This window comes from Vibrio sp. MA40-2 (assembly GCF_047302445.1).
Lineage (GTDB): Bacteria > Pseudomonadota > Gammaproteobacteria > Enterobacterales > Vibrionaceae > Vibrio.
In genome coordinates, this window is record NZ_CP178628.1 from 865,070 (window position 1) to 922,740 (window position 57,671).

Genomic DNA, 57,671 nt, shown 5'->3' on the forward strand with positions numbered 1-57,671 from the left:
CGATAAAGATAGGAAGACCCATCTATTAGGATTAACGGGTTTTCAGGGATGCTAGGCATAAGTATTGTTATCCAAACAAAGAAAATTATCCGCTTAGAATGCCACGAACTCCCTTTATTATCCATTCAGATAAGAGATGGAATTAAACCTATATTAATCAAAAACCTTACTTCACTCTGTGGATAAGTCTGTTTGTAATTTATGATCGAATAAATAACAAACAGTGTAAAAACAAAAAATCAAAATACTAAAACTATAAAAATCAATAAGATAATGAAATTAACTTAATAACAACCAAGATCACAAAATGATCTTCAATTGTGGAAAAGATATTAATATGTAAACAGTTAGTTACTTTCTATTGATTGTAATATAGAAGGGAATGGTTATATGGATTTAAAAAAAAGAAAGCGACATCAAAAGATGTCGCCTAGCATAATTGGTATAAATAAAATCGCATTCTATTTAACCTAGAAGCTTAATTCACTGGAAGCATTGTGAGCAATGTCGTGTCATTTAGAGACAAAATTCAAAAAAGTTATCGAATTTGAATTTCCCCCTGAAGACACCGTAATAATAACCATTCTCATTTATAATGCAACTATTATTTGATAATAATTCTCAATTAACTTTTAAATTAGGCGATCAGAGTCGCAGATTCAGCTATTCATTGGTGTTTATTACTACTTTGTTGCCCTCTTCAGCTAACCAGAGAGCAACGTCTTTAGCAAAATAGGTCAAGATACCGTCTGCACCGGCACGTTTAAAGCACAATAAAGATTCCATTACTGTCTCACGCTCTTTTAACCAACCATTTTGAATCGCCGCTTTATGCATGGCGTACTCGCCAGACACTTGATAAGCAAAAGTAGGAACTTGAAGCTCTGATTTTACTCGACGAACAACATCTAAATACGGCATACCTGGTTTCACCATCACCATATCGGCACCTTCATTGATATCCATGGCAACTTCGTGAAGTGCTTCATCACTATTAGCAGGATCCATTTGGTAATTTTTTTTATCGCCACCTTTGAGGTTAGATGCCGAACCAACCGCATCTCTAAATGGGCCATAATAATTTGAAGCGTATTTTGCTGAATAAGCCATTATTTGAGTATGAATATAACCTGCTTCTTCTAACGCTTCTCGAATACAACCAATACGTCCATCCATCATATCGGATGGCGCGACAACATCAGCACCAGCTTCAGCATGCGACAAGGCTTGCTTGATAAGAACCTCTGTCGTTGCTTCATTCATTACATAACCGGTCTCGTCAATAATGCCGTCTTGGCCATGAGTCGTGAATGGGTCAAGCGCAACGTCAGTAATAACACCAATTTCAGGCACATGTTCTTTTAATGCTCTAACGGCTCGTTGAGCCAAACCTTCTGGGTTGTAAGCTTCTTGAGCACATAAACTTTTTACATCTTGATTTACGACAGGAAATAGAGCAATTGCAGGCACGCCTAATTTAGCCAACAGTTGAGCTTCTTCCAGCATTAAATCAATTGATAACCGTTCCACTCCTGGCATAGAGTCGACAGCTTCTCGTCGGTTTTTACCCATAAGAATAAACATTGGATAAATAAGGTCACTGGCACTGATTTGATTTTCCGCCATTAAGCGACGGCTAAAATCATGCTTACGCATACGACGCATGCGGCGTAATGGGAATTCACCTTTTATAGAAATGGACACCTGATTCTCCTTGCCTTCTATTCTGTCGTTATAATTTGGTTCACGAACACATCATATCACTGTCGATATTTGATTGAAGTGATAATAAGGTAGAAATTATCTCTAAAGCACAAATTCCATATATACTTCACCAGTATTAGTTGAATAGTCACCAATCAAAGAGAAAACAATGATAGATACTCATGCTCATATTTACGCAACTGAATTTGATAACGACAGGGACGAAGTTGTTCAACGGGCGATAAGTTGCGGTATAAATACGATTTTGTTACCAAATATCGACCTTAACTCTATTGCTCCGATGCTAAAAACTGAAGCCCAATATCCAACTATTTGTCGCTCAATGATGGGACTGCATCCTTGTTATGTAGACAATGATGTTAAGCAAACACTGGAAACAATTTATTCATGGTTTGCCAAACATAACTTTATTGCGGTGGGTGAAATTGGCATTGACCTTTATTGGGATAAAACGTATCGCACACAACAAGAATATGCTTTTGTTACTCAGTTAGCTTGGGCAAAAGAAATGAAGTTACCTGTGGTGATTCATACTAGAGATTCAATAGAAGAAACACTAAAGCTATTAAAGCAACAGCAAGACGGTTCTTTATCTGGTGTATTTCACTGTTTTGGTGGTAGTGTTGAGCAAGCAAAAGCTATTAATGACTTAGGGTTCCACTTAGGTTTAGGCGGTGTTTCAACGTTTAAAAACGGTGGAATGGATAAAGTTATTCCCTCTCTAGATCTAGATTATGTGCTCCTAGAGACTGATTGCCCATACCTTGCACCTGTTCCGCATCGCGGTAAACGCAATGAACCGTCTTATACGGAACTGGTTGCTAAGAGAATCGCTGAATTAAGAAATATCAGTCTTTCGGAAGTCGACAACCTCACCACTTACAATGCGCAAAAGCTATTTAAATTAACTTCTGATGCTTAGCCGAGTTCGGTGATTAACTTTTTTCTTCTGTAGCCTGATTTTCTGAGCTCTCGTCTGTCTCTTTTCTGATATAGAAGCGAGCAAAGAACAGTCCGATTTCAAATAAGATACACATAGGTATCGCCAACAGAGTTTGAGAAATCATATCTGGTGGTGTTAGCATCATGCCAACAATAAAGGCGGCAACAACGATATAAGGACGTTTTTCTGCAAGGCTCTTTGGATCCGTTGCACCAGTCCAGCATAACAAAATAATAGCCACGGGAACTTCAAATGCGATGCCAAAAGCAAGGAAGAGTGCTAAAACAAAATCTAGGTAACTAGAGATATCCGTTGCGAACTCGACCCCACCTAATGATATAGCGGTAAAAAAACTAAACACCAGTGGAAAGACAACATAGTAAGCAAATGCAACACCACAATAAAAAAGCAAAGAGCTTGAAAACAGCAGCGGCATAATCAGTTTGCGTTCGTGTTTATACAAACCCGGCGCGACAAAGGCCCATACTTGGTAAAGAATAAAAGGCACAGCAATAAAAATAGAGGCTATTAACGTCAATTTTAATGGTGTAAAGAACGGAGATGCTACGTCAGTTGCGATCATCGTTGCCCCTTCAGGCAAACGATCGACTAACGGTGATGAGACAAACTCATAAATATCGTTAGCAAAATAGATCAAGCCAACGAACACAATAATAACCGCTAACATCGCTCTTAATAGGCGGTTTCTCAGCTCGAGTAAATGGCTAATCAAAGGTTGGGTTTGTTCAGCTGACGCCATAATGAACCTCTAAATTTAAAAAACAGAAAGAGCTGCTTGTAATAGCAGCTCAATCAAAATAATACCGAATAAATCATAAACTGATTAATCCAGTTTTTTTGCTTCTGAGCCAGCATCACTTTTTGCAGGTTCAACCTGTTCAGGTTGCTCAACTGCATCCGTTGATTTTGACTCTTTCGCATAAGGTCTTTGAACATCTGCTGCCGCTTTCTTTAATTCTTCAACGGAAGCTTTAAGATCTGGGGCCAATTCTTCCATCCCCATTTTCTCAGCTTTTTTTAGGTTATCTTGTAGTTCTTGAATTTTTAGCTCATGGGTAAGTTCGTCTTTTACTCCATTCGCCATGGCCTTTGCGCTATTCATAAATTTAGAAATACTACGTATAGCAACAGGTAACCTTTCTGGGCCAAGCACTACTAAGCCTACAACAGATATTAATACCAGTTCCCAAAAACCGATATCAAACACAGATTAAGCCTTCTCTTTGTCTTTTTTAACTTCTTCAGTAGAAGCTTGAGCTGACTTTTGCTCTAAATTTTGTGGTTCAAAGTCGGCATCTTTTGCTTCTTTTTTTACCGAGTCTTCATCACTCATGGCTTTTTTAAAACCTTTTACTGCAGAACCTAAGTCACCACCCATGTTGCGTAGTTTTTTTGTTCCAAATAGTAAAACAACAATAACTGCTATGATAAGCAGTTGCCAAATACTAATACCGCCCATTGTTAACACCTCGGGTTATATAAAATATAAACTATAAATAAGTTTGCCAGTGTACTTGTTATTTACCGCGTACACGCCAATTAAGCAAGCAAAATGTGACATCTACTACGCGACTACCTATTCCTAAGTAGGATTTCAAATAACGCTAAAATTATTTACTATAAACATACCAACTCAGTCCCCAACAAATAAGACCGGACGAACCAGCAACCATTGCCAGAGTGCAGTGAGGACCTAATAATAAAATAGTCGAGCAAACCACCATGGTCGCCCCCGCACCAAATAATAGTTTACCTTTTGCATGTTGCTGTTTTGTTAACTTGTAACCAGAATAGAGTTGCTCCATTTTCTGGTTCATTTCTCGACTCTGTTTCAAACCATCGTAAAGTAGTTCGGGTAACTCAGGTAATCGCTCAGCCCAAAAAGGGGCTTTGTCTTTAATCGCATTAATTACGGCTTGAGGGCCGACCTGATTCGCCATCCATTTCTCTAAAAATGGTTTCGCTGTTTTCCATAAATCAAGCTGTGGATAAAGCTGTCGCCCTAACCCTTCCACGTAAAGTAATGTTTTTTGCAACAAAACTAATTGCGGTTGCACTTCCATATTAAAACGACGCGCTGTATTGAATAAATTAAGTAATACATGACCAAAAGAAATCTCACATAAAGGTTTGGCAAAAATGGGTTCACATACAATTCGAATAGCAAATTCAAATTCTTTTATATTGGTATCTGCTGGAACCCAACCCGAATCAACATGAAGTTGTGCGACTTTTTGATAATCTCGATTAAAAAAGGCTAAAAAGTTTTCAGCAAGGTAGCGCTTATCTTCGCTGTTAAGCGTACCGACAATACCGCAGTCGAGCCCTATCCACTGAGGATTATCTGGGTGATCGGGATTAACAAAAACATTACCGGGATGCATATCTGCATGAAAGAAACTATCCCGAAAAACTTGGGTAAAGAAGACACTAACACCACGCTCAGCTAATAACTGCATATTAGTATTATTGGCAACCAACCCATCAATATCAGATACTTGGATTCCATAAATACGTTCCGACACCATCAACGCTTCACTGCTAAAATCGGTCACTACCTCAGGAACATACAGCTCTTCACTGCCTTCAAAATTACGTCGTAATTGAATGGCATTAGCGGCTTCTCGACGAAGGTCAAGCTCATCAATTAACGTTTTTTCATATTCACGAACCACTTCAACCGGTTTCAGCCGTTTTGCTTCTGGAGCAGTATTGGCAACGATTTTAGCCATTCGAAACATTAACTTAATGTCGGATTCAATAACGGGACGAATATCAGGACGAATGATTTTAAGAACGATTTCTCGAGCGTTACTTTTTAACTTTGCAGTATGAACTTGGGCGATAGATGCGGAAGCTAATGGCTCAATATCAAAATCGGTAAACCAATTTTCTAAAGGTCCGCCCAGTGCTTTTTCTATTTCATTTTTGGCTTGCTGGCCATCGAAAGGAGCCACTCTATCTTGCAGTAACGCTAATTGGTCGGCTAAGTACGGCGGAAAAAGATCACGTCGAGTAGACATCATCTGTCCAAACTTGATCCATACAGGACCCAATTCTTGCAGAGCTAAACGTAACCTAACACCTAGCTCTTTATCTTTATGTTTGTTTTTTATCCAAAATAAAGCTTTACGGGCAAGTAAGGGTTTTTTTGTTAAATCGTGTTCTGGTATTAATTCATCTAAACCATACTCTAGTTGAACTTTTAGAATATGGTATAGGCGGCGCAGTTCTGCTGGTTTCATGCTCTCTCCAACAAGTTAGCCAATCGCTTTTCTATCGCTTTGATATCCGCGTTAATATCTGAAACCTGATCGCAAAAATAGGCAACTTCAAGAGGCCCTGGTGCAACTTTCCATTCTTCGGTTAACACTTGAGCCAAACGATTTTGCTGCTTCATCATTCGATTTTTAATCCAACCATTGGTATCTTTAGCGCCTTGCACGATAGTATGAGCGACAACATCGCCAGTCCCTCTGGAAAGCCATTCTTCAATATCAGGCTTACAATCTTGCATTAATTGAGAAAACTGTTGAGCCAGTTTAAGGCTCCCTTCAAGCTGCAATTTCTCTTGCTTAATTAAGCGCGTAATATTGTTTTGGTCTTTCAGTTGAGGCAACACGGCTAAATGCAATGAAAGATAGCAGTCTGTGGTACCTTCATATTGAGCCAATACATCCACTTGTTGGCTGAATATAAACGTGAGCGTTCTATTTAATTCGATAAGGTTTATTTGTAACACTTGCCCTTTTAGACGATTTAAACGTCGTCCGTGCTCGGGGTTGTCTTTGATCAATGTGTTTATTGCCGTTTCAATTGCAGCAGTCGCAATTTGATCAGCCAAACCTAGCTCAAGCATTTATTATCCACCTTAGAATTTATAACCACGGTGTAACGCAACGATACCACCGGTTAAATTGTGGTAGCTGGTACTTTCAAACCCAGCGTCTTCCATCATGCCTTTAAGTGTATCTTGATCTGGATGCATACGAATAGATTCAGCCAAGTAACGATAACTTTCTGAATCATTTGCAATCAATTGACCCATTTTAGGTAATAAGTGAAATGAGTAGGCATCATAGATTTTAGACAAAGGATCGAGTATCGGTTTAGAAAATTCTAATACCAACAAACGTCCACCAGGCTTAAGAACTCGGAACATAGAACGCAATGCTTTATTTTTGTCGGTAACATTTCTTAAGCAAAAACTGATGGTTATACAATCAAAATAGTTGTCTGGAAAAGGTAGCTCTTCTGCATTAGCTTGTACATAATGAACGTTGCCTACAATGCCGATATCACGCAGTTTATCTCGACCAACATTCAACATAGAGTTGTTGATATCAGCAAGCACAACATGACCTTTGTCTCCAACTATTCTGGAAAACTTTGCCGTTAAGTCGCCCGTGCCACCACCAAGATCTAAAATTTTCTGCCCTGCTCTAGCGCCGCTACAATCAATAGTAAATCGCTTCCAGATACGATGAACACCTACCGACATAAGATCATTCATAATGTCGTATTTGGTGGCGACAGAATGAAATACTTCCGCTACTTTGGCGACTTTTTCTTCTTTTGCTACTGTTTGAAAACCAAAATGTGTTGTTTCATCCGACGGTACTGCCGAATCATCATTTACACTAAAATCTGTCATTTTTCCCTCTTTGGCAATACCTTAACAACCAGTTTGATGCTTTATATTGTTCAATTTTTTAACTAAGTACAGTACAACCACTCAGTTTACCGTATAACAAACCTGTAGGAATTGCGGATAATTAGTTTACTTTATCCTCTGCCTGATGTCTTTCTTTTGCCGTTTCTTCCGTTAAGCTATTTTGCGTGAGCTCAGTAATACTGGTTGGAATCGGTCGTTTCACTTCCACTCCCAAATCTTTAAAACTTTCTGCTTGTCTGATCACATTGCCCCGACCGGTCGCCAGTTTATTCATGGCTCCCTGATAGTTCTGGTTTGCTCTGTCTAATGATTGACCTAAAGAATCCATATCCGTAAGGAAAAGTCGTAACTTGTCGTACAGTTTACTTGCTCTTTCTGCGATTACTTTCGCATTTTGATTTTGCCTTTCATTGCGCCAAAGGTTATCAATTGTTCTCAATGCCACCATCAAGGTGGTCGGACTGACTACAATGATATTCTTTTCCATTGCATCTTTCACTAGGCTGGGATCGGCTTCTATTGCAAGTTGGAAAGCAGATTCAATCGGAATAAACATTAGGACATAATCGAGGCTTTGTATGCCTTTCAACTGTTGGTAATCTTTAAGGCTTAACCCTTTTATATGGGCTCGCATTGCCACTAAATGTTGGTTTAATGATTGCTCTTTTTCTTGTTCCGATTCCGCATTAAAGTAGCGTTCATAAGCAACGAGCGTCATTTTAGAATCCACCACCACCTGTTTGTCTTGAGGTAAATGAACAATGACATCGGGTTGATAGCGTTTACCCGCTTCATTTTGCAAGTTTACTTGAGTTTGATATTCGTGGCCTTCTCGCAAACCGGATTCCGCAAGCACTCGGGCTAACACAACTTCACCCCAGTTGCCCTGTTGCTTATTGTCGCCTTTTAATGCTTGAGTTAAATTAACCGTATCTTTACTCATTTGTTGATTAAGTTTTTGTAGGTTTTTGATTTCGTGTACTAAGGTATGACGTTCTTTGGCTTCCTCACCATAACTGTCGGAAACTTGCTTTTTAAACCCTTCTAATTGCTCTTTCAACGGGCTGAGCAACCCTTCTAAACTCTGTTTGTTTTGTTGATCAACTCGAGCAGTTTTAATATCGAAAAGGTTATTCGCTAACTGCTCAAATTCCTGCTTCAAACGCTGTTCGGCTTTTTCCAATAACTCGACTTTGTCATTATTTGCCTTGAGTTCAGCTTGATGTCTTGCTTGCTGTTCTCGTTGTTCTGCTTTTCTTTGCGATATTTCTTCTCTTGCTAATTCGAGTAACTGAGAATAACGCAAACTCTCTTTTTTAACGCTTTCAAAATGACTTAAATTTTCGGTTGCAGCCATTAACTGACCATGGGTTTGCTTTAACTCATAGGAAACTTTATCTCGTTCAATATCGAGTTTATCTAATTCTGATTGAGCTTGCTCTATGGTTAGTTGCAATTGTTCTATGGTTAATTGCAGTTGCTCATTTTTTATTTGCAGCACTTGTTGTTGTGCTTCCGCTTCTTGCTTTAAAAGCTGCATTTGAAATTGAGTTTTTTGTTTTATCCACCAACCGACTACAAAAGCCGATATAATACCGCTGGATAGGATGGCAATAACAAGTTGTTGGTTTTCTATAATCCACTGCATGAGGGCTATCTTAGTTCTTTGAATACTGCGCAAATGGTAAGTGTGCACTGGATAAATGTCCAGTCCATTACAGCAATAACCTGTCCGTTATTAAAATAGTCAGTCCATCAGGAAATAGTTCGTATATCTTCTATCATTCAAGTCTTTCATGCTCGTTCCTAGGAGTGATAGTATCTAGCATCTAATAAGACTAAATAAAAACACTATGATTAATGAACGTCGCGCTTTGGGCTTTGGAATGGCTGCAGTATTGCTTTGGTCTACGGTAGCCACAGCTTTCAAAATAACGCTACAAGAATTCAGCCCGATACAAATGTTGACTGTTGCAAGTATGGTTTCAGCAATTGCCCTATTTTTACTCTGTTGTTATCAGGGCAAAACCGCTCAAATTACCCGCACATTTTATGCAAACCCGGGCTATTTTTTAATACTTGGACTGATCAATCCGTTCGCTTATTATCTTATCCTCTTTAAAGCTTATGAATTACTGCCAGCTTCACAAGCTCAACCGTTAAACTACAGTTGGGCCATTACACTTACTTTAATGGCAGCCATATTTCTTGGTCAAAAAATCAAAAAACAAGACTGGATAGCCTGTACTTTAGGTTATGTAGGTGTGGTCGTTATTGCCACCAAAGGTGATGTACTAGCGTTAGATTTTGATAACCCTTTAGGGGTCGCTCTTGCCTTGTTTTCGACTTTACTTTGGGCTGGTTATTGGATCCTTAACACTAAAAACAAGGCAGATCCTATTATTGGTGTGTTTTTGGGGTTTGTGGTTGCTTTACCCTTTGCCATTGCGATGTGTTTTTTTGAGCAGTCATCATGGGATATCAGCATTAAAGGATGGTTAGCCGTCTCTTATGTTGGCTTATTTGAGATGGGGATAACGTTTGTATTGTGGGTATCAGCTCTTAAATCCACCCAAAATACCGCTAGAATCAGTAACCTGATTTTTATTTCACCTTTCATTTCCCTAGTTTTACTCGCCTATATAATTGGCGAACAAATACATGTATCAACGCTGATTGGCTTGGTCATGATTGTGATTGGTTTGCTGATACAACAGATAAAGCGCTAACTCAGCAACGCATTGACTGGTTTCCTATTCGTTAGGTCATCGAGCTCTTGTAGAATTTTGGCATTTTTTTGATTATCAGGTTAATTTGGTGCAATCAGATGAACTTAGGCTGTTCAAGTTAAGTAGTGAGTAAATATTTTTTGTCCAACTACATACAACAACGATTGCGCAGGCAAAACCTGCCACTCATTATTTTTCTCTAATGGTTCCGATGCAAAGACAATATTTTTTTCGGTTTTTCGCATATAAACCGTTGGTGGGTGTCCATCGCTACTGTATCTAGCAACCCAAAAATTATTGCCATCTGATAGACAAATCGATGCTTTAAAAGGATCGTCAATTGCTTTATTTTTCATCACCTGTTTTATTTCATCAAACGTAGCTTGAATAGCATTAGCGGGGTTTTCTTGTAATCCGTAATTAAACATCATCAAAAAAATCAATTCACTATCTGTCGCTCCTTTTCGCCTAACGTATAAATGTTCTGGCAAGCGACGTTCTAACTCAAACCGGACAGATTCAAACTCAGCAATTTGCCCATTATGTAAAAACATCCAATTACCAGCCACAAAAGGATGGCAATTAGAACGAGAAACCGATGAACCGGTAGAGGCACGAACATGCGCCATAAAACGATGTGTGCGAATATGATGAGTTAATGAAACTAGGTTTTCATCTCCCCATGCTGGCATAACTTCATGAAATACCCCTGGCGTTTCTCTTTCTGTATACCAACCGAGACCAAAGCCATCTGCGTTAACTCGAGTAACCGCCTTGCGTGCATCAAGACTTTGATTGATTAATGAATGTTCAGGTTCATAGACCAATTCATCCATATAAATAGGCTCACCTTGATAAGCTAACCAACGACACATAATCAATCCTTCTAAATAATTTAAAACCTATACCTACATTGTGATTTAGGCACGACATATCGATTTTCTCCCCTCTAATGTACACTCAGCTTAGGCTTTCTCCCAGTGCTTTAACATAACCGATAGCAACCTAGATACAGTATGACTTCAAATGATGGATTTCTGCTTGAAAACAGCAATACTTTCTTGAGCACGCTGAGAAAAGATTTTTGATAGATTAGTGCGAATTCGGTCAGAGGCGTAATACAGGCTATATTTATATTGTAGTGCTGGCTTAAACGGCCGGATGACCACATCGCTATTGGACCAAAGATCAGCACTAAAAGAGTCGAGTAAAGCAATACATAACCCATTCGCGACTAAACCATACCCTGTAAGTGAACGCTGCGTTGCAAACTGGAGACGGACATCAATATTGTTTTCTTGCAAAAGCTTTTTATGTTTATTCCATTCGATACCATCCTCATCCACTAATTTAAGTAAGCTTTCGCCATTTAAATCTTGAGGACCAATCACGTCTTGCTTTGTCAATCTATGGCTAGCAGGTAGAACGCATACCCAATCCATTGTAATCAAAGGCTCTTTCATAAAGCCAAAGTCATTATTAACATCGTTAGTCATAATCAAATCATACTTGGCATATCTTAAGCCTTGCATCAACTCATTAACGCTATCTGAAAGTACGGTAATCTGCACATCTGGATAGTACTGCATAAAATCTTTAATAATCATTGGCACTATTTTCGTCGCTAATGCGGGTGTCGCACCTATGGTTAAGCGTTCATCAGATGAATGCCTAATATTTTCAGCAACAGATTCTAGATGATTGATTCCATGAAATATGTTTTTAACCTCATCATAAAAAGCCAACCCTTCTGACGTGGGTATTATCTTGCCTTTTTTCTTAACAAACAGATTAAATTGCAGTGTATCTTGCAGATCTTTTATTAACCGGCTGACCGATGGCTGCGATATGCGTAATTCAGTTGCGGCTTTAGTAAATGACCCCGTCTGAACGACGGAAAGAAAAGCCTGAAGTTGTTTATATTGCATGAATTCACCTCATAGTATTTACAAATAATACCATGCAAAAATGGCCATTGTGTAAATAAATTCTATATGAGACATTCTGATGGAATCATCAATAAAACTCAGTTTAAGTAAATGGATTTTTACTTTAAAAAAAGTTATGGAGAACCATTATGAGCACAATAGAGCAACCAGAAACACGATCTAACAACGTCGATACCCCAAAATTTTGGTATCAAAAGTTTCCAGATCCCATGGTACTCATTTTTTATATTCTATTGATAGCGAGCGCGTTAACTTGGTTAGTACCACAAGGGGTTTATGATACTGAAACCGTTGATGGCCGTCAGAGAGTAGTTGCTGGAAGTTTTCATTTTTTAACTGACACCAGTGATCCTATTGGAGTATTCGGTGTTGTTAATAAAATTTTCGATATTTTTGTTGCCATCCCACAAGGGTTAATTCAATCGGCTCAATACTTATTCATCGTATTCATTGCTGGCGGACTGTTTAATATTTTATACCGCTCGAATGCGTTAGAAAATTTCGTAGGTAGCTCGGTTAAACGTATAGGTTTAGAGCGCGGTAATGTGCTGATTTGGCTTGCCACTTACCTTTACGGTGTATTTGGTATTGCAGTCGGTTTCGAGAATAATATTGCGTTAGTGCCAGTTGCACTGCTGGTTTCAAGTGCTTTAGGCTATAAGAACCTAGTGGGAGCTTGTATTTCTATCGGTGGTATTGGTATTGGTTTTGCCTTGTCTCCAATTAACCCTTATACCGTTGGTGTATCACAAAATATTGCCGGACTGCCTATATTTTCAGGTGCTGTTGTTCGATGCATTTTAACCTTTGTCTGTTTATCCCTTCTTGCTTGGTACATTACTTCATTTGTTGCCCCTAAATCTCGTGATGACGTTGTCGCTCAAAAGGATCTATCTTCTAAGCTCAACCGCTACACAATGAGTACCCAAGATAAAGCCGTCATGTTTATATTCCTAATGGGAATCATCATTATTGCGGGTTGCTCGTACTTAGCTGGAACAGGAGATCTCGGTCGTAGTTGGTACATCAAAGAAATTACCGCTGTCTTTCTTCTCATTTCAATTGTCATTGCTGCAACTTGCCGAATTGGTGCAAACCAATACGTAAAATACATGATAGAAGGGGCTTCGAGCGTTACCGGAGGTGCTTTAGTAATAGGATTAGCTGCATCCATAAAAGTGGTTTTAGAAGACGGGCAAATCATCTATACCATAGTGCATTCTTTTAATTTGTTACTCAACTATGTACCAGAATCGTTAATAGCGGTAACTATTAGTATTATTCAAGGCTTTATTAACTTATTTATACCAAGCGGTTCCGGACAAGCCCTGGTGACGATGCCTATATTGATTCCGTTAGCCGATTTGATTGGCATCAGTCATCAAGTCATGATTTTGGCATTCCAAGTAGGCGATGGTATTACCAATCTAATTATCCCAACCTCTGGTGGAACACTGGCTATGCTTGCTCTAGCAAAAGTAAGTTTCTCTCAATGGGTAAAAACCATATTCCCCGTCATAGTAATGGTTTACATGGTTAGCTGGGTATGTCTGATTATTGCGCAATACACAAACTGGTCTTAAATAATAAAATCGCTGCGCAATAAATATTGCGCAGCCATATAGAGAGGACAGAATGACTCAATTAAAAAATATAGCGTTAGTAGGCGGAACTCATGGCAATGAGTTATCAGGAATATATCTTGTTAAAAAATGGGTTAATCAACAGCTTCTTGAAAAATGGCATGATTTAAATATTACAACCAAAATAGCGAACCCTAGAGCTTGTGAAGAAAGTGTCCGCTATATTGAATCCGATCTCAATCGCGAATTTTATCCACTTGATTTGGCTGATAATCAAAAAACAGGCTATGAACAGCTACTGGCTAAAAAACTGAATCAGGAACTTGGCCCCAAAGGGCAATCTCCATTTGATTTCATTATCGATTTACATAATACCACTTCGAATATGGGCGCTTGTTTAATGCTCTTAAAAAAAGATGACTTTAATTTAAAAATGGCGGCTTATGTTAAACATAATATGCCGGAATCAAACATCTTTTTTCAAGATAATATTCCCGAAGAAGAACATAGTTTTTTGATCACGCTAGCCAAGCAAGGCATTACCATTGAAGTTGGTGCTCAACCTAATTCAGTCCTACAACATGAAACTTTAGAATTGATGGAAAGCATGACTCAACATGTTTTAGATTTTGTCGTTCTATACAATAAAAATGAACATTTAGACTTACCTAAATCTTATGAAGCTTTTCAATATAGCGGTGATCTGTTATTGCCTCTGACAGAAAAAGGGGAACGTAATGGTGTCGTATCGAAACATATAGACCAGCGCGATTTTTCTCCGGTAGAACCTGGTCAAGTTGTCATGGAAACCTTTGATGGCCAACCTATCTACTGGGAAGGTGATTATACGACTTATCCGTTATTCATTAACGAAGCAGCTTATCGTAAAAGTGCCAGCGCTATGACATTATCGAAAAAAATCATCATTAGTGATTACTAATCCTCATTGCAAATATTGTCCAACGCAAACACTTTGGCTAGACAACGTATTCGCTAGACTGAGTGTTTGCTAGAAAGGCGGTTTACTAAACCCACTGCCCTGCGACAAAACCACTACTCCATGCAAACTGGAAATTGTAACCTCCTAGCCATCCTGACACATCTAACACTTCACCGATAAAATACAGCCCAGCTACCTCTTTTACTTGCATCGTCTTGGATGAAATAAAATCGGTATCGACACCTCCAAGTGTTACCTCAGCAGTTCGATATCCTTCGGTTCCATTAGGTTTTATTGTCCAATTCTCTAACAACGAAACCGTAGTTAGTACATCTTTTTCATTCAATTGTTTGAGGGGTTTATCTTCTAACTCTTTTCTCTCTATCAGAGATTCAACCAATCTTTTCGGTAAAATTTTAGCTAATGTGATTTTTAAACTTTGATTAGGATGTTTATCTTTCGACACAGCTAAAAGTGCTTTTACATCAACATCAGGAACAAGATTAATCATTACTTCTTGTCCCGGCTTCCAATAAGAGGAAACCTGCAATACCGACGGCCCAGACAACCCACGGTGAGTAAACAATAATGCTTCTTTGAAAGTGGTTTCATCTTGAGTGGTAATCTCTACCGGAACTGCGATACCTGATAGGTTAGTAAGTGATTCTTTATCTTGGTTATGCAAGGTAAATGGTACTAATCCCGCGTTTGTTTGGATCACGGGTAAACCAAACTGTTCTGCAACTTTATAGCCAAATGGGGTTGCGCCGAGCTTTGGCATTGATAAACCACCCGTTGCTATAACTAAAGACTCACACTCCACAAGATCTGCATTCGCTTGTAATGAAAAGCCAGTAGCGTTTTTTTTGATAGAGTGAACCTCTACTTGATACTGAAACTGGACTCCTGCTTGTTGGCACTCATCCAATAACATTGTGACAACCTGTTTAGCCGAGTCGAGACAAAAAAGCTGTCCATGTTCTCGCTCTTCAAATTCAATGCCATGTTTATACACTAAAGAGATAAAGTCCCAGTTAGTGTATTGCGATAAAGCGGATTTTACAAAATGCGGGTTTTGACAAAGATAATGATTAGCAGAGACATTGTAGTTGGTAAAATTACATTTCCCACCACCTGAAATTAGAATTTTTCGGCCAGGTTTTTTGGCATGATCTAGTACCAAAACTTTTCTGCCTCGTTTTCCCGCTTCTATCGCACACATAAGTCCTGCTGCACCAGCACCAACAATGACTACATCGACCTTATTTACCAAATTATTTTACCTTCATTATCTTTACAAAAATAAAGAGGATGTACGAATTCGCACATCCTCCCTTTAGACCGTTTTTTAACGTGTTTTCAAACCAAAAAAACTACTGAGCGCAAAGGTTGATTTGCTACTGATAGTTTACAACAACAAATTCACAACAACAGACCAACTGCTACAGCACCTAGCGATAAATGTACAACTATAAGTTACATACAGCTTCACTCTTAGCCACACTCTAAGAGTGAAAACAAGTAGCAAGTTTATTGGCTATTTTACACCATAAAAGACGCAAATAACGTCACACAAATTAAGGCGACAAATAGAATAAACAACTCCCTGACTTTACGGCACTTATGCATAAAAACAGGATCATGATGATTTAGATATTCCTTGTCTTTAAGATAATGAAAGAGTCGGACTTGTTTGGTAACGTTGCCGTGTGTGGTAAAAAATCCGCCTCCATCAACTTGCTGATATAAAAGCGGATGAGCTTCTCGCATAACATAAATTAACGAGCGTAAAGCAGTTAAATAGCGCGCTAAATTTACACTTACAACAAGCATAAGAGTAAAGATTATAGTGTCTCCACTGATCATTTTTCCTCCCTACATCTTCTAAGAAGCTAGAGGAAAAAGTGATTAATCCACTCTTTTCGTGTACAGCTTATTATTCCGCTGCACCAGCCTCCATTACAGAAGATGATCCTTCTTTTGCCATCGTAGCTAGATCTTTATCAATAAAGAATAACGCTTTACCATCTTCACCAATCAGTTCTAACTTATCTAAGATTCCTTTAAACAGTTTCTCTTCTTCGTGTTGCTCCGCAACATACCACTGTAAAAAATTAAACGTCGAGTAATCTTGTGATGAAAATGCACCATGGGCTAATTTATTAATTCTTTCTGTAATCATTTGCTCATGTTCATAAGTTTCACGAAATACTTCACCAAGACTTGCAAAATCATACTTAGGAGCGTCAATAGTACCAATAATTGGCATGGCTCCTGTTTCACTCACATAAGTAAATAGACGTTGCATATGCTCCATTTCTTCTACTGCGTGAGCTCTTAAAAATGTAGCTGCACCTTCAAAACCTTTGTCTTCACACCAAGCACTCATTTGTAAGTATAGATTGGATGAGAAAAATTCGAGGTTAATTTGCTCATTTAATTGATCGATCATTGTTTGAGATAGCATGAAGACTCCCTTTTACGTCCATTTGTATTGAATTTAAAACTTTAGTCTTATAGCAAAATTTTTTAAGAATGAAGTTAGGTTCTGTTTAACTATACCATGATACAAAACGCCATTAGGTATATATACAAAAAAAAACAGGCGAGGATATGAGATCACTACGACAAATTTTTTTAAATTTAGGTGCTAGGCTTAAACAGTGATCCCTTTAATGGAGGCAGTATTATGAGCTACAAACATATTCTGGTCGCTGTTGACCTCAGCAAAGAAAGCAGCATATTAATCGATAAAGCGGTGATGCTAGCCAAGCCTTTAGGTGCTGACGTATCCTTTATCCATATTGATGTAAATTATGCTGAGATATACACTGGATTGATTGATGTGAACTTAGCAGAAACACAAAACCATGCTATGGAAGAATCGTTAAAACAACTAAAACAGCTTGCTGATAGTGCAGCAATGCCAATTAAGCATACTTTAGTCGGTAGTGGTGATTTGGGGTATGAATTAAAGGCAACCATCGAGAAGAAAGATATTGATTTAGTTATTTGTGGCCATCATCAAGATTTTTGGAGTGCGATTCTTTCTTCCACCAAACAGTTACTCAATAGCGTACCCATTGATATGCTCGTTGTCCCTCTGCATGATGACTAATTAAATACAGCAAAAATTTAAGGTACACTATGCGACCTTAACAGTTATTAGGTAATAATAAAGCATGTGGTACCTTTCTTCAGTCACCCTTTTATGGGCGTTTTCATTTAGCTTGATCGGCGTTTATTTAGCAGGTCAAGTTGACTCTTGGTTTTCGGTATTGATGCGAGTTGCACTAGCGATGCTCGTTTTTTTACCTTTTTTAAAATTTCGAGGCATCTCCAAAATACTCATTATTAAGCTTATGGTCGTTGGTGGCATACAACTTGGGCTCATGTATTGTTTTTATTATCACTCGTTTATGCTGCTCTCGGTTCCAGAAGTGCTGTTATTTACCATCTTCACACCTATTTATGTCACCCTGGTATATGACTTATTAAAGCGTCGTTTCTCTCCTTGGTATCTTGTTACTGCTTTTATTGCTGTAGCAGGTGCGGCTGTCATTAAGTTCGCTGGCGTCAATGATGATTTTCTATTGGGATTTTTAGTGGTGCAAGCCGCTAACTTATGCTTTGCCGTTGGTCAAGTTGGCTACAAAGTCATTATGGAAAAAGAATCTGTCGATTTGCCACAACACACTATATTTGGTTATTTTTATCTAGGTGCTTTGTGTATCGCAGTGATAGCTTTTGCTCTGTTTGGTAATGCCGATAAAATGCCAACAACCTTCACTCAATGGGGTATTTTGACTTACCTTGGACTCATAGCTTCAGGAATAGGCTATTTTTTATGGAACAAAGGTGCTTGCTTAGTAAATGCTGGGACCTTAGCGGCAATGAACAACGCACTGGTTCCGACTGGCCTTGTAGTTAACATACTGATTTGGAATAGAGATGCGGATCTTCCCCGTCTACTGTTAGGCGGGGCGGTGATATTACTCTCTCTTTGGGTCAATGAAATGTTTATCAAAAGAAAAGTCGCTTTATCTCGAGATTAATAAAACTCTTGTGATTAATAAAACATTTTTACGACGGCGTCTTGCTAGCCGTCCTTTGACACAAAGTACATAAGCGCTTGATAGATACCTACCAAGCGCTAAAAAACGATGATTAGTGTTAATGAAGTGCTGGTTGTTGGTGACTATCCTGCGTATTAAACTTTAAAAACTGTTGTTCTATTTTTTTCTGCTTTGCTATTAACTTACTCTGTTTTTTTACGACCTTAGCCATTTTTTTCATGACTTTGGCTTGTTTTTTAGCTTGTTTTTTAGCCTTTTTAAGATCTTTTTTACTTAACGATTGTATTTCTTCTATCGATATCATTTCTGGTAACGTTGCATTACTTTGTGTCGCTACAGCAACGGTACTTTGCACAGGACTCGCGTTAGCGGCAATCGCTCCGTATTTTTCTGGTATTGAAACCGGTTTACAGAGTTGAGAACGATCCTGACATGAGCGAGCGCATGAACGACAAACATATTTTGCATCGGCAACGAGCGAGTAAATGTCACCTAAACTTTCAGAGATTTCTCTATGATTTAATTTACACAAACTTTTGGTCATTTTATCACTCCAACAAATACCATTCCCCAAACAAGATTGAGAATGATTATTAGTTAGATATAGCGTTATTTATCTATCGTTGCAATAAAAAAATGAAGCGTATGTGTTAAACCATTGATTTTTTGACATAGACATCGAAACGATTTTTTTTAGTTTCAATCGCCATACTCGGCTTTTGTTGATTCAACCAATTCGCGTAATCAGGCCTTTTTACCACAACTCGCTTATTCGCTAAGCTCATTGCTGGTTCAAAAAGTTCATCTGCATCAAGATCGGCACCTACTAAAGATTGAAAAACTCGCATCTCCTTTTTCACTAACGCAGATTTTTTACCTTCTGGATGAGGGTACATTGGATCTAGATACACTACATCAGGGTGAATAAAATCATCGTCATCCATCAATTGCTGTAACGCATCATGGCTAGAGGCATGAATCAGCGACATTCTTTGTGATACCCAAGAGCCAATATTGGGATCATTCTTTGCCCTTGTTAGCCCATCGTCAAGCAGTGCAGCAACAACAGGATTACGCTCTACCATTTGTACACGACACCCAAGTGATGCTAAAACAAATGCATCTCGACCTAAACCTGCGGTTGCATCCAAAACCGTTGGTGTCACACCTTTATTTAAACCTGCCGCTTTTGCAATCGCTTGTCCTTTACCACCACCAAACTTTCTTCGGTGTCCAACCGCTCCTCCTATTAAATCAACATAAATGGCACCTAATTTGGGCTCATCTAGTTTCCTTAGCTCTAACCTTTTTGAGGTAAGCACTAAAGCAAAATGACTATTTTTTTCATGTTGTAGTGACCATGTTTGAGCAATATCTTCTAACCGGTTGATAAGGCTATTTTCTTCACAAATCAGTTGTAGCTGCAAAAAAGGCTCCAGAGGTCAATAAATTAAAGTTAGGCTATTTTACTGTGTGTGCTTTGCTTCTGCTACTAGTTCAGCAAGAGGTTTGGGTTTGCTAATGATATACCCTTGTCCATAATCAACACCTAGTTCGATGAGCCTATCAATGATGTCGGTATTTTCAACAAATTCAGCTACTGTTTTTTTGCCCATTTGCTTAGCTAAATCATGAATAGAACGGACCATAATATAATCGGTTTCATTACGATCCATATCACGAACAAATAGCCCATCAATTTTTACGATATCAACAGGTAATTTTTTGAGATATGCAAAAGAGGATAATCCAGAGCCAAAATCATCCAATGCAATCAAGCAACCTCGCTTTTTAATCTCGGTAAATAACGCTATCGCTCGCTCCATATTACCCATTGCGGCTGTTTCTGTTATTTCAATGCATATTTTATGACTCGGAACGTTACAGTTTTCTATTGATTGAAGTAAAAAACGAACAAAGTCTTTATTACCAATGGATTGACCTGACAAATTGATGGAACACAATCCCAATGAATCAAAATCGACAAGATTGCTCTCTAACCAGGAAAGTGTTTTAACCACGACCTGTTTATCAATCAAATGAGCCACATTGTACTTTTCTGAAGCGGGCATAAAAATACCGGGAGAAATATATTCTCCAGCCGCACTTTTTATACGAACTAAAATTTCGAAATGCATTTTTTCGGCATGATTAGTTTCTTCTAAAGCTAAAATTGTCTGTGCAAATAACTCTAACCTATTATTGGCCAAGGCTTCATGTACTAAATTGACACTCTCCATCTCTAGTTGACGGCGACGCAACTCCTCATCGTCTTGATGGTAAAGGTGATACCTATTTCTTCCTTCATCTTTGGCTGCATGACAGGCCGTATCCGCTTGAGCATGCACCATTTGAGGAGAGTCGGCGGTATAATCGATTAAACGAATACCAATAGAACAGGTAATATTCAGTGATATATCGCCCCATTGAAAAGTATTGCGACTTAATTCAGTAATTATCGCATCTGCTATATTGCAAGCATCAATCTCGGTACAATCTCTTGATAAAACCGCAAACTCATCACCTCCCATTCTTGAAAGGATGGCGTTGTAAGGCAAAATCGACTCTACAACCATTGCTGCAAATTTTATAGCAGCATCACCAGCGTCATGCCCTGCGGTATCATTAAGCACTTTGAGCTGATCTAAATCTAAATAGAGCATTGCGTGGGTGCGTAATTGCTCACTTACTTCTTTTAATGATTTTTCTAACTCTATTTCAAAATGATTCCTATTGAACGTTTCGGTCAATAAATCATACCTGGCTTGATACTCCAATTGTTCGGTTAGAATATGAATTTCAGTAATATCTTCTCCAACAACCAAGAGCTTTCCAAATCGATCTAATGGGCGAATATTTTCTCTGATCCATAATATTGCCCCCTCTCTATTCTTATAACGGATCTCTCGTCGCCAAACTCCATTCATACTACTTTCGTTGGTCAGTAATAACTGCTTGGCAGGAAGTGTCTCTTCATCAGCATAAAAGCCTCTTAAACGATGACCTAAAATTTCTATCTCTTTGTAGCCGAGTAGCTGCTCTGCAAATTGATTTAAGGCTTGAATTCGGTTATTACCATCTAAGGTCATCATCATTACGGGTTGCTGCTCGTAGTACGTTCTCATTGTCGATTCACGTTCTATAAGCTTTTGCTGTGCTAGTTTTCCTACGGTAATATCATTGGCTTCAAATAGATATTGCGAGCCAATACCTGACTCTTCTGGTAGCTTGTTCAACACCACTTCAAGTAAAATAGTGCCCGACTTTTTACTGGTCACTTCTATTTCAAACCGATTTGACGCCTTTTCTTCTGTCGATGCAAAAAATTGACTGAGGACTTTTGAACCACCCTCTTCCCAACCATTAAAATGCCAAATAGGTTTATCAATGTTTAATCCCTGCTCAAACAGGAGTTCATGAAATTTATTATTACTTGATATTACCCGCCCATAAGGGTCTAGAATGGCAATATATTGATAACTATGTTCAATGATAGATTCTAATAATGATTGGCTTTGTCTGGCTTTTGCTTCACTTGATCTTAAGCGGCGCAAGTAATACAAAAGTGCCATTATAATGGAGACCATTATGACTAATATACTGATATAAATTTGCACACGTCGAAGCTCATTTTCAACTTTATTTGTCGCATGAACAGAAGTACTTTTATCGTCGACATTCAAATTCGACGCTTGAATAGCATTGTTATCAAGCTGATTATCTGACGTCGTCAATTGAATAAGAGGCGTGCTTGTTATAAGTAACGATAATGCCGACACTAACTCTACTTGAACATTGTCTGACCACACATAGCTAACTTGCTGATAATAATGCCCAATAACCACATTGTGTTCTTGCGCATTGGCATTACCCGTCATGCAACAGAAAAAAATGAATAACATAACAATTCGCACAGATACTAAACCTTTTACTGAAATTCAAAACGTTACAAATAATCAAAGCAATAGTAACACTGAATTGAATAAAATATACTCTTGCTAAAATAATCTACTTTAGGCTATCTCTTGCTATGCACACGACAACACGCCTCGATGATCTAGACCGAGCTATTCTTAAAATCTTATTAGAAGATGCTCGACGCCCTTATGCTGAAATGGCCAAACAATTTGATGTTAGCCCAGCAACCATTCATGTCCGTATAGAAAAAATGAAAGCAGCGGACATAATTGAAGGTACAGAAGTGGTCATCAATCCTAAAAAGCTAGGGTACGATGTGTGCTGTTTTATCGGAATTAATTTAAATGCGGCCAGAGATTACCATTCTGCTCTTGAAAAACTGAATGCACTTGATGAGGTAGTCGAAGCCTACTATACCACTGGGGCTTACAACATTTTTGTGAAATTAATGTGCCGCTCAATTGAAGAACTGCAATACGTGTTAATAGATAAATTACAGGCTATTGATGAGGTACAATCGACAGAAACCCTTATTTCACTGCAAAATCCAATCAATCGGAATGTGATCCCTTAAGGGGGGTGTTTATAACTCTCTACTTTCCATCCTTCTATTTATGCCTAACATACACTGTTGCACACTCTGCAGCAGTGTATGTTAGAAGAAAAAGGTAATTAAACGTTAATTCCAGAGTGTCTTAATAGCGCATCAATACTTGGTTCACGCCCTCTAAAGCGTTTAAACAACTCCATTGGCTCTTCGCTTCCACCCATCTCTAAAATATTCTCCAAGAAGCTCTGCCCTGTTTCTGCATTGAATATACCTTCTTCTTCAAAGCGAGAAAACGCATCAGAGCTCAACACTTCAGCCCATAAATAGCTATAGTAACCGGCACTATAACCACCTGCAAAAATATGGCTAAAAGCGTGAGAGAATCGGTTCCACTCTAAACTAGGTAACACTGCCACTTTACTCTTAATGTCAGCCAACGTTTCTAACACTTTAGGCCCTACATCCGGATCGAAATCTGTGTGCAAAGTAAAGTCGAATAAACCAAACTCTAATTGACGAAGAATAAACATAGCAGATTGGAAATTCTTAGCCGCTAGCATTTTTTCTAGCATAGCAGAAGGAAGCGGTTCACCCGTTTCATAGTGTCCAGAAATAAAGGCTAAAGCTTGTTCTTCCCAACACCAGTTCTCTAAAAACTGACTTGGTAATTCAACGGCATCCCAAGGTACGCCATTGATACCAGACACGTCAGACACATCAACTTTCGTCAGCATGTGGTGTATTCCATGTCCAAACTCATGAAAGAGTGTCACAACTTCGTCATGAGTAAACAAAGCAGGTTTATCTCCTACTGGCTTATTAAAGTTACACGTTAAATAAGCCACGGGCGTTTGCAAGTCACCATTAAGATTGATACGTCGTACTCGACACTCATCCATCCATGCACCGCCTCGCTTGTTCTCGCGTGCGTATAAGTCTAAATAAAAACTCCCACGTAACTGGTTGTTTTGATCAAAAATGTCAAAATAACGTACAGAAGAGTGCCACGTATCTACCCCCTCTTTTTCAATAACCTTCATGTTAAATACACGTTTCAACACTTCAAATAAACCGCTTAGTGCTTTAGATTCAGGGAAATAAGGACGCAGCTCTTCATCAGATATTTGGAATAAATGTTGCTTTTGTTTTTCGCTATAATACGCGATATCCCATAAGTTCAATTCCGTTACACCAAACTTTTTCTCAGCAAATTCTGTAAGTTGGCGAACTTCTTTCTCCCCTTGAGGTTTTACTTTATTAGCTAGATCATTTAAGAACCCTTTGACCTGAGCGGGTGTTTCAGCCATTTTTGTTGCTAGCGATTTTTCACTGTAGGTGGCAAAACCCAATAAGCGAGAAATTTCATGGCGAAGCTTTAATTGCTCAGCCATCACTTCTGTATTATCCCATTTGCCCGCCATTGGTCCTCTATCTGAAGCACGAGTGACATAAGCTTCATACATCTCTTTGCGCAATTCTTGATTATCGCAATAAGTCAGTACTGGTAGATAAGAAGGGATATCAAGTGTTAATAACCATCCATCTAATTCTTTAGCTTCCGCAGCCGCTTTTGCTGCATCCATCGCGGATTCTGGCATACCTTTAAGATCAGACTCTTGAGTAATATGCTTAGTCCACCCCATAGTCGCATCAAGCACATTATTAGAAAACTGCGAACCAAGCTCAGACATACGCTTACTTATCTCGCCATATCGATGCTGTTGATCAGCTGGAAGGCCAATGCCTGACAACTCAAAATCACGTAGAGCATCCGTAATACTTTTCTTCTTAGCTTGAGTTAACGTAGCAAATTCACTGCTCGATTTGATAGATTTATATGCTTCGTACAATCCTTTGTGCTGCCCAACCCAAGTTCCATATTCTGACAATAAAGGCAGACAACTTTCATACGCTTCACGCAAGGGTTGGCTATTTAGCACTGAATTCATATGGCTAACTGGTGACCAAATACGTGATAATTTATCGTCAACTTCAGCTAAAGGAGCGCAAATGCTTTCCCAACTAGGATTGGTATTGCCTTCTAACACTTGTTCAACTTTAATTCTGCAATCAGCAATAGCTTGCTCTACGGCTGGTTTAACATGTTCAGGTTTGATTGCAGAGAATGGAGGCAAATCTGTAAAATCTAATAGTGGGTTGGACATATAGCGTTCCTTTATAAAAATCTTTATACCTAGATGTAGGCGGATTATGCAATTTTCAATAGTGGCGTATAATGAAAAGGTTTGAAAATAATTTGTTTATCACACTCAAGAGCATCAACGCTCTAAACCTGCGCACACAGAGAGCCTTAATTTGTTAAGTTACAGACACAGTTTCCATGCTGGAAACCACGCCGATGTACTAAAACACATAGTACAGAGTTTAATTCTTGATGCACTAAAACAAAAAGAAAAACCCTTTATGTATCACGATACACATTCAGGGGTTGGACGATACGATCTTACCCACGAATGGGCAGAAAAAACCGGTGAATATAAACAAGGTATCGCCCGACTATGGCAAAAAGAATCGATGCCCGACGGCCTACAAAGCTATTTAGATGCCATTGCCAATTTAAATAATAATGATGAGTTACGTTACTACCCCGGTTCACCTAGAGTCGCTCGTGCGCAACTAAGATCACAGGATAAAATGGTACTAACCGAACTTCACCCTAGCGACCATTCATTACTAGAACAAGAGTTTCATCGTGATCGTCAAGTTAGAATCTATAAAGAAGATGGCTTTCAGCGACTAAAAGCAAGCCTTCCGCCCAAAGAGCGACGTGGTTTAGTCTTGATTGATCCTCCTTACGAATTGGCAAAAGAATATCGAGATGTTGTTACTGCCATTGCTCAAAGTCACAAACGTTGGGCTACCGGCATTTATGCAATTTGGTACCCAGTGGTTAATCGTCTTGATATTGAAGACATGATTGAAGGGCTAGAATCTCTTGATATTAGAAATATTTTAAAAATTGAACTGGGCGTATCCAAAGATACCAATGAGAGAGGAATGACTGCCTCTGGGATGATCGTGATTAATCCACCATGGAAACTAAAGGCTCAGATGGAAGAAATTCTGCCATTTTTAAAACAAACTATTGCCCCAGCAACGGGTCATTATAGTGTCGAATGGATTGTACCTGAGTAAAATATCCCCATATATACACTATATCTAATAATGATGAGCTAAAGAGAGTCTCGCATACTCTTTAACTTAGGTTTAAGATTGAAAGATAAATAAAATTAGAAAAATTGGAGAAAGTAATGGCGAAACAATTTGATTATATCTGTATCGGTGGCGGCAGTGGTGGTATTGCCTCTGCTAATCGTGCGGCCATGTATGGCGCTAAAGTCGCCCTAATTGAAGCAAAAGACCTTGGCGGCACGTGTGTCAATGTTGGCTGTGTACCAAAAAAAGTAATGTGGCATGGGGCTCAAGTTGCCGAAGCGATCAACCTATACGCTGAAGATTATGGTTTCGATGTTGAAGCTAAACCTCTTAACTGGGGAAAACTCGTTGAAAACCGCCAAGCTTATATCGGTCGTATACACCAATCATACGATAATGTATTGGGCAAAAATAAAATTGAAGTGATCAAAGGTTTCGCTAAATTTATTGACGAAAAAACCGTTGAAGTGAATGGTGAACAGTACACAGCTGAACATATACTTATCGCCGTAGGTGGTCGCCCGAGTATACCAAGCATTCCAGGGGCGGGATACGGTATTGATTCAAATGGTTTTTTTGAATTACAACAACAGCCTGAACGTGTTGCAGTGATTGGTGCAGGATACATTGCGGTAGAAATAGCAGGTGTTTTACATGCTTTAGGCACAAAAACAGATTTATTTGTGCGTAAAGAGTCACCGCTTCGTAGTTTTGACCCAATGGTTATCGATACCTTAGTGGAAGTAATGAAGCAAGAAGGCCCGACTCTGCATACTCATTCTGTCCCTAAAGAAATAACCAAAGAAGAAGATGGAAGTCTTACTCTTCATCTAGAAAATGGTCAATCACACAATGTTGATACTTTAATTTGGGCAATTGGCCGCCATCCAGCTACCGATGCTATAAACTTAGATGTTACTGGGGTTGCAACCAACGACCGTGGATACATTAAAGTCAATGAGTATCAAGAAACCAACGTAAATGGTATTTATTGCGTAGGTGACATCATGGAGGGTGGCGTTGAGCTAACGCCGGTTGCAGTCAAAGCAGGCCGTCAATTATCTGAGCGTTTATTTAATAATAAACCAACAGCAAAAATGGATTATGAGCTTATACCTACCGTCGTATTTAGCCATCCACCTATCGGTACAATTGGTGTGACAGAAGCTGAAGCCATTGAGCAATATGGTGCAGATAACGTTAAAGTATACCAATCAGGCTTTACGGCTATGTACACCGCAGTTACCAAACATCGTCAGCCATGTAAAATGAAACTGGTTTGTGCCGGTGATGATGAAAAAGTAGTGGGTTTACACGGTATTGGATTTACCGTGGATGAAATGATTCAAGGTTTTGCAGTAGCAATGAAAATGGGAGCGACTAAAGCAGATTTTGACAGTGTCGTTGCTATACATCCTACTGGTTCCGAAGAATTTGTTACTATGAGATAAAAACAAATGCATAAAAAGGCTAACATTGTAAAAATGTTAGCCTTAATTTTAACTACTTAATACAAACTACATTAAGTAGTGATGTCCCAGAAAGTTGAGTGATCTTGCCACTAGTAAACAGCCCTTTCTTTTCATCGCCCCAATAAGGAAGATGTAACGGCCATTGCTTAGTCTTCATAACTTGTGAGTCTATCAGGAGTTGCCATTCTTCTTCAGATGGAAGTCGCATATTTTGTAGTGCACACACTTCAACAGAACGTTCATAATTTAATCGATTCCAAGCAATATTATATTCCATATAAAATTGATCATAGCCTTCCATCAAAAAAGGGATCATATAATATTTATCACCAATCTTAACGTCTCTACGTGCCACAACGGTTTCAGATGGACCTATTGCTTGAGATTGGTCCTGCTCACTTTTCTGTTCAACGACTTCGCTTTTTTCTATCGCGACTGTTGAAGGGACAGCAGGTGAGGTAACAGTTGGAGCGTTAGTGATTGGTTTGCTAGCTGTTTTTCCATTAGAAACCGGTTTATTAGGCATTGCTTTGGCTGAGGTAACGGCTGTCCTTGGAGAAACGGTTGCATTTCGAATAAATGCTTGCTTATAGGAATTAAGCTTTTTTAACTGGTCGAGATCTTTTGTCGCTACCGAATACTGTTCATAAGGCCCAACTAAGCAACGATAATCTTTTTTTTCTTTTTTCAACCACACATTGCTTGAGATAACATTAGTCACTTCTTCTACTTCATTTTGGCTCAATGCATAATTAAATAACCCACATTGAATCCAAAATAAGCCGGTATCGACATCTGGAGTTACTCCCCACATGCCATTACCAATGGGGCAATCTTGAGAGAGTACGGGAATTGAATCTGTCGTCATCTGCCTTGCTTCACAGATATACTCATCATCAGCGGCATTAGCAAAAGATGAAAAGGCAAAGCTAATACAAAAAGCAAAGGCTACGGATTGTCTAACTAAAATACGGCTCATATTATTATCTCAATATTTATCATGCTATTACCATAGTAACAATAGCCTCTAAAAAGAAGAGCCGCAATAATAGCGACTCTTAGTTTAGAAATATTTATAGTTAGATATCAATCGCTTTAGATTATTCTTTATAAATTTTAGGGTTAAAGACGTCTCTTAACCAGTCTCCGAGCAAATTAATGACCAAAACTAAGGTTACCAAGACAAAACCAGGGAAAGCAGTAATCCACCATGCACCTGAAAATATGTAATTAAAACCGATGCTAATCAAGGCACCTAAAGAAGGCTGATCAACCGGCAAACCTAAGCCTAAGAAAGAAAGCGCCGCTTCCGACATAATTGCATTCGCCACCTGTACTGTCGATATAACCAAGATCGGTGATAAACAGTTTGGCAAGATATGACGGAACATAATTCGAGGAGAGCGAAAGCCCATTACTCGAGCCGCTTCTACATACTCTTTTTTCTTTTCAGCAAGCACTGAGGCTCTAATGGTACGGGCATACTGTGGCCATTCCGCAATACCAATAATAACCACTAACATTAACACCGCGTATTGGCTGTAAAAATCACTGCCAAAACTTGCTTTAAATATCGCCGAAACAATGATCGCAACCATCATGGTTGAAAACGACAACTGTACGTCTGCAAATCTCATTAAAAAACTATCAATCCGGCCACCAAAGTAACCAGCTGATAAACCAATAACGATACCTAACAATAACTGTAACCCCACGGCAAAAAAACCGATGGTAAGAGAAAGTCTAGAACCGTAAAGCATCGTCGATAATATGTCTCGTCCTTGCTCATCAGTACCCAGCATAAACCTTGAATCGCCTTCTTCCATCCAAGAAGGAGGAAGTTCAGAATCCATGATATCAATAGACGTTAAGTCATACGGATCAGTTGGTGATATTAAAGGTGCGGCCAATGCCATAACTAGGAATATCATAAAGACGGCAAAACTAAACATCGCCACCTTATCGCGTAAGAAATAATATAAAATGTCAGATTGTTTAAAGCGTTCCCAACGGCTTGGGACAACGTTAGATTGTTCCACGATTAAGCTCCTTTACCAGTTAAATTAACCGTCGGGTTAATCAAGCCATACATCAAATCGACAATAGTGTTTGTCACAACGAACACCAAACCTACAAAAATCACGTAAGCAGTAATTAACGGTGTATCAACACGATTAATCGCCTCTAAAAAGAGAAAACCGGTACCTGGCCACTGAAAAACAGTTTCAGTAAGGATGGTATAAGCCACCATGGTACCAATTTGCACACCACCAACCGTTAACACCGGTAACATGGTATTTTTAAGCGCATGTTGATAATAGATTTTTTTAGAGGATAAGCCTTTGGCACGGCCAAATTTAATATATTCAGAACTCAATACTTCCAGCATTTCAGAACGAACTAAACGAATAAATAGTGGTAGCATAATAGAGGCCAAAGAAACACTTGGTAGCACCAAATGCGCTAAACCATCGAGCGTAAAGAACCCCGACTCCCAACCAAGCAAGTTTATCGTTTCTCCTCTCCCATAAGAAGGCAGCCAACCTAATTCAATGGAGAAGACATACATCAGCATAATGGCGGTTAAAAATACCGGTATCGAAATCCCAATACTACTAAAGGCCATGATTACTTTGGTGAGTATACTTTTAGGATTAATCGCGGAATAAACTCCCAGAGGAATAGACATTAATACAATGATTAATGCTGCACCGAACACCAATTCTAACGTGGCAATTAGTTTATCTAAAATCACATCAGCAGCGGGCTTTTTATAAAAATAAGAGGTACCAAAATCACCTTGTATTGCATTGCCGACAAAGCGAGAATATTTAGTAAAAAACGGATCATTCAATCCTAACTCATCACGCAGAGCTTGACGTTCAGATTCCGAAACAGACTGGCCCACCAGTTCACGTAACGGGTCCCCCAAGTTATCTTGGATGGCAAATGCCACTAAACTGATCACAAACATAACTATCAGTGCCTGATATAGGCGCTTGACCAGAAACGAAAACATTCCTTGCCCCTTAATTTTCCATTGTCTTCTTCGAAAAGAAGTATTTCAGTCAGTCGTAAGTCTAAAAATGGCACTCAATCCGACTGAAATAAGATTGAGCGCCATAGAACGGTATTGCGTAAAATAAGTATTTGAACGCAGTCGTATGCTTTATTTAACTAACCATACAACTTACTTCCATATTATTTAACGACTAGGTCACCAAAGTATGGGAAGTTCATTGCATTAACGATTGGAGCAATATCAACATTAGATTTAGCACCCCATGCTAGATTTTGCCAATGTAAAGGAACAAACGCTGCATCGTTATACAGTGTTGCTTCTACCTGCTGTAGCATTTCCGCACGTTTAGCTGGATCGGTTTCTACATTTGACTCTTCTACTAAACGGTCAACATCTGCGTTTGAGTAGTAACCACAGTTATACTGACCACGACCAGTATCTTCATTACGAGTCATTGTTAAGAACTCAGAGAAGTTAGCAGAATCTTCTGTATCTGAATGCCAACCAATCATCATCATATCTGCTGAACACTTATCAAACTCAGGCCAATATTGTGCTTTAGGCAAGGTTTTCAAATCAACTTTAATACCAATTTTAGAAAGCATTGCTGCAGCTGCTTGAGCCACTTTCGCATCGTTCACGTAACGGTTGTTTGGTGCCATCATGCTTAAAGTAAAGCCGTCTTCATAACCCGCTTCTTTCATAAGCTCTTTTGCTTTTTTAACATCGAAACGAGGGGTTAATTCTGGGCTATAACCAGCATAACCTTCAGGACCTTGCTGACCAGCAGTGGTTGCAAAACCTTTCATGATCTTCTTAGCGATACCTTCGTTATTAATAGCATGAACGATTGCTTGACGAACACGAACATCTTTCAGTGCTTCGTTACTATTTTGGTTCATTTGGAACGTAATAATACGAGTACCTGGTAAGGTCACTAGCTCAATACCGGATGCATCTTGCACACGTTTATGATCATTAGGTGCTACAGGAGCAATCATATCAACATCGCCAGATAAAAGAGCGGCTACACGAGTTGCATCTTCTTTGATAGGCACTAACGTTAGGTTGTCTACGTTACCTTTTGATTCTTTATCCCAGTAATCGTTAAATCGAGCAAATTCAACCTTAACTCCTTGTTCACGAGACGTAACGGTAAATGGACCAGTACCTGAAACGTTAGTCGAAGCGAAGGAATTACCATGCTTAACAACTTCGTCTTTCTCTTTACCATCGTCGGTAGAGCCAGAATAGAACTTGCTATCCATTGGGAAGATGTATGTCGCAGTTTGCAACACTAGCGGGTAGGGACCATTAGTAACGATATCAACTGTATAATCGTCTACTTTTACCATTTCTTTATAAGGCGTAAAGATACCTTTAAAATCTGGAGAGTTTTTTAGACGATCGAACGTCCAAACAACATCATCAGCTGTCATTTCATTTCCAGAATGGAATTTAACACCTTGACGTAAGTTAAAACGCACAGTTGTATCGTTTTGACGCTCCCAACTAGTCGCTAGACGTGGTTCAAAATCCAATTTCTGTGTATAACGAACTAGTGGATCAAATACCATGTGAGACATTTGCAGTGTACCACCTGATAATTGCTCATGCGGATCAAGTGATACTGGATCGGCATCATAAGCAACTGTGATATCTGCAGCAGCAGCGCTAAAAGATAGACCTGCTGCCATTAAAGCAACTGTCAATTTGGTCTTGATGGTTTTCATTGCATAACTCCTTATGCGGGAAATCATATCCCTGTTTATTGTATTTGCATCTTTTTTGTGTTCTCGAGCATTCATACTCGAAAATTTTCTATTGGCTAAAAGTAATAATTAACCAACAAAATTACGCTATGTTTTCTCTTAATCCTGTAAATTCAGGCATCAAAGAAATAAGATGTTGACTGTATTCATGCTTAGGGTTGTTAAATAATTGCTCAGTTGGCGCAACTTCCAACAATTGCCCCATTTGCATCACCCCAATACGGTCACACATTTGACGAATAACCGGTAAATCATGGCTAATGAACAGCATGGTTAAATTCAGTTCATCTTGAAGATCTTTTAATAAGTTCAGTATTTGTGCTTGAACCGATACATCTAACGCTGACGTTGGTTCATCACAAATAAGTAGACGAGGTCTTGTTGCCAATGCTCGGGCAATGGAAATACGTTGACGTTGGCCACCAGAGAATTCATGTGGATACTTAAGCCCCGCCATTCTTCCTAAACCAACATGATCAAGCAAATCATGTACTATTTCTCGGGTCTGGCTCTCATCGCGAGTCAGTTTATGGAATCGAATCGGTTCGGCAATGATGTCAAAAATTTTCATTCTTGGATTCATCGAGGTGTAGGGGTTTTGGAACACCATTTGCATTTGACGGCGCATCGGACGACGTTCTTTTTCTGATTTCAATCCTGTAAGGTCTATTCCCTCAAAGGTAACCTTACCGGCATTAGGTGCATATAACCCCGCAATAACACGAGCAATAGTCGATTTACCTGAACCTGACTCTCCCACGAGACCAAACGTTTCACCTTCAAAAACTTCAAAGCTCACATCATTAGAGGCCTGTACATATTCTCTACGGCTTTCAAATAAAGAATCTTTGGTTACGAAACGTAAGCTAACATTTTCTACATTCAATAATGGACCAGTATAAGCTCTTTCTACTTGATTTTGACCTAGCCAATGATTTTTTACATCTAAAGGCGCCATTTCAACCGCTTCTTCAATGTAACTGACCAGTGGGAATCGTTCTAGTTTCTTATCTGAACGAGGCACCGCTGAAATGAGACTGCGAGTATAAGAATGGTCAGGATCCCCAAGCACCTTAGCAGTAGGACCAAACTCAACCAAATCTCCGCGGTACATAACAGCAACTTTATCCGTCACATTAGAAACTACACCCATATCATGAGTAACGAGCATACAGCCGACATTGTTGCTGACGCACAGTTCACGAATAAGGCTAAGGATCTGATCTTGAATAGAAACATCTAGAGCGGTGGTTGGTTCATCAGCAATAATAAGATCTGGCTCACCAGCTAACGCAATGGCAATAACAACCCGCTGTCTCATGCCTCCAGAAAATTGATGAGGATACTGCTTGAGTCGATTTTCTGGTTGAGGAATTCCAACTTGATTCATCAAAGAGAGTGAACGTTTATAAGCTTCGGCATCAGAAACGTTCATATTGGCATGAATTGTTTCTTTTAATTGATGTTCCACGGTAAAAAGTGGATTAAGCGACGTCATAGGATCTTGAAATATAAATCCTATTTTTGACCCACGAACCTTGCGCATATCTCTTGAAGATAATCCAGAAATCTTATCGCCATCAAGAAATACATCGCCACCAGCAATGATACCTGGAGGACTCAGTAGATCGATAACACCATTTCCTACTGTAGATTTACCCGCACCAGATTCACCAACAACACCAACTATTTCCCCACGTTCAATGTTGAACGATAAATTTTTAACTGCGGCATGTACACCATGCCTTGACGGATATTCTATCCGAAGGTTCTTAACTTCTAAAAGCGACATTACCAGACCTCGAACACGGCGCTAACAGCCCTGTCTGCAAATTGATTCCATTCATTACCAGAACAAAGCCCTGATAATCTAATAACTGACAAATTTGGCAAATAATTCACTAAAAAGCAACTTATATAGTATAAAAACACGCAGATGGACACTTTTAGAGCATGTACATTCAATAATTATTCGTTTTTTGTGAGAATGTAACAATTTATTAATTAGTCAGTTATTCTTTTATTTCAAAAAAAAACACCAAATATCAGCATAATCAATTATTCATTTTAATTTTTAAAAAACATAAGCTCATTGAGAGTAGGGGAATACAACCATAATTTAACAGCATCTAAAACCAACACACAAAAATAAACACTGTTTTATCTATATTTTAAAGTTAATAAATACAAAAAAACATTAAAAAAGCAGTTTTTATCCCTAAAAAGTTCAGGTTTAATATGTTTTTCTTGAAATGACTGAATAGAGTATATAGTGAGAAAAACATGAATAATGCTCTTCTTTATTCCATTAACACTATCACCTTTGCTGCCAAATTCTGCTATCTAAATACGGTAATACCGACTATCCAGACATTTTTCTAATTAATAAGAATTTTAAAGCGATCGTTAAAGAGTGGGGTTTAACCATAAAAAAGCCCCGTCTATTTTAGATGAGGCTTGAAAAGTGGTCGTGAAGGGCTGTATTTGAGAGAACTGAACCCTCCTCGCCCCTTTGAGTGTAAATTCACTAAGCAGAGACTTAATTCACTTGGCGTAGTTAATTTATCATTACGTCGAACAATAAAAAAAGCCCCGTCTATCTAAGACGAGGCTTTAAAAGTGGTCGGTGAAGAGGGATTCGAACCCCCGACCCTCTGGTCCCAAACCAGATGCGCTACCAAGCTGCGCTATTCACCGAAATCTTTTTTTTGGAAGCAACCCTCTGGTCCACTATTCCAAAACCGGAGATGCGCTACCAAGCTGCGCTATTCACCGAAATCTTTTTTTTGGAAGCAAACCCTCTGGTCCACTATTCCAAAACCGGAGATGCACTACCAAGCTGCGCTATTCACCGAAATCTTTTTTTGGAAGCAAACCCTCTGGTCCACCATTCCAAAACCGGGGATGCGCTATCAAAATACGCTATCCACCGAGTTTTCTTTTTTGGGGAGCAAACTTTTAGTCTACTGCCTTAACAGCCCAGAGTAACACTCTACACTATTTAATAATGGGGTGGCTAACGAGACTCGAACTCGCGACAACCGGAATCACAATCCAGGGCTCTACCAACTGAGCTATAGCCACCACAAATAATTAAAACCCTGCAAGTAAAGTCAGAATTCTAAAAAGTGGTCGGTGAAGAGGGATTCGAACCCCCGACCCTCTGGTCCCAAACCAGATGCGCTACCAAGCTGCGCTATTCACCGAAATTTATTTGTTTGGAAGCAAACCCTCTGGTCCACTATTCCAAAACCGGAGATGCGCGATCAAAATACGCTATTCACCGAAATTTTTCTTTTAGGAGCAAACTTTTTGTCTGCTACCTTAAACCCAGAGTAACACTCTACGCTTTATAATAATGGGGTGGCTAACGAGACTCGAACTCGCGACAACCGGAATCACAATCCAGGGCTCTACCAACTGAGCTATAGCCACCACTATTTTTTGCCGATAATATTTAACGCTTCCGGAAATTGGCGCGCCCGAAAGGATTCGAACCTTCGACCTTTGGCTCCGGAGGCCAACGCTCTATCCAGCTGAGCTACGGGCGCATGCCCTATCGGCGGAGTGGAATAATACGTAGTTCGTCTTTCTCAGTCTAGTTTTTTTTATAGTTTTTTTATTAATTGTTGTCTTTTTCAGCAGTTAGGATGTGATAAAACGCTGATCATAATGATTTTGGTATTTATCGCAGTAAATTAACAGGATATAATCCCCTATAATTCACACTGATTTAACAATGTGTTTTCAAATTATCCATTTTTAATTGAACACTCTAATAGTATTTGTTAACACACGCCAAATAAAAACGATAACTGCAAAGTGAGCTTAAATATATGTCCCTAAGAATAATCGGCGTACTATTCGCTGCAATTACATTCTCAGCTGGAAGCCTAGCGGCCAGTGTGAGCGATAAAGAATATGATGCTATTGCTGAACGCATCCAACCTGTTGGTGACGTTTATCTCGCAGGAGCGGCTCCTGTAGTAGAAGAAAGAACTGAACCACGTGATGGTGCTACCGTTTATAATACTTATTGCACAGCATGTCATGCTACAGGTGTAGCTGGAGCCCCTATAAAAGGCAATGCAGAACAATGGGCTCCTCGTATTGCTCAAGGTATGGAAGTATTAACTAATCATGCACTACAAGGCTTTAATGCGATGCCAGCAAAAGGGTCATGTATGGATTGTAGTGATGATGAAGTTATTGCTGCGATCAAATTCATCACTGAAGGTATGTAGCTATTATTTTTTACTGTTGCTTCTAGTGATAATGGTCAAAATGCAAAAGGGTTGTACTAAGTACAACCCTTTTATTTTTTAATAACCGTTGATATTGGTATTACTATTAACGTTTATTTTTAAACATATCTCTAATATTAGCGATATGCGCTTGTCCTTTTATCATTCTCTCTTCTGCCGATTGCGGTTTTTTTACACTTTCCCATTCAACATCATCAAAGGGTAGCTCATCGAGAAAACGGCTTTGAGTCGGCTTAATTAACTCGCCAAATTGTCGACGTTCTTTGCATAGAGTAAAAGTAAGCTCTTTTTGTGCACGCGTAATACCCACGTAAGCTAATCGACGCTCTTCTTCAACATTATCTTCATCGATGCTGGTTTGATGCGGCAATATACCTTCTTCTGTCCCCATTAAATAAACAAATGGAAATTCTAACCCTTTAGAAGCATGCAGTGTCATCAGCTGCACCTGATCGGCATCGCTATTTTCTTCGCCTCGTTCCATCATATCTCTAAGAGTAAGACGTAAAACCACTTCCTTTAGCGTCTTTATTTCTTGATCGTAATTATCACCTTCAAGATCAGCAACAATCCAATTGTATAGCTCAGATACATTTTTCATACGCATCTCTGCCGCTTTAGCACTGGAGGAAGTCTCATATAACCAATCTTCGTAATGAATATCTCTCACTAATGCTCGCAAAGCATCAACCGTATTGCCACGTTCGGCGTTATCTGCAATGGCCACGATCCAACGAGTAAATTTTTGTAGCGACTCTAAACCTCGACCAGAGAGATGCTGCTCAAGTCCAAGTTCAAAGCTGGCTTCAAATAAACTCTTTCCTCGCATATTCGCGTAACTACCCAGTTTTTCTAGTGTCACAGGACCAATCTCTCGACGCGGAGTGTTTACAATTCGGAGAAAAGCATTATCGTCATCTGGATTCACTAATACCTTCAGATACGCCATAATGTCTTTTATTTCTGCACGAGCAAAAAATGACGTACCACCAGAAATTTTATAGGGAATTCGGTTTTGCATCAGTGATTTTTCGATCAAGCGAGATTGATGGTTGCCTCGATAAAGTATGGCGTAGTCTTTGTATCCAGTTCTATTTAAAAATTTATGGGCAATAATTTCACCAGTAACTCTTTCTGCTTCATGCTCTTCATTATTTGCAATCAGCACTTTCAATTTTTCGCCATCTGGAAGGGCAGAAAACAGCGTTTTCTTTATAACATGAGGATTATTATCAATTAATATATTCGCGGCACGTAAAATGCGACTAGTAGAGCGATAATTTTGTTCCAACTTCACTATCCGCAAGTTAGGGTAATCTTTATTTAATAACACTAAATTTTGTGGTTTAGCGCCACGCCATGAATATATAGATTGGTCATCGTCACCCACTACGGTTAGGCGACCTCGCTCTCCAACCAACAATTTAACCAATTCATATTGACTGGTATTGGTATCTTGATATTCATCAACCAATAAATACCGAATACGAGTTTGCCAACGATGACGAATCTGTTCATTGTTCTTCAGCAACGCAACAGGCATGGAAATCAGATCGTCAAAGTCTAACGCGTTATAAGCTTTCATTTGCTTGGTATAAGCATCAAAGCAATGGGCAAATAACTGTTCTTGTTCAGAACGAGCGTAGCTAATAGCCATCGCTGGAGTAAGCATGTCATTTTTCCAATTAGATATAGAGCTAAGCAATTGCTTTAATAAGTCTTTATCACCATCTAATTGTTCTTCTGTCAGTTCTTTAAGCAAAGCCAACTGGTCTTGATCATCAAACAAAGAAAAGCCTGCCTTGAGACCGAGAGTTTTATATTCTTTTCTAATAATATTTAAGCCAAGAGTATGGAAAGTAGAAACCATTAACCCCCTTGATTCTTGCTTTCCTAACGTTTGACTGACCCGCTCTTTCATTTCGCGAGCCGCTTTATTAGTAAAGGTTACCGCTGCTATATTTCTGGCTTTATAACCACATTGTTGAATTAAATATGCCACTTTATTAGTGATCACTCGAGTTTTACCCGAACCAGCCCCTGCAAGCACAAGACAGGGTCCTGAGACAAATTTTACTGCTTCATCTTGTGCTGGATTTAACTTCATATTTAATACTCAAACGTGCAAAAGGAAATTAGCGCCTATAATAGTATTCTGGCTTTAATAATGCTAACGAGATATCTCTATGATTAGATTAATCCTATTTTTAAAGACTTATTTATTGAATTGTTATCAAGAAACGTGATTTAATGAATGAACGTTCATTCATTATTGAGTCTTCCATGTCTTTCGATACTAGCGGTGATAAAAAACAATTAATTCTTGATGCAACCGAAACATTGGTCGCTAAAGAAGGATTTCATGGTTTGTCTATGCAAAAACTGGCTAAAGAAGCAGGTGTTGCTGCCGGAACCATTTATCGCTATTTCAACGACAAAGAACATTTAATAGAAGAGACTCGCCTCCATGTAACGCAAAGAACCGCTGATATTATTCAGGCTAATCTGACTGATAACATGGAACTTAAAGAACAATATCGAACAATTTGGCTCAACATATGGCATTTTTCCAAAACTAAAAATGCGGTAATAAGCCATATGCTATACGAACAACTCTCTTCTAAAGATGGTCAATGTATCTTTCATAAAGAAAAAGAGATGTTTAGTAAAATTGAAAAAATGTTCGATGAAGGAAAATCGCAAGGCCTTTTTAAGCAATTCGATAACAAAGTGTTATCAAGCCTTAGCTTAGAATCCAGCTCTGCACTGGCTAGAAAACAAAGAAATAACTGTTTCCAACTTGATGAAAAGGCGTTAGAACACGCCATTGATGCGAGTTGGGATGCTTTAATTAATCACTAATTTGGAGTTCAAACAAGAATGAAAAAGTGGACTTTTTTCATGCTACTTATCGCAATATTGCTTTTTGGTAGTGTGATTGGCTTTAATATGTTCAAGCAAAAGAAAATTGCAGAATATATGGCAAACATGCCTGAACCAGAATTTCCGGTCACGATTGTGGAAGTAAATTCTGTTGATTGGGTTCCTACCATTCAAGCGATTGGTTTTATAGAGCCCAATCAAGGCGTCACCCTTGCTACAGAATCAAATGGTGTTATTGACAAAATTCAATTTGATTCAGGCGATACGGTAAAAACTGGCCAAAAGTTAATTATTCTTGATACCGAAGTTGAGAACGCCAACTTAAACAGTGCAAAGGCTCGTTTGCCTGCAGCAAAAGCCAAATATAATCGTTATAAAGGCCTATATAAAAAGGGATCGGTATCGAAAGAGTCTTACGATACCGCAGAAGCCGAATATTTTTCTCTTAAATCTGACATACAGTCTTTAGAAGCCGCTATTGATAGAAGGGAAATTTCTGCTCCTTTTGATGGTGTTGTTGGTATTCGCAATGTATTTCTTGGCCAATATCTTCAAACTGGTGACGAGATCGTCCGTTTAGAAGACACTAGCGTGATGCGTCTACGTTTTACAGTTTCACAAACAGATATTTCTCGTATCTACATCGAACAAGAAGTAGATATCAAAGTAGACTCTTACCCTGAAGAGACTTTTAAAGGCACCATTTCTGCTATCGAACCTGCGGTTGATAGCCAAAGTGGTCTAATACAAGTTCAAGCAGATATCCCGAATAACGGTGGTAAACTTCGCAGTGGCATGTTTGCTCGTGCAAATATTATCCTCCCGACCATTAAAGATCAGATTGTGCTTCCTCAAGTTGCGATCACATTTACTTTATACGGTGACAATGTCTATGTTCTGTCAGAAGTGGACGGTGTTATGCGCGTAAAACAACATGTTGTGAATGTGGGTGAACGTAGAGGCGATATAGCTCATATCATGAGTGGCGTGAGTGCTGGCGATCAAGTCGTCACATCTGGCCAAGTACGCCTAAGTAACGATGCGAAAGTTAAAGTAGTCGAGAGTGATGCACTTACTCCTCCTACTGAAACACCGATGCTTTAATTGGGGGCAAAATGCGCTTTACTGACATTTTTATAAAACGTCCAGTTCTAGCGGTATCCATCAGCTTTTTGATTGCATTGCTTGGCTTACAGGCAATATTCAAGATGCAAGTACGTGAATACCCAGAAATGACGAATACCGTAGTTACCGTAACAACAAGTTATTACGGTGCGAGTGCTAACTTAATTCAAGGCTTTATTACTCAGCCATTGGAACAAGCTATTGCACAGGCAGATAACATCGACTACATGACATCACAGTCTGTGCTCGGTATGTCTACCATTACAGTAACAATGAAACTGAATACCGATCCTAATGCAGCGTTATCGGATATTCTTGCTAAAACAAACTCGGTGCGGTCTCAATTACCTAGTGAATCCGAAGATCCGACAGTAAAAATGTCGACAGGTTCGACGACAGCTGTTTTGTATATTGGTTTCACCAGTGACGAGTTAGTTTCCAGCCAAGTAACAGATTATCTAGAACGAGTTATCGATCCTCAATTATTCTCTGTGAGCGGGGTAGCGAGTGTTGATCACTATGGTGGTTCTAAATACGCAATGCGTATTTGGTTAGATCCAGCCAAAATGGCTGCTATCGGTTTAACCGCAACTGATGTTATGAGTGTCCTAAACTCCAATAACTATCAGTCAGCAACAGGGCAATCAATTGGTGAGTTCGTTATATATAACGGCAGCGCCGATACTCAAATCTCTAGTGTGGCCGAATTAGAACGCTTGGTCATAAAACAAGAAGATGGCGAATTAGTACGCTTACAAGATATTGCTAAAGTCTCGCGAGAGAAAAGTCACGATGTTGTACGTGCAAATGCTAATGGTCGCGAAGCAGTTGTTGCCGCAATTAACGCAACGCCAAGCGCCAACCCAATTAATATTGCCCACGATGTGTTGGAACTATTACCGACATTAGAAAAAAACATGCCAAGCAATATTGAAATGAATGTTCTGTATGATTCCACTGTTGCGATTAATGAATCAATTAGTGAAGTTATTAAGACCATTCTTGAAGCCGCCCTCATTGTATTGATTGTTATTACTCTATTTTTAGGGTCATTACGTGCGGTTATTATCCCTATTGTGACCATACCACTTTCACTTATTGGTGTTGCAATGGTCATGCAGTCAATTGGTTTCTCTTGGAACCTAATGACGCTATTGGCAATGGTACTGGCGATTGGACTGGTGGTTGATGATGCTATTGTTGTTCTAGAAAACGTCGATCGGCATATCAAACTTGGTGAATCGCCCTTTAGAGCTGCGATCATTGGTACTCGTGAAATTGCGGTACCCGTGATTGCAATGACGCTAACACTTGGTGCGGTATATGCTCCTATAGCCATGATGGGTGGGATCACCGGTTCTTTATTTAAAGAATTTGCCTTGACTCTAGCTGGTGCAGTATTTGTTTCCGGTATTATTGCCTTAACCTTATCTCCGGTTATGTGTTCTAAGATGCTCAAACCACATACTAAACCAAACCGATTCGAAACAACGGTGCACGGTATTCTTGATAGAATGAGTAACCGTTATGAAAAAATGCTAGGCGCGATAATGAAAAAACGCCCTGTCATTATCGGTTTTGCTATTATTGTATTTGCTAGTCTTCCGTTGCTATTCAAGTTCATTCCAAGTGAACTTGCCCCTTCAGAAGACAAAGGTATCGTTATGTTAATCGGTACTGGTCCATCAAATGCCAACCTCGATTACTTGCAAAATACTATGGCAGATGTGAACCAAATGCTTGCAGATCAACCAGAAGTGGCCTATTCGCAAGTATTCGTAGGGGTGCCAAATTCCAACCAAGCCTTTGGTATAGCATCAATGGTTCCATGGAGTGAACGCGAAGCGAGTCAATCAGAAGTGGCAAACCGAGTTGGTCAACTGGTGAAAACGGTACCAGGTATGGCAGTAACAGCCTTCCAAATGCCCGAACTACCAGGTGCAGGCTCAGGCTTACCTATCCAATTTGTTATTACTACACCAAATAGTTTTGAAAGCTTATTCCAAATAGCAACCGACATCTTAATTGATACTGTGTCGAGTCCATATTTTGTCTATTCTAATATTGATTTGAATTACGATTCCGCAACAATGAAAATTAATATTGATAAAGATAAAGCGGGGGCTTATGGCGTAACAATGCAAGACATTGGTATCACTTTAAGTGCAATGATGGCAGATGGATACGTCAATCGTATTGACTTAAACGGTCGTTCTTACGAAGTCATTCCTCAAGTTGAGCGAAAATATAGATTAAACCCTGAATCAATGAATAACTATTATGTCCGTTCTTCAAGTGGTGCTGCGGTTCCTTTAGGTAGCTTGATCAATATTGATGTTGTCGCTGAGCCTCGTTCTTTGCCTCACTTTAATCAATTAAACTCAGCAACTATCGGTGCTGTACCTTCTCCTACTATTGCAATGGGAGATGCAATTAATTGGTTTGAAAATATAGCAGCAGAGAAACTACCAAATGGTTATTCATATGACTATATGGGCGAATCAAGACAATATGTTACCGAAGGTAGTTCTTTATTCGCTACTTTTGGTTTGGCACTAGCAATCATCTATCTTGTATTAGCGATTCAATTTGAATCAGTAAAAGATCCATTAGTTATTATGGTCTCGGTACCTTTGGCTATTTGTGGGGCCTTAATCGCACTAGCATGGGGAGCTGCAACAATGAACATATACTCTCAAGTTGGATTGATTACACTGGTTGGCTTGATAACTAAACACGGTATTTTGATTTGTGAAGTAGCAAAAGAAGAACAGCTACTACATAACAAATCACGTACCGAGGCGGTAATGGAAGCAGCTAAAGTACGTCTTCGCCCAATATTAATGACAACTGCTGCCATGATAGCAGGTTTGATTCCTTTGATGTATGCAACAGGAGCAGGAGCTGCTCAGCGCTTCAGTATTGGTATTGTTATTGTTTCTGGATTAGCGATTGGTACCTTATTTACTCTATTCGTACTTCCGGTTATCTACTCTTATCTCGCAGAAAAACACAAACCTCTGCCGGTATTCGTAGAAGATAAAGATTTAGAAAAACTTGCACGATTTGATGAGGCAAAAGCCGCTCAACGCCAGTTCTCTAATCACAATTAAATAAGCATGTATGTTTAAAAGGTCACTTCGGTGGCCTTTTTTATTGCTATTGTTAACGACATTGTTTGATAATTTGCTTAGAATAAAAACAAATTGATAGGAGTTTATAACGTATGTTTGACCCAAAAAAATTAGAACAGATTGCAAAACAAATCCATGAATCAATGCCAACGCCAGTAAAAGAGCTTGGCGCAGATGTCGATCAGAAAGTAAAACAAGTTATTCAAGGTCAACTGAATAAGTTAGACGTGGTGAGTCGCGAAGAGTTTGATGTTCAAACTCAAGTATTATTAAGAACACGTCAAAAACTGACTGAAATGGAAGCTAAATTAACCGAACTTGAAACTAAGTTAACGGAAAAATAATCATAGGCATGACTGTTTAGATCAAGATTATTTCAGAAAAGAATGAATACAGAAGCAAGATGAAACATGTGTCTAATAAAATAAAACAACGATCAGATAAATATTAATATTCTTCCAAAAATAAAGGCTTGGAATTAAACCAAGCCTTTACTATATCTTTATCGTTTACAAGCTACTTGCTTATAACATTAACCGCCAACGGCGATACGCTTCATATCTGTCATATAACCACGTAGCTCTTCACCAATATACTCTACAGGGTGATTACGAATAGCTTCATTTACTTCAATCAACGTTGCGTTATCTACTTGATTAGACTCAATACCTAAACCTTTACCGATAACATCTGTTGATACTTTAGGCATGAATTTTTCACGTAAAAGCGGAGTCGCAACATTAGCGAATAGGTAGTTACCATATTCGGCTGTATCTGAAATAACAACGTTCATTTCATATAGACGCTTACGCGCAACAGTATTAGCAATCAATGGAAGTTCATGCAGAGATTCATAGTAAGCTGACTCGTCAATGATCCCAGATGATGTCATTGCTTCAAATGCAAGCTCAACACCCGCACGAACCATAGCGATCATCAAAATACCTTTATCAAAATACTCTTGTTCAGAAATTTCAACATCAGATTCAGGGTAGTTTTCAAAGGCAGTGTTGCCCGTTTCTTCGCGCCAACCTAGTAAGTTAACATCATCATTTGCCCAATCTGCCATCATAGTGCTTGAGAACTCACCAACAATGATGTCATCCATATGCTTATTGTAAAGAGGACGCATAAGTTCTTTAAGTTCTTCAGACAGTTCAAATGCTTTAACTTTAGCTGGATTAGACAGACGATCCATCATGTGAGTAATACCACCGAACTTAAGCGCTTCAGTGATAGTTTCCCAACCAAACTGAAGCAATTTACCCGCATAGCCTTCATCAATACCGTCTGCGATCATTTTTTCATAGCAAACGATAGAACCAGCTTGCAACATACCACACAGGATTGTTTGCTCACCCATAAGATCTGATTTAACTTCGGCAACAAAAGAAGACTCTAGGCAACCAGCACGGTGACCACCAGTACCTGCAGCCCAAGCTTTAGCGATATCCCAACCTTCACCTTTTGGATCATTCTCTGGGTGAACAGCAATAAGCGTAGGAACACCAAATCCGCGTTTGTATTCTTCACGAACTTCTGTACCAGGACACTTAGGAGCAACCATTACCACAGTTAAGTCTTTACGAATCTGCATGCCTTCTTCAACAATGTTGAATCCATGCGAATAACCTAAAGCTGCTCCTTCTTTCATTAACGGCATCACTGTTTCTACTACATTAGTGTGCTGTTTATCAGGTGTAAGGTTTACCACAAGGTCTGCTTGAGGAATAAGCGTCTCATAACTACCCACTTCAAAACCATTCTCACTAGCGTTTTTGAAAGACTGACGTTTTTCATCGATAGCAGCTTGACGTAGTGCATAAGCAACATTAAGACCGGAATCTCGCATGTTAAGCCCTTGGTTAAGGCCTTGAGCACCACAACCTACAATTACAATTTTCTTACCTTTTAGATAATCCGCTTCTGTCGCAAATTCTTCACGATCCATAAAACGACAACGACCTAATTGGTCTAATTGCTCACGTAGATTAAGTGTGTTGAAGTAGTTAGCCATTTAAGAGACTCCTTTAAAAACTGTTTGTTGGTCGACTGCATATGAGTCGAATGAACACATAGTAATGCAGGAATCTAATTGCTTAAAGTGATATATTCACAATTAGTAATTGCAATTAATGCAACGTAAAAGAGATTAAATGAATATTAAAAGCCTACAGGTGTTTATTCACCTATGTGACAGTAAAAGTTTTAATAAAACAGCCATTGCAATGCATGTCAGCCCATCAGCTTTAAGTCGACAAATCAAAAAGCTTGAAGACGAAATAGGCCAAAGCTTATTGATTCGCGATAATAGAAGTGTCGACCTAACCAATGCTGGCAGAAAACTACTCCCTATCGCCTTAAAAATAACGAGTGACTGGTATAGTTATAAAGCAGAATTATCAGATCAATCTCAACAGCTTGAAGGTGAAATTCATCTATTTTGCTCCGTAACGGCCAGTTATAGTCACTTACCAGAGCTCTTAAATGACTTTAGACTGATTTATCCTCAAATCGAATTAAAGCTATCAACAGGTGATCCTGCACAAGCAATTGATATCGTTCTCGATGGTAAAGCGGATATCGCGATATCTGCCAAACCAGAACATTTACCAACTCGATTAGCTTTTGAAAAAATTGGGAAAATTCCACTTTCTATTATTGCGCCAACCGGTGTTAGTACATTTTCTCAAGAATTATTAAAAGAACACCCAAATTGGGACTCAATTCCCTTTATATTGCCAGAAGCAGGTACCGCTAGAGAGCGTGCTAACTATTGGTTTAAGAAAAACAAAATCAGACCTAATATTTATGCCCAAGTTTCTGGTCATGAGGCTATTGTTAGTATGGTCGCATTAGGGTGTGGAATAGGCATAGCGCCAGATGTGGTGATTAATAACAGTCCAGTTAAAGATAAAATACAACGGTTAAAACTGGAAAGTGTTAAACCATTTGATTTAGGCATATGTTGCCATCGTTCAAAACTCAATGATCCTTTAATTAAAGCATTGTGGCAACTGGCTGAAAATAAATTTATTACTGCTTAAATATAAACCTTATAAACGCAAAAAGCCTTCCGTTTGGAAGGCTTTTTATTTAATAGTAACCTGGCAATGTCCTACTCTCACATGGGGAAACCCCACACTACCATCGGCGCTATTGCGTTTCACTTCTGAGTTCGGCATGGAATCAGGTGGGTCCACAATGCTATGGTTGCCAAGTAAAATTCTGGTGCTGATACCCAGACTCGAACTGGGGACCTCATCCTTACCAAGGATGCGCTCTACCGGGCTGAGCTATATCAGCGTTCTATATTTGGATATTTAAAAAATAATAGCCCGATCAAAGATCGGGCAATTTTATTCTTTTTAAATAAAGTCTTAATCAATACTGTGCTTTATTTATTTTTTGCCTTCATCTTCTCTAAAAAAGATAAAAGCGAATTAAAGCCTGGCGATGTCCTACTCTCACATGGGGAAACCCCACACTACCATCGGCGCTATTGCGTTTCACTTCTGAGTTCGGCATGGGTTCAGGTGGGTCCACAATGCTATGGTCGCCAAGCAAAATTTTAAAATTCGGAAAGCTAATTATAAAAGTCTCTACACATTCAATGTTCTCTATCTGAGTCCACGACCTACACGGATGTAGGAAGTGCAGTAAATTGTCTGGAACAATTTCTGCCAAAACCCCTTGGGTGTTGTATGGTTAAGCCTCACGGGCAATTAGTACAGGTTAGCTCAATGCCTCGCAGCACTTACACACCCTGCCTATCAACGTTCTAGTCTCGAACAACCCTTTAGGACACGTAAAGTGCCAGGGAAGACTCATCTCAGGGCTCGCTTCGCGCTTAGATGCTTTCAGCGCTTATCGATTCCGAACTTAGCTACCGGGCAATGCCATTGGCATGACAACCCGAACACCAGAGGTTCGTCCACTCCGGTCCTCTCGTACTAGGAGCAGCCCCCTTCAATCTTCCAACGCCCACGGCAGATAGGGACCGAACTGTCTCACGACGTTCTAAACCCAGCTCGCGTACCACTTTAAATGGCGAACAGCCATACCCTTGGGACCGACTTCAGCCCCAGGATGTGATGAGCCGACATCGAGGTGCCAAACACCGCCGTCGATATGAACTCTTGGGCGGTATCAGCCTGTTATCCCCGGAGTACCTTTTATCCGTTGAGCGATGGCCCTTCCATTCAGAACCACCGGATCACTATGACCTGCTTTCGCACCTGCTCGAATTGTCATTCTCGCAGTCAAGCGGGCTTATGCCATTGCACTAACCACACGATGTCCAACCGTGTTTAGCCCACCTTCGTGCTCCTCCGTTACTCTTTGGGAGGAGACCGCCCCAGTCAAACTACCCACCAGGCACTGTCCTCATCCCCGATTAGGGGACTAAGTTAGAACATCAAGCATACAAGGGTGGTATTTCAAGGTTGACTCCACTCCATCTAGCGACGAAGTTTCATAGTCTCCCACCTATCCTACACATGTAGGGTCAATGTTCAGTGCCAAGCTGTAGTAAAGGTTCACGGGGTCTTTCCGTCTAGCCGCGGGTACACTGCATCTTCACAGCGATTTCAATTTCACTGAGTCTCGGGTGGAGACAGCGTGGCCATCATTACGCCATTCGTGCAGGTCGGAACTTACCCGACAAGGAATTTCGCTACCTTAGGACCGTTATAGTTACGGCCGCCGTTTACCGGGGCTTCGATCAAGAGCTTCGTCCTAAGACTAACCCCATCAATTAACCTTCCGGCACCGGGCAGGCGTCACACCGTATACGTCATCTTACGATTTTGCACAGTGCTGTGTTTTTAATAAACAGTTGCAGCCACCTGGTATCTGCGACTCCCAATAGCTCCATCCGCTAGGGATTTCACCGTCAAGAGCGTACCTTCTCCCGAAGTTACGGTACCATTTTGCCTAGTTCCTTCACCCGAGTTCTCTCAAGCGCCTTGGTATTCTCTACCCGACCACCTGTGTCGGTTTGGGGTACGATTCCTTATAATCTGAAGCTTAGAGGCTTTTCCTGGAAGTATGGCATCAATGACTTCATCACCGTAGTGACTCGACATCGGGTCTCAGCCTAATAATTTCCCGGATTTACCTAAGAAATTAGCCTACACCCTTGAACCTGGACTACCATCGCCAGGCCCACCTAGCCTTCTCCGTCCCCCCATCGCAATTATAAGAAGTACGGGAATATTAACCCGTTTCCCATCGACTACGCTTTTCAGCCTCGCCTTAGGGGTCGACTTACCCTGCCCCGATTAACGTTGGACAGGAACCCTTGGTCTTCCGGCGTGGGGGTTTTTCACCCCCATTATCGTTACTCATGTCAGCATTCGCACTTCTGATACCTCCAGCAAACCTTACAGTTCACCTTCAACGGCTTACAGAACGCTCCCCTACCCAATGAAGTAAACTTCATTGCCGCAGCTTCGGTGTATAGCTTAGCCCCGTTACATCTTCCGCGCAGGCCGACTCGACCAGTGAGCTATTACGCTTTCTTTAAATGATGGCTGCTTCTAAGCCAACATCCTGGCTGTCTGAGCCTTCCCACATCGTTTCCCACTTAGCTATACTTTGGGACCTTAGCTGGCGGTCTGGGTTGTTTCCCTCTCCACGACGGACGTTAGCACCCGCCGTGTGTCTCCCGGATAGTACTTACTGGTATTCGGAGTTTGCAAAGGGTTGGTAAGTCGGGATGACCCCCTAGCCTTAACAGTGCTCTACCCCCAGTAGTATTCGTCCGAGGCGCTACCTAAATAGCTTTCGGGGAGAACCAGCTATCTCCAGGTTTGATTGGCCTTTCACCCCTAGCCACAAGTCATCCGCTAATTTTTCAACATTAGTCGGTTCGGTCCTCCAGTTGATGTTACTCAACCTTCAACCTGCCCATGGCTAGATCACCTGGTTTCGGGTCTATACCTAGCAACTCGACGCCCAGTTAAGACTCGGTTTCCCTACGGCTCCCCTATTCGGTTAACCTTGCTACTAAATATAAGTCGCTGACCCATTATACAAAAGGTACGCAGTCACACCAAAAAGGTGCTCCTACTGCTTGTACGTACACGGTTTCAGGTTCTATTTCACTCCCCTCACAGGGGTTCTTTTCGCCTTTCCCTCACGGTACTGGTTCACTATCGGTCAGTCAGTAGTATTTAGCCTTGGAGGATGGTCCCCCCATATTCAAACAGGATATCACGTGTCCCGCCTTACTCGTTTTCACTTAAAATGACGTGTCGGTTACGGGGCTATCACCCTGTATCGCGATACTTTCCAGAATCTTCACCTGCATCATTAAAAGCTTAAGGGCTAGTCCAATTTCGCTCGCCGCTACTTTCGGAATCTCGGTTGATTTCTACTCCTCCGGGTACTTAGATGTTTCAGTTCCCCGGGTTTGCCTTATTAACCTATGTATTCAGTTAATAATACTAGCTTATGCTAGTGGGTTTCCCCATTCAGAAATCCCAGACTCAAACGGTTATTACTACCTAATCTGGGCTTATCGCAAGTTATTACGTCTTTCATCGCCTCTGACTGCCAAGGCATCCACCGTGTACGCTTAGTCACTTAACCATACAACCCCAAGAGGTTTCTTTTTACTGTCACTTACGTGACGATAAATAAGCGTATGGCAAACAACCAAGGTGTTTATTGTTGTCTCATTATTTGAATGAGCGAGACAACGTTCGATTTTGCCGGACTCAAATATAAACAGCTTTCGCTGTTTCCAAGAACACTTGAATGTGTGTTGGTACCTATCACTCATAATGAGTCATAGGATTTGAGAACTTTTATTTGAATAACAACCAATCAAAGTTGTTATTCGTCAGCTTTCCAAATTGTTAAAGAGCAAAGATTTTCATTCTATTTAAAGAAAAAAACCATTTTTAAAAACACTTAAAAATATGTTTAAAAATGGTATCCCGTAGGGGAGTCGAACCCCTGTTACCGCCGTGAAAGGGCGGTGTCCTAGGCCTCTAGACGAACGGGACATAGGGTTGAAAGTATAAAACTTCCGACTCTCTTTACTTTCTAAACCTAATCAATCTGTGTGAACACTCATCAATCACAATCTTATCGTTTAAGGAGGTGATCCAGCCCCAGGTTCCCCTAGGGCTACCTTGTTACGACTTCACCCCAGTCATGAACCACAAAGTGGTAAGCGTCCCCCCGAAGGTTAAACTACCTACTTCTTTTGCAGCCCACTCCCATGGTGTGACGGGCGGTGTGTACAAGGCCCGGGAACGTATTCACCGTAGCATTCTGATCTACGATTACTAGCGATTCCGACTTCATGGAGTCGAGTTGCAGACTCCAATCCGGACTACGACGCACTTTTTGGGATTCGCACACTATTGCTAGTTAGCTGCCCTCTGTATGCGCCATTGTAGCACGTGTGTAGCCCTACTCGTAAGGGCCATGATGACTTGACGTCGTCCCCACCTTCCTCCGGTTTATCACCGGCAGTCTCCCCAAAGTTCCCGACATAACTCGCTGGCAATTAAGGATAAGGGTTGCGCTCGTTGCGGGACTTAACCCAACATTTCACAACACGAGCTGACGACAGCCATGCAGCACCTGTCTCTCAGTTCCCGAAGGCACAAGAAAATCTCTTTTCTCTTCTGAGGATGTCAAGAGTAGGTAAGGTTCTTCGCGTTGCATCGAATTAAACCACATGCTCCACCGCTTGTGCGGGCCCCCGTCAATTCATTTGAGTTTTAATCTTGCGACCGTACTCCCCAGGCGGTCTACTTAACGCGTTAGCTCCGAAAGCCACAGTTCAAGACCGCAACCTCCAAGTAGACATCGTTTACGGCGTGGACTACCAGGGTATCTAATCCTGTTTGCTCCCCACGCTTTCGCATCTGAGTGTCAGTATCTGTCCAGGGGGCCGCCTTCGCCACTGGTATTCCTTCAGATCTCTACGCATTTCACCGCTACACCTGAAATTCTACCCCCCTCTACAGTACTCTAGTTTGCCAGTTTCAAATGACCTTCCGGGGTTGAGCCCCGGGCTTTCACATCTGACTTAACAAACCACCTGCATGCGCTTTACGCCCAGTAATTCCGATTAACGCTCGCACCCTCCGTATTACCGCGGCTGCTGGCACGGAGTTAGCCGGTGCTTCTTCTGTCGCTAACGTCAAATGTTGCACGTATTAAGTACAACACCTTCCTCACGACTGAAAGTACTTTACAACCCGAAGGCCTTCTTCATACACGCGGCATGGCTGCATCAGGCTTTCGCCCATTGTGCAATATTCCCCACTGCTGCCTCCCGTAGGAGTCTGGACCGTGTCTCAGTTCCAGTGTGGCTGATCATCCTCTCAGACCAGCTAGAGATCGTCGCCTTGGTGAGCCATTACCCCACCAACTAGCTAATCTCACTTAGGCTTATCCAATCGCGGAAGGCCCGAAGGTCCCCTCCTTTCCCCCGTAGGGCGTATGCGGTATTAGCCATCGTTTCCAATGGTTATCCCCCTCAACTGGGCAAATTCCTAAGCATTACTCACCCGTCCGCCGCTCGACGCCAAATAGCAAGCTATTTTCGTTTCCGCTCGACTTGCATGTGTTAAGCCTGCCGCCAGCGTTCAATCTGAGCCATGATCAAACTCTTCAATTTAAGATTTTGATGTGTTTCTCTTTCATAAGAAAGAAAAACGGGTCTCAATGAATACTGACTTCAAATTGCCTTTACTTCTTGGTAGTAACCAAGCAGTAAATGGTATTTAAAGTTCCTATCATTCCAACAGAATGATAGATAAATAACTGTGCTTGATACTTAAGACACGTTAACTTAAAAAGCTAAAGTATCTGTCATCAAATTAGGTCACTGGTTCATTGATACCGTTGTGATTGTATATCCTAAGATACAAAATCGTGTCGATTATCATCAACAAGTGCCCACACAGATTGATATAGGTTTAAATTGTTAAAGAGCGTTGCTTCTTGGCTTTGCCTTGAAGCGGACGTGCATTCTAGCGATTTAAAGTGAAGAGTCAAATACTTTTTCAATTTAATTTCGAAAGGCTTTTTCAAGCAGCTCGTCTTACTGGTTTTAGCGGTAACCCTTGTGGGCTCTGCCGTGTCAGTGAGGCGCATTATAGAGAGCTGAATCACATTGGCAACCCCTTTTTGCACTTTTTGCTGATTTTTTTACTGTTCGAACAAAAATGCCGCAATAAGGGGTAAAAATGAGCTTTTTATTCACATATTATTAATACGACTTGCGAAATCACTTACTTTATTCCAGTTGGTATATTCAATTTCTTTAGTTGTGTCGGTTTCACCACCAGTAATTTTCATTATCAATTGAATCATAATGCGGTCAAAAAATTTATACTTAGGATATCGAAGTGCTCCAGCAAAAACACCTTGAAGCTTTGGCGTCCAAGGTGACTTTTTTAGAAAAGTGCGCATATAAACGCTCCCTTCAGGGGTATCTTTACCTTGTTCCTCTTTACGTGCAGTTAAATTGACACAAAAAAACGCAACCTTATTCCGGTTAAGGTCCTCTATATTCGCATCTATAAAATGATATAAGTTTTTACTCAAGTGGCCATATCGAATAGAAGCCCCTACAACTATTTTTTCATAAGAAGAAAAATCTACAGCGGCACTGTTATTCAGATCTTGTAACTCACAGTAATACTCTGGCAACTCACTTTGTATGTGTTTGCAGATTTTTACTGTCTGACCATCGGTTGTTGCATATAAAAAAAGTATTTTTTTCACAAATGGTTCCTCAACTACGCCAAAACGTAGGCGTAAATAATATCAATAGCGTGAATACCTCTAAGCGGCCGAATAACATAGACACCACTAAAACCCATTTAGCGTTATCATTTACATCAGCATAATGTAAAGCTACATCTCCCAGACCTGGGCCAAGGTTATTGAGTGTGGATGCAATGGCAGAAAATGCAGTTAATTCATCAATACCTGTCGCCATTAACGCAAGCATACAGATAATAAAAACTAACGTATAAGCAGAAAAGAATCCCCACACAGCATCCACTACACGTTGAGATAACGCACTATCACCTAACTTTATTGTGAATACCGCTCTTGGATGAACAAGACGTTTAATCTCTCTTGAACCTTGCAACGTCAACAATAAAACACGAATAACTTTCATTCCACCGCCGGTAGAGCCACCACAACCCCCTATGAAAGAAGAAAATAGCAGTAAAACTGGCAGAAATAGAGGCCATTCGGAAAAGCCTGTGGTAGTAAACCCAGCTGTCGTTGATATAGATACACTCTGAAACAATGCTTGATCAAATGCATCATATATTGACCCGTAAGATTGATGCATTAACAGTAACAGGAAACAAACTAAAAATAGTAAGCCTTGTATGGTAAAAAAAGCTCTAAACTCGGGGTCTTTAATATAATACTTAGGGTGAACACCTCCAGAAGCAAACGCGGCGAAGTGCAGTGAGAAATTACAACCAGAAATGAGCAAAAAAATCACAGTTATCATGTTAATTGCATGGCTATCAAAATAGCCCATACTTGCATCATGAGTAGAGAAACCACCTATTGCAACCGTTGAAAAGCTATGACAAATAGCATCGAAGACACTCATACCCGCTAGCCAGAATGCACCAGCACAGGTCACTGTTAAGCTAAGATATATGTACCAAAGCGCTTTAGCAGTTTCTGCTATTCTCGGCGTCATTTTATTATCTTTAACTGGGCCAGGTATCTCAGCCCTATATAGCTGCATACCACCAATCCCTAACACGGGTAAGATCGCAACGGCCAACACGATAATCCCCATTCCACCGAACCACTGAAGAAGCTGCCGATAAAATAAAATGGCTTTAGGTAAATGATCAAGACCTACAATCACTGTCGCACCAGTAGTTGTTAATGCAGAAAAGGATTCAAAAAATGCATCGGTAACAGAGATAGCAGGATCTTTAGATATCAAAAAGGGTAAAGCTCCAGCGCTACCGATAACGGTCCAAAATAGAACCACTATCAAAAAACCATCGCGAGCCTTTAAGTCTTTTTTATGTCTACGATTGGGAAACCAACAAAGCGTTCCACAAAGAAGCAGCACAAAAAACGTAGTAACAAATGGTACACCCGCACCATCACGATAGAGCAAAGCAACAAAGGCAGGCGCTAACATGGATATGCTAAATAAGGCTAATAATAAGCCGACTATGCGGATAATCGAACGAAATTGCATATATACATTATGAAGCGAGGCTTCGTGCTTCCTAGTTATCTATTAATTTGTCAGCAGAACCTTGAGAAACAAGAATTCTTGCACCACTTTTATTAATGACCATTTGAGTAAACACCGAGACTTGTCTTCGCTCTATCTCAATGGTCATTTCTATCCACTCTAGAAACTCGGTATGACAAGCCGTTGCTTCATATTGTGCGATTATACTTTTCACCAAAGGCATAAACTCATAGTCTAACCTTAGTTGCAAATGAACGGTGATTTTTCTCTCTATTGTTTGAAGTCGTTTAAGTGCTTGTTGTACTCCGCCGCCATACGCTTTTACCAGGCCACCTGTCCCGAGCTTTATTCCACCAGAATATCGAGTGACTACTGCCGTCATTTCACCAACTCCAGATCCGCTTAGCTGAGCAAGAATAGGTTTCCCTGCTGTGCCAGAGGGTTCCCCATCATCACTAAACCCCCACATCATAGAGTCTTCAGGCCTTCCTGCAACAAACGCCCAGCAATTATGCCTAGCGGTAGAATGTTGCCTTTTGACTAAATTAATAAAGGTTTTCGCTGCATCTACGCTAGGAGTATGAGCAAGATGCGTAATAAATCGGCTTTTTTTTATCTCTTCTTCAAACTCAACAGTTTCTGTCGGTATTAAGTAAGGTTGGTCATTCATATTAGCAGTTCTGACGTACTCATTTTATTAGTCTATCACGATAAAAACACACTAGGTACAAAACCCATGTCACAAATGTTAAACACTTGTTTGAATTTTGTTGATATTTTGATATTCCTCGTTCAAAATCAAAAAACTGGTCTAACCAGACAACAGAAAAATGAGCTAATAATAATTAAAAATGGAGTCTAGATAGCAATAACTTTTTGCTTTTTAATGGAGAAAGATAATGATTTACCAAGCCGATACCCTACAGGTAAAAGAACGAAATGATGGCATTGCTGAACTCAATTTTTGCGCACAGGCTTCGGTCAACAAACTTGACTTAGCCACACTAGAGTCTCTTGACCAAGCCCTTGATATATTAAAAAGCACCCCAAATTTGACTGGTCTTATTCTCAGTTCAGATAAAGATTCTTTTATTGTTGGAGCTGATATTACTGAATTTTTGGGCTTATTTTCCAAACCAACGGAACAACTTGATCAATGGCTTCAGTTTGCTAATGCCATCTTCAATAAACTAGAAGATTTGCCTGTACCGACTCTATCTATGATTAAAGGGTTTGCATTAGGTGGGGGGTGTGAGTGTGTACTTGCTACCGATTTTCGCATTGGTGACAAAACCACCAGTATTGGTTTACCAGAAACTCAACTAGGCATAATGCCAGGGTTCGGTGGTTCGGTACGTTTACCACGCTTAGTTGGTGCAGATACCGCAATGGAACTGATAACAACAGGCAAACCTCAACGAGCAAAGGATGCACTGAAAATTGGTTTACTTGATGCCATTGTTGACAGCGATAAGCTACTTGAATCAGCTATTCAAACCATCACTCAAGCCAAAGAACAAAAACTGGATTGGCAAACACGCCGCAAGCAAAAGACATCAGCATTAACCTTGAGTAAGCTAGAATCAATGATGAGTTTTACTACCGCTAAAGGCCTTGTCATACAAAAAGCGGGACCCCATTATCCTGCTCCAATTACCGCCGTTGTGGCAATAGAAGAAGCGGCAACTTACAATCGAAATTCTGCATTAGATGTTGAAAGAAAGCACTTCATTAAACTAGCACAATCAGAACAAGCCGCCTCATTAGTTGGTCTGTTTTTAAATGACCAACATATAAAAAGCATTGCTAAACAAGCAACTAAATTAGCGAATAAGAAAACCAAACGAGCTGCGGTTCTCGGTGCGGGGATAATGGGCGGCGGGATAGCCTATCAATCTGCATTGAAAGGGGTTCCGGTAATGATGAAAGATATTGCACAACGCTCCTTAGATCTAGGGATGAAGGAGGCATCAAAATTACTGAACAAACAATTGTCAAGAAATCGAATTGATGGTTTCAAAATGACGGGCATTCTTTCTTCTATTACCCCTAGCCTCCATTATGCAGGTATTGAAGATTCAGATATCGTCGTTGAAGCGGTAGTGGAAAACCCAAAAATCAAAGCTTTTGTGTTGAATGAAGTCGAACAACACGTCTCGGAGCAAAGCATCATTGCTTCAAATACCTCTACGATACCAATTAATCAATTGGCAAAATCTCTTCAGAGACCTGAAAACTTCTGTGGAATGCATTTTTTCAACCCGGTACATCGTATGCCTTTAGTCGAAGTTATTCGTGGTGAACATACGTCTGAACAAACCATTAATCGAGTGGTCGCTTATGCTGCACAAATGGGCAAATCCCCGATTGTGGTTAATGATTGCCCCGGCTTTTTTGTTAATCGCGTGTTATTTCCCTATTTCGGTGGATTTAGTGCGTTACTCAAAGACGGAGCGGATTTCATTCAAATAGACAAAATAATGGAAAA

General features: G+C 40.0%; 45 protein-coding genes, 7 tRNA genes and 4 rRNA genes (2 of these 56 running past the window's edge). 17 read left to right on the plus strand and 39 right to left on the minus strand.

The window, feature by feature from the left end; all coding sequences use genetic code 11:
- Both polA and hemB read right to left on the minus strand, forming a co-directional pair.
- Positions 1-59, minus strand: the start of a protein-coding gene (polA, locus tag ACLKML_RS11580; RefSeq protein ID WP_413285458.1) for a DNA polymerase I. It extends 2,743 nt beyond the left edge of the window; only the first 59 of its 2,802 coding nucleotides appear in the window; the start codon lies at positions 57-59; its stop codon lies beyond the left edge, outside the window.
- A 604-nt stretch (positions 60-663) separates the two neighbouring features.
- Positions 664-1,704 carry a porphobilinogen synthase gene (gene hemB, locus ACLKML_RS11585; RefSeq protein WP_413285459.1) on the minus strand — a complete coding sequence of 347 codons (1,041 nt, stop codon included), beginning with the start codon at positions 1,702-1,704 and terminating at the stop codon, positions 664-666.
- Positions 1,705-1,873: 169 nt separating this feature from the next.
- Between hemB and ACLKML_RS11590 the strand changes: the two genes are divergently transcribed.
- Positions 1,874-2,647, plus strand: a complete 774-nt coding sequence (locus ACLKML_RS11590) for a TatD family hydrolase (protein WP_413285460.1) — start codon at positions 1,874-1,876, stop codon at positions 2,645-2,647.
- Positions 2,648-2,660: 13 nt separating this feature from the next.
- Here the strand turns inward: ACLKML_RS11590 and tatC are convergent, their stop codons facing one another.
- The 7 genes from tatC to rmuC form a co-directional block, all read right to left on the minus strand.
- Positions 2,661-3,428 carry a twin-arginine translocase subunit TatC gene (tatC, locus tag ACLKML_RS11595; protein WP_317716474.1) on the minus strand — a complete coding sequence of 256 codons (768 nt, stop codon included), beginning with the start codon at positions 3,426-3,428 and terminating at the stop codon, positions 2,661-2,663.
- Positions 3,429-3,512: 84 nt separating this feature from the next.
- Complete coding sequence (gene tatB, locus ACLKML_RS11600; protein WP_413285461.1) at positions 3,513-3,896, minus strand: Sec-independent protein translocase protein TatB; 384 nt, start codon at positions 3,894-3,896, stop codon at positions 3,513-3,515.
- Between the two features lie 3 nt (positions 3,897-3,899).
- Positions 3,900-4,148: a Sec-independent protein translocase subunit TatA gene (tatA, locus tag ACLKML_RS11605; protein ID WP_413285462.1), complete on the minus strand. Its 249-nt coding sequence runs from the start codon at positions 4,146-4,148 to the stop codon at positions 3,900-3,902.
- A 151-nt stretch (positions 4,149-4,299) separates the two neighbouring features.
- Entirely contained in the window at positions 4,300-5,934 is a 1,635-nt protein-coding gene (gene ubiB, locus ACLKML_RS11610; protein WP_413285463.1) for a ubiquinone biosynthesis regulatory protein kinase UbiB, read from the minus strand.
- Entirely contained in the window at positions 5,931-6,548 is a 618-nt protein-coding gene (locus tag ACLKML_RS11615; RefSeq protein ID WP_413285464.1) for an SCP2 domain-containing protein, read from the minus strand. The genes ubiB and ACLKML_RS11615 overlap by 4 nt, the downstream gene beginning before the upstream one ends.
- 12 nt (positions 6,549-6,560) lie before the next feature.
- On the minus strand, positions 6,561-7,343 hold the full coding sequence (gene ubiE, locus ACLKML_RS11620; RefSeq protein WP_413285465.1) for a bifunctional demethylmenaquinone methyltransferase/2-methoxy-6-polyprenyl-1,4-benzoquinol methylase UbiE: 783 nt from the start codon (positions 7,341-7,343) through the stop codon (positions 6,561-6,563).
- 121 nt (positions 7,344-7,464) lie between these two features.
- Positions 7,465-9,012, minus strand: a complete 1,548-nt coding sequence (gene rmuC, locus ACLKML_RS11625; protein ID WP_413285466.1) for a DNA recombination protein RmuC — start codon at positions 9,010-9,012, stop codon at positions 7,465-7,467.
- A gap of 208 nt (positions 9,013-9,220) precedes the next feature.
- On the opposite strand from rmuC, the gene ACLKML_RS11630 reads away from it, so the two are divergent.
- Entirely contained in the window at positions 9,221-10,093 is an 873-nt protein-coding gene (locus ACLKML_RS11630) for a DMT family transporter (protein ID WP_413285873.1), read from the plus strand.
- Between the two features lie 113 nt (positions 10,094-10,206).
- Here ACLKML_RS11630 and ACLKML_RS11635 read toward each other — a convergent pair whose 3' ends face one another.
- Both ACLKML_RS11635 and ACLKML_RS11640 read right to left on the minus strand, forming a co-directional pair.
- A complete protein-coding gene (locus tag ACLKML_RS11635) occupies positions 10,207-10,968 on the minus strand; it encodes a class II glutamine amidotransferase (RefSeq protein WP_317716467.1) in 762 nt (253 codons plus the stop codon).
- Between the two features lie 147 nt (positions 10,969-11,115).
- Positions 11,116-12,021, minus strand: a complete 906-nt coding sequence (locus ACLKML_RS11640) for a LysR family transcriptional regulator (protein ID WP_413285467.1) — start codon at positions 12,019-12,021, stop codon at positions 11,116-11,118.
- Positions 12,022-12,170: 149 nt separating this feature from the next.
- Between ACLKML_RS11640 and ACLKML_RS11645 the strand changes: the two genes are divergently transcribed.
- On the plus strand, positions 12,171-13,625 hold the full coding sequence (locus tag ACLKML_RS11645; protein WP_413285468.1) for a YfcC family protein: 1,455 nt from the start codon (positions 12,171-12,173) through the stop codon (positions 13,623-13,625).
- Between the two features lie 52 nt (positions 13,626-13,677).
- Positions 13,678-14,565 (plus strand): aspartoacylase, encoded by an 888-nt coding sequence (locus tag ACLKML_RS11650; protein ID WP_413285469.1) that lies wholly within the window; start codon positions 13,678-13,680, stop codon positions 14,563-14,565.
- A gap of 85 nt (positions 14,566-14,650) precedes the next feature.
- Here ACLKML_RS11650 and ACLKML_RS11655 read toward each other — a convergent pair whose 3' ends face one another.
- The 3 genes from ACLKML_RS11655 to ftnA form a co-directional block, all read right to left on the minus strand.
- Complete coding sequence (locus tag ACLKML_RS11655) at positions 14,651-15,838, minus strand: NAD(P)/FAD-dependent oxidoreductase (protein ID WP_413285470.1); 1,188 nt, start codon at positions 15,836-15,838, stop codon at positions 14,651-14,653.
- A gap of 269 nt (positions 15,839-16,107) precedes the next feature.
- A complete protein-coding gene (gene uspB, locus ACLKML_RS11660; protein WP_413285471.1) occupies positions 16,108-16,431 on the minus strand; it encodes a universal stress protein UspB in 324 nt (107 codons plus the stop codon).
- A gap of 70 nt (positions 16,432-16,501) precedes the next feature.
- Complete coding sequence (gene ftnA / locus ACLKML_RS11665) at positions 16,502-17,032, minus strand: non-heme ferritin (RefSeq protein ID WP_413285472.1); 531 nt, start codon at positions 17,030-17,032, stop codon at positions 16,502-16,504.
- A gap of 222 nt (positions 17,033-17,254) precedes the next feature.
- Here ftnA and ACLKML_RS11670 point away from each other — a divergent pair, with 222 nt between their 5' ends.
- On the plus strand, positions 17,255-17,683 hold the full coding sequence (locus tag ACLKML_RS11670; protein ID WP_413285473.1) for a universal stress protein: 429 nt from the start codon (positions 17,255-17,257) through the stop codon (positions 17,681-17,683).
- 64 nt (positions 17,684-17,747) lie between these two features.
- A complete protein-coding gene (locus ACLKML_RS11675; RefSeq protein WP_413285474.1) occupies positions 17,748-18,620 on the plus strand; it encodes a carboxylate/amino acid/amine transporter in 873 nt (290 codons plus the stop codon).
- A gap of 118 nt (positions 18,621-18,738) precedes the next feature.
- On the opposite strand, the gene ACLKML_RS11680 is transcribed toward ACLKML_RS11675, so the two are convergent.
- The 3 genes from ACLKML_RS11680 to ACLKML_RS11690 all read right to left on the minus strand — a co-directional run bounded on the left by ACLKML_RS11680 (position 18,739) and on the right by ACLKML_RS11690 (position 22,486).
- Positions 18,739-19,185 (minus strand): hypothetical protein, encoded by a 447-nt coding sequence (locus ACLKML_RS11680; RefSeq protein ID WP_413285475.1) that lies wholly within the window; start codon positions 19,183-19,185, stop codon positions 18,739-18,741.
- Between the two features lie 106 nt (positions 19,186-19,291).
- Entirely contained in the window at positions 19,292-20,068 is a 777-nt protein-coding gene (locus ACLKML_RS11685) for a class I SAM-dependent methyltransferase (RefSeq protein ID WP_413285476.1), read from the minus strand.
- A 39-nt stretch (positions 20,069-20,107) separates the two neighbouring features.
- Positions 20,108-22,486 (minus strand): EAL domain-containing protein, encoded by a 2,379-nt coding sequence (locus ACLKML_RS11690; RefSeq protein WP_413285874.1) that lies wholly within the window; start codon positions 22,484-22,486, stop codon positions 20,108-20,110.
- A gap of 185 nt (positions 22,487-22,671) precedes the next feature.
- Here ACLKML_RS11690 and asnC point away from each other — a divergent pair, with 185 nt between their 5' ends.
- Positions 22,672-23,133, plus strand: coding sequence for a transcriptional regulator AsnC (asnC, locus tag ACLKML_RS11695; RefSeq protein WP_317716456.1), 462 nt, complete (start codon positions 22,672-22,674; stop codon positions 23,131-23,133).
- 98 nt (positions 23,134-23,231) lie between these two features.
- On the opposite strand, the gene prlC is transcribed toward asnC, so the two are convergent.
- Positions 23,232-25,274, minus strand: coding sequence for an oligopeptidase A (gene prlC / locus ACLKML_RS11700; protein ID WP_413285477.1), 2,043 nt, complete (start codon positions 25,272-25,274; stop codon positions 23,232-23,234).
- Positions 25,275-25,425: 151 nt separating this feature from the next.
- Here prlC and ACLKML_RS11705 point away from each other — a divergent pair, with 151 nt between their 5' ends.
- Both ACLKML_RS11705 and gorA read left to right on the plus strand, forming a co-directional pair.
- Entirely contained in the window at positions 25,426-26,265 is an 840-nt protein-coding gene (locus ACLKML_RS11705) for a 23S rRNA (adenine(2030)-N(6))-methyltransferase RlmJ (RefSeq protein WP_317716454.1), read from the plus strand.
- A 116-nt stretch (positions 26,266-26,381) separates the two neighbouring features.
- The gene (gene gorA, locus ACLKML_RS11710; RefSeq protein WP_413285478.1) at positions 26,382-27,737 is read left to right on the plus strand and encodes a glutathione-disulfide reductase; all 1,356 of its coding nucleotides are present in this window, start codon (positions 26,382-26,384) and stop codon (positions 27,735-27,737) included.
- Positions 27,738-27,789: 52 nt separating this feature from the next.
- Here gorA and ACLKML_RS11715 read toward each other — a convergent pair whose 3' ends face one another.
- The 6 genes from ACLKML_RS11715 to ACLKML_RS11740 form a co-directional block, all read right to left on the minus strand.
- Entirely contained in the window at positions 27,790-28,737 is a 948-nt protein-coding gene (locus ACLKML_RS11715) for an SPOR domain-containing protein (protein WP_413285479.1), read from the minus strand.
- 121 nt (positions 28,738-28,858) lie between these two features.
- Positions 28,859-29,797: an ABC transporter permease gene (locus ACLKML_RS11720; protein WP_413285480.1), complete on the minus strand. Its 939-nt coding sequence runs from the start codon at positions 29,795-29,797 to the stop codon at positions 28,859-28,861.
- A gap of 2 nt (positions 29,798-29,799) precedes the next feature.
- Positions 29,800-30,777 (minus strand): ABC transporter permease, encoded by a 978-nt coding sequence (locus tag ACLKML_RS11725; protein ID WP_413285481.1) that lies wholly within the window; start codon positions 30,775-30,777, stop codon positions 29,800-29,802.
- A 182-nt stretch (positions 30,778-30,959) separates the two neighbouring features.
- Positions 30,960-32,513 (minus strand): ABC transporter substrate-binding protein, encoded by a 1,554-nt coding sequence (locus ACLKML_RS11730; protein ID WP_413285482.1) that lies wholly within the window; start codon positions 32,511-32,513, stop codon positions 30,960-30,962.
- A gap of 121 nt (positions 32,514-32,634) precedes the next feature.
- Positions 32,635-34,344 carry a dipeptide ABC transporter ATP-binding protein gene (locus tag ACLKML_RS11735; RefSeq protein WP_413285483.1) on the minus strand — a complete coding sequence of 570 codons (1,710 nt, stop codon included), beginning with the start codon at positions 34,342-34,344 and terminating at the stop codon, positions 32,635-32,637.
- 828 nt (positions 34,345-35,172) lie between these two features.
- A tRNA-Pro gene (locus ACLKML_RS11740) sits at positions 35,173-35,249 on the minus strand.
- Here ACLKML_RS11740 and ACLKML_RS11745 point away from each other — a divergent pair.
- Positions 35,222-35,527, plus strand: a complete 306-nt coding sequence (locus tag ACLKML_RS11745; RefSeq protein WP_413285484.1) for a hypothetical protein — start codon at positions 35,222-35,224, stop codon at positions 35,525-35,527. The genes ACLKML_RS11740 and ACLKML_RS11745 overlap by 28 nt on opposite strands.
- Positions 35,528-35,560: 33 nt before the next feature.
- Here the strand turns inward: ACLKML_RS11745 and ACLKML_RS11750 are convergent.
- The 4 genes from ACLKML_RS11750 to ACLKML_RS11765 all read right to left on the minus strand — a co-directional run bounded on the left by ACLKML_RS11750 (position 35,561) and on the right by ACLKML_RS11765 (position 36,103).
- Positions 35,561-35,636: transfer RNA gene (locus tag ACLKML_RS11750), tRNA-His, on the minus strand.
- A gap of 45 nt (positions 35,637-35,681) precedes the next feature.
- Positions 35,682-35,758, minus strand: a tRNA-Pro gene (locus ACLKML_RS11755).
- Positions 35,759-35,911: 153 nt separating this feature from the next.
- Positions 35,912-35,987, minus strand: a tRNA-His gene (locus ACLKML_RS11760).
- A gap of 39 nt (positions 35,988-36,026) precedes the next feature.
- Positions 36,027-36,103, minus strand: a tRNA-Arg gene (locus tag ACLKML_RS11765).
- Between the two features lie 285 nt (positions 36,104-36,388).
- Between ACLKML_RS11765 and ACLKML_RS11770 the strand changes: the two genes are divergently transcribed.
- Complete coding sequence (locus ACLKML_RS11770) at positions 36,389-36,796, plus strand: cytochrome c5 family protein (protein ID WP_317716447.1); 408 nt, start codon at positions 36,389-36,391, stop codon at positions 36,794-36,796.
- Positions 36,797-36,902: 106 nt separating this feature from the next.
- Here the strand turns inward: ACLKML_RS11770 and rep are convergent, their stop codons facing one another.
- Positions 36,903-38,924, minus strand: coding sequence for a DNA helicase Rep (gene rep / locus ACLKML_RS11775; RefSeq protein ID WP_413285485.1), 2,022 nt, complete (start codon positions 38,922-38,924; stop codon positions 36,903-36,905).
- 176 nt (positions 38,925-39,100) lie between these two features.
- Here rep and ACLKML_RS11780 point away from each other — a divergent pair, with 176 nt between their 5' ends.
- The 4 genes from ACLKML_RS11780 (at position 39,101) to ubiK (ending at position 44,303) form a co-directional block, all read left to right on the plus strand.
- Entirely contained in the window at positions 39,101-39,679 is a 579-nt protein-coding gene (locus ACLKML_RS11780) for a TetR/AcrR family transcriptional regulator (RefSeq protein ID WP_413285875.1), read from the plus strand.
- A gap of 18 nt (positions 39,680-39,697) precedes the next feature.
- Complete coding sequence (locus tag ACLKML_RS11785; RefSeq protein WP_413285486.1) at positions 39,698-40,804, plus strand: efflux RND transporter periplasmic adaptor subunit; 1,107 nt, start codon at positions 39,698-39,700, stop codon at positions 40,802-40,804.
- 11 nt (positions 40,805-40,815) lie between these two features.
- The gene (locus ACLKML_RS11790; RefSeq protein ID WP_413285487.1) at positions 40,816-43,938 is read left to right on the plus strand and encodes a multidrug efflux RND transporter permease subunit; all 3,123 of its coding nucleotides are present in this window, start codon (positions 40,816-40,818) and stop codon (positions 43,936-43,938) included.
- A gap of 113 nt (positions 43,939-44,051) precedes the next feature.
- Positions 44,052-44,303: a ubiquinone biosynthesis accessory factor UbiK gene (gene ubiK, locus ACLKML_RS11795; RefSeq protein WP_317716443.1), complete on the plus strand. Its 252-nt coding sequence runs from the start codon at positions 44,052-44,054 to the stop codon at positions 44,301-44,303.
- A 188-nt stretch (positions 44,304-44,491) separates the two neighbouring features.
- Here ubiK and ilvC read toward each other — a convergent pair whose 3' ends face one another.
- The gene (ilvC, locus tag ACLKML_RS11800; protein ID WP_317716442.1) at positions 44,492-45,976 is read right to left on the minus strand and encodes a ketol-acid reductoisomerase; all 1,485 of its coding nucleotides are present in this window, start codon (positions 45,974-45,976) and stop codon (positions 44,492-44,494) included.
- Positions 45,977-46,115: 139 nt separating this feature from the next.
- On the opposite strand from ilvC, the gene ilvY reads away from it, so the two are divergent.
- Positions 46,116-47,006 carry an HTH-type transcriptional activator IlvY gene (ilvY, locus tag ACLKML_RS11805; protein ID WP_413285488.1) on the plus strand — a complete coding sequence of 297 codons (891 nt, stop codon included), beginning with the start codon at positions 46,116-46,118 and terminating at the stop codon, positions 47,004-47,006.
- A 58-nt stretch (positions 47,007-47,064) separates the two neighbouring features.
- On the opposite strand, the gene rrf (ACLKML_RS11810) is transcribed toward ilvY, so the two are convergent.
- The 9 genes from rrf (ACLKML_RS11810) to ACLKML_RS11850 all read right to left on the minus strand — a co-directional run bounded on the left by rrf (ACLKML_RS11810) (position 47,065) and on the right by ACLKML_RS11850 (position 55,853).
- A 5S ribosomal RNA gene (gene rrf, locus ACLKML_RS11810) occupies positions 47,065-47,180 on the minus strand.
- A gap of 8 nt (positions 47,181-47,188) precedes the next feature.
- Positions 47,189-47,265 (minus strand) — tRNA-Thr (locus ACLKML_RS11815).
- 142 nt (positions 47,266-47,407) lie between these two features.
- Positions 47,408-47,523 (minus strand): 5S ribosomal RNA (gene rrf, locus ACLKML_RS11820).
- 140 nt (positions 47,524-47,663) lie between these two features.
- A 23S ribosomal RNA gene (locus ACLKML_RS11825) occupies positions 47,664-50,553 on the minus strand.
- A 343-nt stretch (positions 50,554-50,896) separates the two neighbouring features.
- Positions 50,897-50,972: transfer RNA gene (locus tag ACLKML_RS11830), tRNA-Glu, on the minus strand.
- Positions 50,973-51,062: 90 nt separating this feature from the next.
- A 16S ribosomal RNA gene (locus ACLKML_RS11835) occupies positions 51,063-52,603 on the minus strand.
- The 16S, 23S and 5S rRNA genes sit together here with 2 tRNA genes alongside, the layout of an rRNA operon.
- Before the next feature lie 584 nt (positions 52,604-53,187).
- Positions 53,188-53,715, minus strand: a complete 528-nt coding sequence (gene hemG, locus ACLKML_RS11840) for a menaquinone-dependent protoporphyrinogen IX dehydrogenase (protein WP_413285489.1) — start codon at positions 53,713-53,715, stop codon at positions 53,188-53,190.
- Between the two features lie 10 nt (positions 53,716-53,725).
- Complete coding sequence (locus tag ACLKML_RS11845) at positions 53,726-55,183, minus strand: TrkH family potassium uptake protein (protein WP_317718760.1); 1,458 nt, start codon at positions 55,181-55,183, stop codon at positions 53,726-53,728.
- Between the two features lie 31 nt (positions 55,184-55,214).
- On the minus strand, positions 55,215-55,853 hold the full coding sequence (locus ACLKML_RS11850; protein ID WP_413285490.1) for a YigZ family protein: 639 nt from the start codon (positions 55,851-55,853) through the stop codon (positions 55,215-55,217).
- Positions 55,854-56,082: 229 nt separating this feature from the next.
- On the opposite strand from ACLKML_RS11850, the gene fadB reads away from it, so the two are divergent.
- Positions 56,083-57,671 carry the 5' portion of a fatty acid oxidation complex subunit alpha FadB gene (gene fadB, locus ACLKML_RS11855; protein WP_413285491.1) on the plus strand. Its footprint extends 583 nt past the window's final position, so 1,589 of the gene's 2,172 nt are visible here — the first part of the coding sequence; it begins with the start codon at positions 56,083-56,085; its stop codon lies beyond the right edge, outside the window.

Excerpts from the sequence above, each read along its gene's own strand:
- ACLKML_RS11590 (WP_413285460.1), top strand. The coding sequence starts at position 1,874 with ATGATAGATACTCATGCTCATATTTACGCAACTGAATTTGATAACGAC.
- tatC (WP_317716474.1), bottom strand. The coding sequence starts at position 3,428 with ATGGCGTCAGCTGAACAAACCCAACCTTTGATTAGCCATTTACTCGAG.
- tatA (WP_413285462.1), bottom strand. The coding sequence starts at position 4,148 with ATGGGCGGTATTAGTATTTGGCAACTGCTTATCATAGCAGTTATTGTT.
- ubiB (WP_413285463.1), bottom strand. The coding sequence starts at position 5,934 with ATGAAACCAGCAGAACTGCGCCGCCTATACCATATTCTAAAAGTTCAA.
- ACLKML_RS11615 (WP_413285464.1), bottom strand. The coding sequence starts at position 6,548 with ATGCTTGAGCTAGGTTTGGCTGATCAAATTGCGACTGCTGCAATTGAA.
- ubiE (WP_413285465.1), bottom strand. The coding sequence starts at position 7,343 with ATGACAGATTTTAGTGTAAATGATGATTCGGCAGTACCGTCGGATGAA.
- rmuC (WP_413285466.1), bottom strand. The coding sequence starts at position 9,012 with ATGCAGTGGATTATAGAAAACCAACAACTTGTTATTGCCATCCTATCC.
- ACLKML_RS11635 (WP_317716467.1), bottom strand. The coding sequence starts at position 10,968 with ATGTGTCGTTGGTTAGCTTATCAAGGTGAGCCTATTTATATGGATGAA.
- ACLKML_RS11640 (WP_413285467.1), bottom strand. The coding sequence starts at position 12,021 with ATGCAATATAAACAACTTCAGGCTTTTCTTTCCGTCGTTCAGACGGGG.
- ACLKML_RS11645 (WP_413285468.1), top strand. The coding sequence starts at position 12,171 with ATGAGCACAATAGAGCAACCAGAAACACGATCTAACAACGTCGATACC.
- ACLKML_RS11650 (WP_413285469.1), top strand. The coding sequence starts at position 13,678 with ATGACTCAATTAAAAAATATAGCGTTAGTAGGCGGAACTCATGGCAAT.
- uspB (WP_413285471.1), bottom strand. The coding sequence starts at position 16,431 with ATGATCAGTGGAGACACTATAATCTTTACTCTTATGCTTGTTGTAAGT.
- ftnA (WP_413285472.1), bottom strand. The coding sequence starts at position 17,032 with ATGCTATCTCAAACAATGATCGATCAATTAAATGAGCAAATTAACCTC.
- ACLKML_RS11670 (WP_413285473.1), top strand. The coding sequence starts at position 17,255 with ATGAGCTACAAACATATTCTGGTCGCTGTTGACCTCAGCAAAGAAAGC.
- ACLKML_RS11675 (WP_413285474.1), top strand. The coding sequence starts at position 17,748 with ATGTGGTACCTTTCTTCAGTCACCCTTTTATGGGCGTTTTCATTTAGC.
- ACLKML_RS11680 (WP_413285475.1), bottom strand. The coding sequence starts at position 19,185 with ATGACCAAAAGTTTGTGTAAATTAAATCATAGAGAAATCTCTGAAAGT.
- asnC (WP_317716456.1), top strand. The coding sequence starts at position 22,672 with ATGCACACGACAACACGCCTCGATGATCTAGACCGAGCTATTCTTAAA.
- prlC (WP_413285477.1), bottom strand. The coding sequence starts at position 25,274 with ATGTCCAACCCACTATTAGATTTTACAGATTTGCCTCCATTCTCTGCA.
- gorA (WP_413285478.1), top strand. The coding sequence starts at position 26,382 with ATGGCGAAACAATTTGATTATATCTGTATCGGTGGCGGCAGTGGTGGT.
- ACLKML_RS11715 (WP_413285479.1), bottom strand. The coding sequence starts at position 28,737 with ATGAGCCGTATTTTAGTTAGACAATCCGTAGCCTTTGCTTTTTGTATT.
- ACLKML_RS11725 (WP_413285481.1), bottom strand. The coding sequence starts at position 30,777 with ATGTTTTCGTTTCTGGTCAAGCGCCTATATCAGGCACTGATAGTTATG.
- ACLKML_RS11730 (WP_413285482.1), bottom strand. The coding sequence starts at position 32,513 with ATGAAAACCATCAAGACCAAATTGACAGTTGCTTTAATGGCAGCAGGT.
- ACLKML_RS11735 (WP_413285483.1), bottom strand. The coding sequence starts at position 34,344 with ATGTCGCTTTTAGAAGTTAAGAACCTTCGGATAGAATATCCGTCAAGG.
- ACLKML_RS11745 (WP_413285484.1), top strand. The coding sequence starts at position 35,222 with ATGCGCTACCAAGCTGCGCTATTCACCGAAATCTTTTTTTTGGAAGCA.
- ACLKML_RS11770 (WP_317716447.1), top strand. The coding sequence starts at position 36,389 with ATGTCCCTAAGAATAATCGGCGTACTATTCGCTGCAATTACATTCTCA.
- rep (WP_413285485.1), bottom strand. The coding sequence starts at position 38,924 with ATGAAGTTAAATCCAGCACAAGATGAAGCAGTAAAATTTGTCTCAGGA.
- ACLKML_RS11780 (WP_413285875.1), top strand. The coding sequence starts at position 39,101 with ATGTCTTTCGATACTAGCGGTGATAAAAAACAATTAATTCTTGATGCA.
- ACLKML_RS11785 (WP_413285486.1), top strand. The coding sequence starts at position 39,698 with ATGAAAAAGTGGACTTTTTTCATGCTACTTATCGCAATATTGCTTTTT.
- ACLKML_RS11790 (WP_413285487.1), top strand. The coding sequence starts at position 40,816 with ATGCGCTTTACTGACATTTTTATAAAACGTCCAGTTCTAGCGGTATCC.
- ubiK (WP_317716443.1), top strand. The coding sequence starts at position 44,052 with ATGTTTGACCCAAAAAAATTAGAACAGATTGCAAAACAAATCCATGAA.
- ilvC (WP_317716442.1), bottom strand. The coding sequence starts at position 45,976 with ATGGCTAACTACTTCAACACACTTAATCTACGTGAGCAATTAGACCAA.
- ilvY (WP_413285488.1), top strand. The coding sequence starts at position 46,116 with ATGAATATTAAAAGCCTACAGGTGTTTATTCACCTATGTGACAGTAAA.
- ACLKML_RS11845 (WP_317718760.1), bottom strand. The coding sequence starts at position 55,183 with ATGCAATTTCGTTCGATTATCCGCATAGTCGGCTTATTATTAGCCTTA.
- ACLKML_RS11850 (WP_413285490.1), bottom strand. The coding sequence starts at position 55,853 with ATGAATGACCAACCTTACTTAATACCGACAGAAACTGTTGAGTTTGAA.